Origin of the sequence: Bradyrhizobium sp. AUGA SZCCT0431, assembly GCF_018131065.1 — a bacterium.
Lineage (GTDB): Bacteria > Pseudomonadota > Alphaproteobacteria > Rhizobiales > Xanthobacteraceae > Bradyrhizobium.
In genome coordinates this window covers 171197-227995 of record NZ_JAFCLR010000005.1, presented here as the reverse complement: position 1 = coordinate 227995, position 56799 = coordinate 171197, and the positions used below count along the sequence as shown (strand labels likewise).

General features: G+C 62.9%; 50 protein-coding genes and 2 pseudogenes (2 of these 52 only partly in view). 26 read left to right on the top strand and 26 right to left on the bottom strand.

The window, feature by feature from the left end; translation table 11 throughout:
* The 3 genes in view from JQ567_RS06820 to JQ567_RS06810 are tightly spaced (at most 19 nt apart) and all read left to right on the top strand, a layout consistent with a single transcriptional unit that may run on beyond the window.
* A protein-coding gene (locus JQ567_RS06820; protein WP_212438094.1) for an ABC transporter permease crosses the window boundary here: on the top strand, positions 1-236 show its 3' end. Its footprint begins 721 nt before the window's first position; the window shows 236 of its 957 coding nt (coding positions 722-957); the start codon falls outside the window, past its left edge; it ends in the stop codon at positions 234-236.
* Positions 233-1117: an ABC transporter permease gene (locus tag JQ567_RS06815; RefSeq protein ID WP_212438093.1), complete on the top strand. Its 885-nt coding sequence runs from the start codon at positions 233-235 to the stop codon at positions 1115-1117. The genes JQ567_RS06820 and JQ567_RS06815 overlap by 4 nt, the downstream gene beginning before the upstream one ends.
* 19 nt (positions 1118-1136) lie before the next feature.
* The gene (locus tag JQ567_RS06810; protein ID WP_212438092.1) at positions 1137-4454 is read left to right on the top strand and encodes a carboxyl transferase domain-containing protein; all 3318 of its coding nucleotides are present in this window, start codon (positions 1137-1139) and stop codon (positions 4452-4454) included.
* Positions 4455-4627: 173 nt separating this feature from the next.
* Here the strand turns inward: JQ567_RS06810 and JQ567_RS06805 are convergent, their stop codons facing one another.
* Positions 4628-6238, bottom strand: coding sequence for an NAD(P)/FAD-dependent oxidoreductase (locus tag JQ567_RS06805; RefSeq protein ID WP_249165288.1), 1611 nt, complete (start codon positions 6236-6238; stop codon positions 4628-4630).
* A 196-nt stretch (positions 6239-6434) separates the two neighbouring features.
* On the opposite strand from JQ567_RS06805, the gene JQ567_RS06800 reads away from it, so the two are divergent.
* The 4 genes from JQ567_RS06800 to JQ567_RS06785 all read left to right on the top strand — a co-directional run bounded on the left by JQ567_RS06800 (position 6435) and on the right by JQ567_RS06785 (position 10934).
* Positions 6435-7658 carry a cytochrome P450 gene (locus JQ567_RS06800; protein ID WP_212438091.1) on the top strand — a complete coding sequence of 408 codons (1224 nt, stop codon included), beginning with the start codon at positions 6435-6437 and terminating at the stop codon, positions 7656-7658.
* Positions 7659-7770: 112 nt separating this feature from the next.
* Positions 7771-9369 carry a GMC family oxidoreductase gene (locus tag JQ567_RS06795; RefSeq protein ID WP_212438090.1) on the top strand — a complete coding sequence of 533 codons (1599 nt, stop codon included), beginning with the start codon at positions 7771-7773 and terminating at the stop codon, positions 9367-9369.
* Positions 9370-9376: 7 nt separating this feature from the next.
* Positions 9377-9826: a hypothetical protein gene (locus JQ567_RS06790; protein WP_212438089.1), complete on the top strand. Its 450-nt coding sequence runs from the start codon at positions 9377-9379 to the stop codon at positions 9824-9826.
* Positions 9827-9908: 82 nt separating this feature from the next.
* Complete coding sequence (locus JQ567_RS06785; RefSeq protein WP_212438088.1) at positions 9909-10934, top strand: S1C family serine protease; 1026 nt, start codon at positions 9909-9911, stop codon at positions 10932-10934.
* 221 nt (positions 10935-11155) lie between these two features.
* Here the strand turns inward: JQ567_RS06785 and JQ567_RS06780 are convergent, their stop codons facing one another.
* The 5 genes from JQ567_RS06780 to JQ567_RS06760 form a co-directional block, all read right to left on the bottom strand.
* Positions 11156-11938 carry an alpha/beta fold hydrolase gene (locus JQ567_RS06780; RefSeq protein ID WP_212438087.1) on the bottom strand — a complete coding sequence of 261 codons (783 nt, stop codon included), beginning with the start codon at positions 11936-11938 and terminating at the stop codon, positions 11156-11158.
* 3 nt (positions 11939-11941) lie between these two features.
* Positions 11942-13237, bottom strand: a complete 1296-nt coding sequence (locus tag JQ567_RS06775) for an O-acetylhomoserine aminocarboxypropyltransferase (RefSeq protein WP_212438086.1) — start codon at positions 13235-13237, stop codon at positions 11942-11944.
* Between the two features lie 45 nt (positions 13238-13282).
* Positions 13283-14587: a nicotinate phosphoribosyltransferase gene (gene pncB, locus JQ567_RS06770; RefSeq protein WP_212438085.1), complete on the bottom strand. Its 1305-nt coding sequence runs from the start codon at positions 14585-14587 to the stop codon at positions 13283-13285.
* Between the two features lie 61 nt (positions 14588-14648).
* Positions 14649-18197: a molybdopterin cofactor-binding domain-containing protein gene (locus tag JQ567_RS06765; RefSeq protein WP_212438084.1), complete on the bottom strand. Its 3549-nt coding sequence runs from the start codon at positions 18195-18197 to the stop codon at positions 14649-14651.
* Positions 18197-18679 (bottom strand): (2Fe-2S)-binding protein, encoded by a 483-nt coding sequence (locus tag JQ567_RS06760; RefSeq protein WP_212438083.1) that lies wholly within the window; start codon positions 18677-18679, stop codon positions 18197-18199. Before JQ567_RS06760 ends, JQ567_RS06765 begins: the two co-directional genes overlap by 1 nt.
* 298 nt (positions 18680-18977) lie before the next feature.
* On the opposite strand from JQ567_RS06760, the gene JQ567_RS06755 reads away from it, so the two are divergent.
* The 9 genes from JQ567_RS06755 (at position 18978) to JQ567_RS06715 (ending at position 28389) form a co-directional block, all read left to right on the top strand.
* Positions 18978-20426: a 6-hydroxynicotinate reductase gene (locus JQ567_RS06755; RefSeq protein ID WP_212438082.1), complete on the top strand. Its 1449-nt coding sequence runs from the start codon at positions 18978-18980 to the stop codon at positions 20424-20426.
* Positions 20423-21331, top strand: a complete 909-nt coding sequence (locus JQ567_RS06750) for a UPF0280 family protein (protein WP_212438081.1) — start codon at positions 20423-20425, stop codon at positions 21329-21331. The genes JQ567_RS06755 and JQ567_RS06750 overlap by 4 nt, the downstream gene beginning before the upstream one ends.
* Positions 21332-21346: 15 nt before the next feature.
* Positions 21347-21931, top strand: coding sequence for an amino acid synthesis family protein (locus JQ567_RS06745; protein WP_192734881.1), 585 nt, complete (start codon positions 21347-21349; stop codon positions 21929-21931).
* Between the two features lie 26 nt (positions 21932-21957).
* Positions 21958-23163, top strand: a complete 1206-nt coding sequence (locus JQ567_RS06740; RefSeq protein WP_212438080.1) for an ABC transporter substrate-binding protein — start codon at positions 21958-21960, stop codon at positions 23161-23163.
* 253 nt (positions 23164-23416) lie between these two features.
* The gene (locus JQ567_RS06735; RefSeq protein WP_212438079.1) at positions 23417-25315 is read left to right on the top strand and encodes an ABC transporter permease; all 1899 of its coding nucleotides are present in this window, start codon (positions 23417-23419) and stop codon (positions 25313-25315) included.
* A complete protein-coding gene (locus JQ567_RS06730) occupies positions 25312-26103 on the top strand; it encodes an ABC transporter ATP-binding protein (RefSeq protein ID WP_192734878.1) in 792 nt (263 codons plus the stop codon). Before JQ567_RS06735 ends, JQ567_RS06730 begins: the two co-directional genes overlap by 4 nt.
* Positions 26100-26804, top strand: coding sequence for an ABC transporter ATP-binding protein (locus JQ567_RS06725; protein ID WP_192734877.1), 705 nt, complete (start codon positions 26100-26102; stop codon positions 26802-26804). Before JQ567_RS06730 ends, JQ567_RS06725 begins: the two co-directional genes overlap by 4 nt.
* 32 nt (positions 26805-26836) lie before the next feature.
* Positions 26837-27292: a MarR family winged helix-turn-helix transcriptional regulator gene (locus tag JQ567_RS06720; RefSeq protein WP_192734876.1), complete on the top strand. Its 456-nt coding sequence runs from the start codon at positions 26837-26839 to the stop codon at positions 27290-27292.
* A gap of 101 nt (positions 27293-27393) precedes the next feature.
* Positions 27394-28389 carry an ABC transporter substrate-binding protein gene (locus tag JQ567_RS06715; protein ID WP_212438078.1) on the top strand — a complete coding sequence of 332 codons (996 nt, stop codon included), beginning with the start codon at positions 27394-27396 and terminating at the stop codon, positions 28387-28389.
* A 17-nt stretch (positions 28390-28406) separates the two neighbouring features.
* Here JQ567_RS06715 and JQ567_RS06710 read toward each other — a convergent pair whose 3' ends face one another.
* A complete protein-coding gene (locus tag JQ567_RS06710) occupies positions 28407-28994 on the bottom strand; it encodes a hypothetical protein (RefSeq protein WP_249165287.1) in 588 nt (195 codons plus the stop codon).
* An 83-nt stretch (positions 28995-29077) separates the two neighbouring features.
* Positions 29078-30478 (bottom strand): selenium-binding protein SBP56-related protein, encoded by a 1401-nt coding sequence (locus tag JQ567_RS06705; protein WP_212438076.1) that lies wholly within the window; start codon positions 30476-30478, stop codon positions 29078-29080.
* A gap of 347 nt (positions 30479-30825) precedes the next feature.
* On the opposite strand from JQ567_RS06705, the gene JQ567_RS06700 reads away from it, so the two are divergent.
* Positions 30826-31614, top strand: a complete 789-nt coding sequence (locus JQ567_RS06700; protein ID WP_212438075.1) for a DUF4239 domain-containing protein — start codon at positions 30826-30828, stop codon at positions 31612-31614.
* Positions 31615-32078: 464 nt separating this feature from the next.
* Here JQ567_RS06700 and JQ567_RS06695 read toward each other — a convergent pair whose 3' ends face one another.
* On the bottom strand, positions 32079-33050 hold the full coding sequence (locus tag JQ567_RS06695; protein WP_212438074.1) for an ABC transporter substrate-binding protein: 972 nt from the start codon (positions 33048-33050) through the stop codon (positions 32079-32081).
* A 497-nt stretch (positions 33051-33547) separates the two neighbouring features.
* Here JQ567_RS06695 and JQ567_RS06690 point away from each other — a divergent pair, with 497 nt between their 5' ends.
* Positions 33548-35137: an ATP-binding protein gene (locus JQ567_RS06690; RefSeq protein ID WP_212438073.1), complete on the top strand. Its 1590-nt coding sequence runs from the start codon at positions 33548-33550 to the stop codon at positions 35135-35137.
* A 391-nt stretch (positions 35138-35528) separates the two neighbouring features.
* Here the strand turns inward: JQ567_RS06690 and JQ567_RS06685 are convergent, their stop codons facing one another.
* From JQ567_RS06685 to JQ567_RS06675, 3 genes are all read right to left on the bottom strand, one after another.
* Positions 35529-36455, bottom strand: a complete 927-nt coding sequence (locus JQ567_RS06685) for a hypothetical protein (RefSeq protein ID WP_249165286.1) — start codon at positions 36453-36455, stop codon at positions 35529-35531.
* Positions 36456-36865: 410 nt separating this feature from the next.
* On the bottom strand, positions 36866-37192 hold the full coding sequence (locus tag JQ567_RS06680; protein ID WP_212438072.1) for a GcrA family cell cycle regulator: 327 nt from the start codon (positions 37190-37192) through the stop codon (positions 36866-36868).
* Positions 37193-37230: 38 nt separating this feature from the next.
* A complete protein-coding gene (locus tag JQ567_RS06675; protein WP_212438071.1) occupies positions 37231-37419 on the bottom strand; it encodes a hypothetical protein in 189 nt (62 codons plus the stop codon).
* Between the two features lie 1126 nt (positions 37420-38545).
* Between JQ567_RS06675 and JQ567_RS06670 the strand changes: the two genes are divergently transcribed.
* From JQ567_RS06670 to JQ567_RS06660, 3 genes are all read left to right on the top strand, one after another.
* The gene (locus JQ567_RS06670; RefSeq protein WP_212438070.1) at positions 38546-39526 is read left to right on the top strand and encodes an ABC transporter substrate-binding protein; all 981 of its coding nucleotides are present in this window, start codon (positions 38546-38548) and stop codon (positions 39524-39526) included.
* Positions 39527-40180: 654 nt separating this feature from the next.
* On the top strand, positions 40181-40465 hold the full coding sequence (locus JQ567_RS06665) for a hypothetical protein (RefSeq protein ID WP_212438069.1): 285 nt from the start codon (positions 40181-40183) through the stop codon (positions 40463-40465).
* Between the two features lie 208 nt (positions 40466-40673).
* The gene (locus JQ567_RS06660; protein ID WP_212438068.1) at positions 40674-40970 is read left to right on the top strand and encodes a hypothetical protein; all 297 of its coding nucleotides are present in this window, start codon (positions 40674-40676) and stop codon (positions 40968-40970) included.
* A gap of 67 nt (positions 40971-41037) precedes the next feature.
* Here the strand turns inward: JQ567_RS06660 and JQ567_RS39025 are convergent.
* From JQ567_RS39025 to JQ567_RS06650, 3 genes and pseudogenes are all read right to left on the bottom strand, one after another.
* Positions 41038-41163, bottom strand: a pseudogene (locus JQ567_RS39025) (Enamidase); the annotation flags it as partial.
* A 635-nt stretch (positions 41164-41798) separates the two neighbouring features.
* Positions 41799-41990, bottom strand: coding sequence for a hypothetical protein (locus JQ567_RS06655; RefSeq protein WP_212438067.1), 192 nt, complete (start codon positions 41988-41990; stop codon positions 41799-41801).
* Between the two features lie 186 nt (positions 41991-42176).
* Positions 42177-42434, bottom strand: coding sequence for a hypothetical protein (locus tag JQ567_RS06650; RefSeq protein WP_212265088.1), 258 nt, complete (start codon positions 42432-42434; stop codon positions 42177-42179).
* A 436-nt stretch (positions 42435-42870) separates the two neighbouring features.
* On the opposite strand from JQ567_RS06650, the gene JQ567_RS39020 reads away from it, so the two are divergent.
* A complete protein-coding gene (locus JQ567_RS39020) occupies positions 42871-43242 on the top strand; it encodes a helix-turn-helix domain-containing protein (protein ID WP_212438066.1) in 372 nt (123 codons plus the stop codon).
* Positions 43243-43301: 59 nt separating this feature from the next.
* Here JQ567_RS39020 and JQ567_RS06640 read toward each other — a convergent pair whose 3' ends face one another.
* Positions 43302-44498: an amidohydrolase family protein gene (locus JQ567_RS06640; RefSeq protein ID WP_212438065.1), complete on the bottom strand. Its 1197-nt coding sequence runs from the start codon at positions 44496-44498 to the stop codon at positions 43302-43304.
* A gap of 152 nt (positions 44499-44650) precedes the next feature.
* Between JQ567_RS06640 and JQ567_RS06635 the strand changes: the two genes are divergently transcribed.
* Positions 44651-45424: a ferredoxin--NADP reductase gene (locus JQ567_RS06635; protein ID WP_212438064.1), complete on the top strand. Its 774-nt coding sequence runs from the start codon at positions 44651-44653 to the stop codon at positions 45422-45424.
* Between the two features lie 64 nt (positions 45425-45488).
* Here JQ567_RS06635 and soxA read toward each other — a convergent pair whose 3' ends face one another.
* From soxA to JQ567_RS06590, 10 genes and pseudogenes are all read right to left on the bottom strand, one after another.
* Positions 45489-46262 (bottom strand): sulfur oxidation c-type cytochrome SoxA, encoded by a 774-nt coding sequence (gene soxA, locus JQ567_RS06630; protein ID WP_212438063.1) that lies wholly within the window; start codon positions 46260-46262, stop codon positions 45489-45491.
* Entirely contained in the window at positions 46259-46579 is a 321-nt protein-coding gene (gene soxZ, locus JQ567_RS06625; protein WP_212438062.1) for a thiosulfate oxidation carrier complex protein SoxZ, read from the bottom strand. Before soxZ ends, soxA begins: the two co-directional genes overlap by 4 nt.
* The gene (locus JQ567_RS06620; protein WP_192734858.1) at positions 46579-47055 is read right to left on the bottom strand and encodes a SoxY-related AACIE arm protein; all 477 of its coding nucleotides are present in this window, start codon (positions 47053-47055) and stop codon (positions 46579-46581) included. The genes soxZ and JQ567_RS06620 overlap by 1 nt, the downstream gene beginning before the upstream one ends.
* Before the next feature lie 9 nt (positions 47056-47064).
* Positions 47065-47502 (bottom strand): sulfur oxidation c-type cytochrome SoxX, encoded by a 438-nt coding sequence (gene soxX / locus JQ567_RS06615; RefSeq protein ID WP_212438061.1) that lies wholly within the window; start codon positions 47500-47502, stop codon positions 47065-47067.
* Between the two features lie 7 nt (positions 47503-47509).
* Positions 47510-48790 carry an NAD(P)/FAD-dependent oxidoreductase gene (locus tag JQ567_RS06610; protein ID WP_212438060.1) on the bottom strand — a complete coding sequence of 427 codons (1281 nt, stop codon included), beginning with the start codon at positions 48788-48790 and terminating at the stop codon, positions 47510-47512.
* A 13-nt stretch (positions 48791-48803) separates the two neighbouring features.
* The gene (locus JQ567_RS06605; RefSeq protein WP_212438059.1) at positions 48804-49100 is read right to left on the bottom strand and encodes a cytochrome C; all 297 of its coding nucleotides are present in this window, start codon (positions 49098-49100) and stop codon (positions 48804-48806) included.
* 4 nt (positions 49101-49104) lie between these two features.
* Positions 49105-49395, bottom strand: coding sequence for a hypothetical protein (locus JQ567_RS39015; RefSeq protein ID WP_409363580.1), 291 nt, complete (start codon positions 49393-49395; stop codon positions 49105-49107).
* Positions 49332-51350, bottom strand: a pseudogene (locus tag JQ567_RS06600) (molybdopterin cofactor-binding domain-containing protein); the annotation flags it as partial. The gene JQ567_RS39015 and the pseudogene JQ567_RS06600, both read right to left, overlap by 64 nt.
* A 10-nt stretch (positions 51351-51360) precedes the next feature.
* A complete protein-coding gene (locus tag JQ567_RS06595) occupies positions 51361-51813 on the bottom strand; it encodes a (2Fe-2S)-binding protein (RefSeq protein WP_212438057.1) in 453 nt (150 codons plus the stop codon).
* Positions 51814-52022: 209 nt separating this feature from the next.
* Entirely contained in the window at positions 52023-53417 is a 1395-nt protein-coding gene (locus tag JQ567_RS06590; protein ID WP_212438056.1) for an MFS transporter, read from the bottom strand.
* Between the two features lie 301 nt (positions 53418-53718).
* On the opposite strand from JQ567_RS06590, the gene JQ567_RS06585 reads away from it, so the two are divergent.
* The 3 genes in view from JQ567_RS06585 to JQ567_RS06575 are tightly spaced (at most 28 nt apart) and all read left to right on the top strand, a layout consistent with a single transcriptional unit that may run on beyond the window.
* Positions 53719-55422: an iron ABC transporter permease gene (locus tag JQ567_RS06585; protein ID WP_312017360.1), complete on the top strand. Its 1704-nt coding sequence runs from the start codon at positions 53719-53721 to the stop codon at positions 55420-55422.
* 22 nt (positions 55423-55444) lie between these two features.
* Entirely contained in the window at positions 55445-56476 is a 1032-nt protein-coding gene (locus JQ567_RS06580; protein ID WP_249165285.1) for an ABC transporter substrate-binding protein, read from the top strand.
* A gap of 28 nt (positions 56477-56504) precedes the next feature.
* Positions 56505-56799, top strand: the beginning of a protein-coding gene (locus tag JQ567_RS06575) for an ABC transporter ATP-binding protein (RefSeq protein WP_212438055.1). The gene runs 809 nt beyond the window's last position; 295 of the gene's 1104 nt are visible here — the first part of the coding sequence; its start codon is at positions 56505-56507; the stop codon falls past the right edge of the window.

The window sequence follows — 56799 nt, the reverse complement described above, 5'->3', positions numbered from 1 at the left end:
GCGTCAATCTGTTCACGATCATCAGCATCCTGGTCAACCGCATGCTGGCGGCGACTGTGGTCATTGAAGCCGTGTTTGCGATTCCCGGCCTCGGCAGCCTGATCGTGCGCGGCGCGATCCAGCGCGATTTTCCGATCGTGCAGGGCGTGGTGTTCACGATGGTGATTGTGGTCATTCTGGTGAACCTGATTGCGGACCTGCTGTGCGCGGCCGTTGATCCCCGGATCGAACAATGACGGATTTGGCGCTCGAACCCCCCAAACGACTGGTGCAGCCGAGCCGGCTGCGGCGGTTTTTCCGCTGGCTGGCGGGTGATCTGCGCGCCGCGCTCGCAATCCTGGTGCTGCTGGTGCTGGTGATCGTCGCAATCGGCGCGCCCTGGATCGCGCCCTATCTGCCGACCGCGCAGGACGCCAACAACATGCTGGCGGCCCCGGGGCCCGGGCATCTGCTCGGCACCGACGATCTCGGCCGCGACATCTTCAGCCGGCTGATCTACGGCGCGCCGGCAACGGTGTATGCCAGCCTGCTCGCGGTCAGCGTCGCGGTTGCGATCGGCCTGCCGGTCGGGCTGGCCGCCGGATTCTTCGGCGGCTGGACTGACGACATCATCAGCCGGATCATCGATACGTTCCTGTCATTCCCGGCGATCGTGCTGGCGATCGCTGTCACCGGCGCGCTCGGCATCGGCCTCACCAATGGCATGATTGCCGTGGGCATCGTGATGTTCCCGGCGCTGGCGCGAATCGTCCGCGCACGGACGCTGATCGTGCGGCAGGAGCTCTATGTCGACGCCTCCAGGTGTTTTGGGGCGCCGGCCTGGCATATCCTGTGGAAGCACGTGCTGCCGAACGCCCTGCAGCCGGTGATCGTGCAGGTCACGCTGCTGCTGGCGGCAGCGCTGCTGGCGGAGGCCAGCCTCAGCTTCCTCGGGCTCGGCATCCAGCCGCCAAACCCGAGCTGGGGCGCCATGCTGGCCCGCGCCTATCAGTATATGGAAATCGCGCCGGAGCAGATGTATGCCCCGGGGCTTGCCATTCTGGTGGTCTCATTGGCATTCAATGCGCTGGGAGAGTCCTTGCGTATCGTGCTCGATCCGACCATGAAGGATCGATAATCCTTTTGCGGAAGTTCTTATGCCTTTCAATAGACTCCTGATCGCCAATCGCGGCGAGATTGCCATTCGTATCGCGCGGGCCGCGGGCGAGACCGGCCTTGCCACCGTCGCGATCTACCCCGCCGACGACGCGCTGTCGTTGCATGTCCGCGCGGCCGACGCGGCGCATGAAATCCCGGGGCGGGGCGCGCGGGCCTATCTGGATATCGAAGCCGTCGTCGCCGCCGCCAAAGCCACCGGCTGCGATGCACTGCATCCCGGTTACGGCTTTCTCAGCGAAAACACCTTGCTCGCCCGGCGTTGTGCGGAAGAGGGCATCACTTTCGTCGGCCCGTCGCTGGAGGCGCTGGATCTGTTCGGCGACAAGGCCAAGGCCAAGGCGCTGGCAAAAGAGACTGGCGTGCCCATCATCGAGGGTACCAGCGGCCCGACGACGCTCGATCAGGCCAAGGACTTCTTCGCGTCGCTGGGCGCCGGTGGCGCCGTCATGATCAAGGCCATCGCCGGCGGCGGCGGGCGGGGCATGCGGATCGTCGATGACACCGCCAGGCTGGAAGAGGCCTATGCGCGCTGCCAGTCCGAGGCCAAAGCGGCCTTCGGCAGCGACGGCGTCTATGTCGAGCGCCTGATTCGCAACGCCCGCCATATCGAAGTGCAGATCATCGGCGACCACCATGGCGCGATCAGCCATCTGTGGGAACGTGAATGCACGATCCAGCGGCGTAACCAGAAGCTGATCGAGGTGGCGCCGAGCCCGTCCCTGAGCAACAGTCTGCGCACGCGGATCATTGACGCCGCCCGGGAACTCGCCGGCGCCGCAAACTACGACAATCTCGGCACCTTCGAATTCCTGGTCGACGGCGACGCCGAAGGCGATGCGCCGGCTTTCGCCTTCATCGAGGCCAATCCGCGGCTGCAGGTCGAGCACACCGTGACCGAGGAGGTGCTCGGCGTCGATCTGGTGCAGGCGCAGCTTGCGGTCGCCGGCGGCGCCACGCTGGGCTCGCTCGGCCTGGCGCAGGCCTATATTCCAAAACCGCGCGGCTATGCGATGCAGCTGCGCGTCAACATGGAAGTGATGGACGAGAACGGCGTCACCAAGCCGACCGGCGGCACGCTTTCGATGTTCGATCTGCCGGCCGGCCCCGGTGTGCGCGTCGATACGTTCGGCTGTTCCGGCTACAAAACCAGTGCCGCCTTCGACTCGCTGCTCGCCAAGGTCATCGTGCATGCGACCGGCCCGAACTGGACCGATGTGGTGCAGAAGGCCACGCGCACGTTGCGCGAATTCCGCATCGGCGGCGTCGCGACCAATATCCCGTTCCTCGGCGCGGTGCTGGCGCATCCGGATTTCGTTGCCAACCGGATCAATACCGGCTTCATCGATACCCATGTCGCCGCATTGGTCCACGCGGCGAACGATCTTTCCGCGCCCGAGTTGTTGGAAGCGGGCGCTGCCGTAACCATCCCCGAGGCCCGCGAAGCCTCGGCCGGGTCAGCCGGTCCGGCCGGCTCCGTCCCGGTACCGGCGCCGCTGCAGGGTACGATCGTTGCGATCGAGGTGCGGGAAGGAGATCTCGTCCGTCCGGGCCAGCAAATTGCTGTGCTCGAATCCATGAAGATGGAGCATCTGGTGACCGCGCCGCACGGCGGCAAGGTAACGAAGATTGCTGCCGACGCCGGCGTCACCCTGATGCAGGACGAGGCCATCCTGTTTCTCGAACCGGCCGAGATCGATGCGCATGACGTCGCGGAAGAAGAGGATGTCGATCTCGACCACATCCGCCCTGACCTCGCCGAATTGATCGCGCGCCACGCCATCACGCTGGACGAGAACCGGCCCGCCTCGGTCGAGCGCCGTCGCAAGACCAACCAGCGCACGGCGCGCGAAAACCTCGCGCAGCTCGTCGATGAAGGATCGTTCGTCGAATATGGCTCGCTCGCGATCGCGGCGCAGCGTCGGCGGCGCAAGGTCGACGACCTCATCCAGAACACGCCGGCTGACGGCCTGATCTCCGGCGTCGCCACCGTGAACGCGGAAAAATTCGGCGCGGAAGGCGCCCGCTGCATGGTGATCTCCTATGATTACACCGTGCTGGCGGGCACCCAGGGTCATATGAACCACAAGAAGATCGACCGCATGCTGGGGCTCGCCGAACAATGGCGGATGCCGCTGGTGTTTTACGCCGAGGGCGGCGGCGGCCGTCCCGGCGATACCGACCGGCTCGGCATGACCGGCCTCGACGGGCCGTCCTTTGTGCAATTCGCAAAACTGTCGGGACTGGTGCCTGTCATCGGCGTCGTCTCCGGCTATTGCTTTGCCGGCAATGCGGCGATGCTCGGCTGTTGCGACGTGATCATCGCCACCAAAAACGCCTCGATCGGCATGGGCGGGCCGGCGATGATCGAAGGCGGCGGGCTTGGCGTCTATCATCCGGCCGAAGTCGGCCCGGTGTCGTTCCAGTCGCCGAACGGCGTGATTGATATCTTGGTCGAGGACGAAGCGGAAGCAACCTCCGCCGCGCAAAAATATCTGTCGTATTTCCAGGGTACGGTGACGGACTGGAAGGCGCCGGACCAGCGGCTGCTGCGGCGCGCGATCCCGGAGAACCGTCTGCGGGTCTACGACATCAGGACCGTGATCGACCTCCTCGCCGACGAGGGCTCGGTACTGGAAATCCGCCGCGATTTCGGCGTCGGCATGATCACGGCGTTCATCCGCATCGAGGGAAAACCGTTCGGGCTGATCGCCAACAATCCAAAGCATCTTGGCGGCGCGATCGATGCTGCGGCCGGTGACAAGGCGGCGCGCTTCCTGCAGCTGTGCGACGCCTTCGACATTCCGATCGTGTCGCTGTGCGATACGCCGGGCTTCATGGTCGGGCCCGAGGCCGAAAAGACCGCGATCGTGCGCCACGTGGCGCGCATGTTCGTGACAGGCGCCAGCCTCACCGTGCCGTTGTTCGGCATCGTGCTGCGCAAGGGTTATGGACTCGGCGCGCAGGCCATGATCGGCGGCGGCTTCCATGCCTCGTTCTTCACGGTGGCGTGGCCGACCGGCGAATTCGGCGGCATGGGCCTGGAAGGTTATGTGCGGCTCGGCTTCCGCAAGGAAATGGAAGCCATCGCCGATCCCGAGGAGCGCGAGAAATACTACAAGGCCAAGGTCGCCGAACTCTATGCCAACGGCAAGGCAGTCTCGATAGCCTCCGTGCTCGAGATCGACGAGGTGATCGATCCCGCTGACACCAGGCATTGGATCATGTCGGGGCTGCGCTCGGTGCCGAAGCCGGAGTCGCGCAGCGGCCGCAAGCGGCCGTGTATCGATGCGTGGTGATTACGCAAATCTCTCCGCGTCGTCCCGGCCTTGAGCCGGGACCCATAACCCCGGTCATCTATTGTTGAAGCGACGCCGTTGAACAGCGTGCGAAAACAATTGGCGCTGCGGCGTATGGGTCCCCCGATGCGCAATTGCGCATCTGAGCTCAAGGCCGGGACGACATTAGAAAACTACCCCAGCTTCAATTCATCATATCCCTTCGCAGCGACCTCGTCGCACCGCGCGCGATAGGCCGGGGCGCTGCCGCTGTAGCGGGCGATGATGCGGGTTTGCTTGCCTTCGACGTTGGAGTTGATGCCGGTCATCCAGGAATCGATCTCGTTGGACAACAGCCCGACGCCGAGCGCCTTGACGTGATCGGTCCATGAATCCACACCGGCCGTGGTCGCTTCTATCAGCGTCAATTTATTGTCCATCGCAAAGCGTACCAGCCCGGTCACCCAATCGACGCTGTATTCGATGCTGCGCGGAATGTTGCCGAGCGCGGTGTGCGGCCCCATCAGCATCATCATGTTGGGGAATTCGTGGACCATGATGCCTAAGTAAGTCTGCGGCCCGTGCTTCCACTTCTCCTTCAGCCGCGCGTCATTGACGCCGCGGAAGTCGATCTTGTCGAAGCTGCCGGTGAGCGCGTCGAACCCGGTCGCATAGATGATGATGTCGAACTCGAATTCCTTCGCGCTGGTCTTGATGCCCGCAGGCGTGATCCGCTCGATCGGTGTCTCCTTGATGTCGACCAGCTCGACATTGTCCTGATTGTAGACCTCGAAGTAAAACGTCTCCAGCGGCAGCCGCCGTGTGCCGAACCCATGGTTCTTCGGGATCAGCTTCTCGGCGACCTCAGGTTTTTTTACCCGCTGGCGGATTTTCCGTGCAACGAAATCGCTGATCGTCGCATTCGCCTTGCGGTCGATCAGGATGTCCCTGAAATTCCCCTGCCAGATGCCGAAGCCGCGCTCGCCATAGAGCCGCTCATAGTTGGCTTCGCGCTCCTCGTCGGACACCTCGAACGCGCCGCGCGTATCAGGCGTGTGGACGAAGCAGGCAAAAGTCTCCTGGCAGCGGGCAAATATCTCGGGATAGCCGGCCTTGATTTTCTTCTGCGTCTCGGCGTCGATCTTGCCGTTGTGCAGCGGCGCTGCCCAATTCGCCGTCCGCTGGAACACCGTCAGATGTTCGACCTGGCTGGCGATGGTCTGGATGGTCTGGATGCCGGTTGCGCCGGTGCCGATGACAGCGACGCGCTTGCCGGTGAAATCCACCGGCTCCTTGGGCCAGCGCGCGGTGTGGAACGATGCGCCCTTGAAATCGCCAAGACCTTCGATTCGCGGCAGCGTAGGCGTCGAGAGCGGCCCGATCGCCGTAATCAGGAAGCGGGAGGTGAAGCGGCTGCAGTCTTCCAGCGTGATCGTCCAGCTCCGGGTTTCTTCCTCGTAATGGGCGGCCGTGACCCGGCTTTCGAACTGGATGTCCCGGCGCAGGCCGAATTTGTCGGCGACGTATTTGCAGTAGCGCAATGTTTCCGGCTGGCCTGCAAAATGCTCGGACCAGTCCCATTCCTGCAGCAACTCCTTGGAGAAGGAATAGCCATAGGAATAACTCTCGGAATCGAAGCGTGCTCCGGGATAACGGTTCCAGTACCAGGTACCGCCGACATCGGTGCCCGCCTCGAATACGCGCACGCGCAAGCCCTGTTCGCGCAGCCGGTAGAGTTGGTACATGCCGGAAAGGCCGGCGCCGATGATGATGACGTCAAGATCCGGAATCGGCGTTGCTCCCAAGTCTGTTCTCAATGTATGTCCTTGGCACCAAAACTATCTGTTCTTGCGCCGGTGGACAAACCCCGCCTGGACGCGTGGCAGGGTTGCAGGTTTGCCGCCGGGCGGCCTCTCGCGCCTTTACTCATGGCCATGTCTGCCCCTATCGTCGAAGGCAGGAGCGCCCGGCAAGCGGCGACGGAAACAGGGGAGGGACACGATGGCCCAGGCGCTGCGCAAGCTGGCCTCGATCGACGTCAGCGATCCCCATTTGTACCAGGACGACAATTGGCGGCCGCTATTCGCCCAGCTGCGCCGCGACGATCCCGTGCATTATTGTGAGGCCTCGCCGTTCGGGCCGTATTGGTCGGTAACGCGCTACGACGACATCTTTGCCGTCGAGCTCGACCACGAGAATTATTCGTCGAGCTCGGAACTCGGCGGTATCCAGATCACCGATCAGCCGCTCGGCCAGGAGTTTGCCAACTTTATCCGGATGGATCCGCCGGGCCATACCGCGCATCGCCGCACCGTTGCTCCCATCGTGGCGCCGTCAAACCTCGCCAACCTCGAGGCGCTGATCCGCAAGCGGACCTCGGACGTGCTGGACGCGCTGCCGCGCCACGAGACGTTTGACTGGGTGGCGCGGGTCTCGACCGATCTCACCAACATGATGCTGGCGACGCTGTTCGACTTTCCCTGGGAGGACCGCGAGAGGCTGACCTGGTGGTCCGATGTCGCGATCGCCAATATCGAGGCATCAGACGCCGTCGTGCATTCGGCGGTGGAACGCATCGCCGAACTCACCAAAATGGGCGAATATTTCCGCAAATTATGGGATGCCCGCGCGGACGCCGCACCAACCTTCGATTTGATCTCGATGCTGGCGCATTCGCCGGCGACCCGAAATCTGCAGGCACGCGAATTCATCGGGACGATTGCGCTTTTGATCGTCGGCGGCAACGACACCACGCGCAATTCCATGACCGGCGGGCTGATGGCGCTGGTCGAAAACCCCGAGCAGTTCGATCTGGTGCGCAGCCGGCGCGAATTGATACCCAATCTCGTTTCCGAATCCATCCGCTACCACACGCCCGTGCTGCACATGCGCCGCACCGCGCGCAACGATGTGGAGTTGGCCGACCGCCGAATCGCAAAAGGCGACAAGGTCGTGATGTGGTACATCTCCGGCAATCGCGACGAGGACAAGATCGATCGCGCCGACGAATTCATTGTCGATCGCGCCAAACCCCGGCAACATCTCGCCTTCGGCGCCGGCATCCATCGCTGCGTCGGCGACCGGCTCGCCGAACAGCAAATCCGGATTCTCTGGGAGGAAGTGTTGGCAAGGGACCTTCGTTTTGAGATGGTCGGTCCGCCGCAGCGGCTCTATTCGAATTTCATCCGCGGCATCCGTGCGCTGCCGGTAAGGATTGTGGATTAGGCCGTCATTGCGAGGAGCGTAGCGACGAAGCAATCCATGCTCCCACAAAAAGAAAGAATGGATTGCTTCGCTTCGCTCGCAATGACGGAAGAGAGACTTTCAAGGAACCCGAATGAACGATCCCGTTGACGTCCTGATAATTGGCGCCGGTGCTTCCGGCGCAGCCGTCGCCTGGAGCCTAGCCGATACCAAGATGCATATTCTCTGCCTCGACCAGGGCGGCTGGATGAATTCTTCCGAATATCCGAGCACCGGGCGTGACTGGGAAGCAAAATTCTACGGCGACTGGTCGACCAGCCCGAACATTCGCGGTCGGCCCGAGGACTACCCGATCAACGACGACAACTCGCCGATCAAGGTGGTGAATTTCAACGGCGTCGGCGGCTCGACGGTGATGTACACCGCGCATTGGCCGCGGCTGCATCCGTCCGATTTCAAGGTGAAGACGCTCGACGGCGTCGCCGACGACTGGCCGATCGATTACGACGCGCTGACCCCGTTCTTTGAAGAAAACGACCGGATGATGGGCGTCTCGGGCCTATCGGGCGACCCGCGTTCGCCGCTGACGCGCCCGCCGATGCCGCCGCAGCCGCTCGGGCTCTCCGGCCCGCTGATCGGCAAGGCCATGAACAAGCTTGGCTGGCACTGGTGGCCGTCGGACACCACGGTCGCGACGATGGACTACGAGGGCCGGGCGCGCTGCATCAATCTCGGCCATTGCACGCCGGCCTGCGCGCAAGGCGCAAAAGCGTCAACCGACATCACTTATTGGCCGCACGCGATCCGTGCCGGCGTCGAGCTGAAAACCCATTGCCGCGTCCGTGAGATCCTGACCAACGAGCACGGCATGGCCTCGGGCGTCGTCTACTACGACAAGGATGGTGTCGAGCAGTTCCAGCCCGCCGAGGTTGTGATCATCGCCTGCAACGGCGTCGGCACGCCGCGGCTGCTCTTGAATTCGGTCTCCGGCCGTTTTCCGAATGGCCTCGCCAATTCGTCCGGCCTGGTCGGCAAGAACCTGATGTTCCATCCCTATGCGCAAATCTACGGCTTCGTGAAGGAGCCGACCGACTCTAACCGCGCGCCGCCAACTTGCCTCTGGAGCAAGGAGTTTTACGACACCGATCTGTTGCGCGGCTTCGTGCGCGGCTACGGCATCCAGTTCGGCCGCGGGGCCGGGCCGGTGTTCGAAGCCGTCGCGAGCGAGCAGAAGGGCATCTTGCCGTGGGGTGCGGATCATCACCGCGTCTTCCGCAAGCTCAATGGCCATCGGCTCGGTGTCTCTGCGATTTGCGAGGATCTGCCCGAGGAACACAACCGCGTCACGCTCGATCCCGTGCTGAAGGACAGCCACGGCATTCCCGCACCGAAGATCGACTACACGATCAGCGAAAACAGCCGGAGGATGATGGCGCACGGACTGGCGCGGGGTAAGGAAATTCTCGAAGCCGCGGGTGCCACGGACCTCTGCATCAACGACCCGATCCCGTGGGGCGGCTGGCATCTGCTCGGCACCGCGCGCATGGGGACCGATCCGGCGCGCTCGGTGGTCAACGAATGGGGCCGGTCGCATGATGTGAAGAATCTCTTCATCGTCGACGGCAGTGTGTTCGTGACCTCAGGCGGCGTGAACCCGACCTCGACCATCCAGGCGATCGCGCTCTACGTCGCCGACCAGATGAAACAACGTCTTGCCAATCTCTTCGACTGAGGCCGCCATGTCCGCACCCAATGAACTGACCTCAGCCCAGCGCGACGATCTGCGCATCGTCGCGGCGATGATCATTCCCGCCAGCGACGAGTACAAGGTGCCCGGCGCCGACGATCCCGCGATCCAGGCCGACATGCTGGCGACGCTCGGGCGCGACACCGCACTGGTACGAGAGGCGCTCGACCACCTCGCGCGGCTTGCCGGCAAGCCGCTCGCGGACCTCGATCCGGCGCGGCGCGATGCGGTGGCGCAGGAATTCCGTGCATCGGGCGGAGCTGCGGCAGCAACCCTCGTTCGCGTCGTGCTGCAATGCTATTACCGCGACGATCGTGTGCTGCGGTCGCTCGGGCTGGAGCTCCGCGCGCCATTCCCGCAAGGTTACACGCTGGAACAGGGCGACTGGTCGCTGCTCGATCCAGTCAAGACGAAGCCGCCGAACTTGCGGCGGGCCACGTAAGCCTCAGGGCAGGTTTGCGCGGAGGTTGAGGCTCTTGCGGCAAGGTAATCCCGTAACCATCTGACGGGCGAAGGAATTCGCCATGTTGGATTTTACCCCAGATAACGCCGATGACGGATCGTCATCGCGCGCGACCGAACACGCCCCCGATAGTGACCAGGCCCTGCTGGACGCCTATTCCAACGCCGTGATCGGCGTGACCGAACGCGTCGGGCCGGCCGTCGTTCGCGTCGAAACCGGCCCTAAAGTGCGCACCGCGCGGGAGCGCGGCGGGCTCGGGTCGGGCATCGTCATCTCGCCCGATGGTTTCGTGCTGACCAACAGCCACGTCGTCGGATCGTCGAAAGAGATCAGGTTGCGGGATACCGAAAGTTTTGTCACCGACGCGCACGTGCTTGGCGTCGATCCTGATACTGACCTCGCTCTGCTGCGCGCCGACGGTGCACGGGACCTGCCCTATGCTTCGCTCGGCAACTCAAAAAGCCTGCGCCGCGGCCAGCTCGTGGTCGCGATCGGCAATCCGCTCGGCTTTGAATCGACGGTGACCGCGGGCGTGGTGTCGGCGCTCGGACGTTCGATCCGCTCGGTGAGCGGGCGGACCATCGAGGACGTGATCCAGACCGACGCCGCGCTCAATCCCGGCAATTCCGGCGGGCCACTGGTGTCGTCGGCGGCGGAGGTGATCGGGATCAACACTGCGATCATTCAGGGCGCGCAAGGCATCTGCTTTGCGGTCGCCAGCAACACCGCGCAGTTCGTGCTGTCGGAGATCATCCGCCACGGCTATGTGCGACGCGCCTATATCGGCGTGTCCGGCCAGACCGCGCCGATTCCGCGGCGGCATGCGGTGGTGGCCGGTGTCGACAACACAATGGGCGCGCTTTTGGCGCAGATCGAGGCTGATAGCCCGGCGGCGCAGGCCGGCCTGTTGCCGGGCGATGTCGTGATCAAACTGGACGGCGTCGAGATCAACGGCGTCGACGACCTGATCCGCGCACTCGACCGCGACCGCATCGATCGCAAGCTCGAAATGGACGTGCTGCGCATGGGAAGGTTGCGGGCGATGGATATTCACCCGGTCGAACGGAAGCCTGCGGCGAGGCAGTAGCTCTTTTTCCCTCTCCCCTTGTGGGAGAGGGTGGCTTCGCGAAGCGAAGACGGGTGAGGGGTTCTCTCCTCACGCTAAGATTTGGGATGAGGATAAAGACCCCTCATCCGGCGCCATAGCCGATGCGAAGCATCGGCGTTCTAAGAACGGCGGCCGAAGGCCGCCTATGCCACCTTCTCCCACAAGGGGAGAAGGAAAAGGCGACCTTTATTCGAGCGCGACTACTGCTGCAATGCCGCCAGCAATTCATCCGGCGCTTCGACCATCATCATGTGGCCGGCGCCGGGCAGCACCACGACGCGCGCATTCGGCGTTGCCGCCGCCAGCGCCTTGCCGGCTTTCGCAGGCGTCATCATGTCGCGCTCGCCGAGAATGAACGTCGCGGGCACCTTGACGGCCGCTGCTGCCGCGAGTGCACCCTCGTAGGAATTGCAGGCGTTGAGATCGTTGTACAGCACGCCCGGACGGGTCTGCTGCAGCACGCGCTGGGCGCCCTGATGCATCCATAACCCCGGCGCGAGGCTGCCGCCGAGTTCGGCCTTGAAGCCAAGACCCCAGATCGAGACCATGTCGATCGCATCGGGATTGTTGAACTCCGCGGCCTTGAGCAGGTCGGGGCCGACCGTCATCGTGGCGGCGGTGCCGATCAGGCTGAGTCCTGAAACCTTGTCCGGATGACGCGCCGAGGTTTCCAGCGCGATCAGCGATCCCATGGAGTGCCCGACCAGTTTTGCCTTTGGCGCGCCGGCCGCATCCAGCAGCGCTGCGGTCCAGTCGGCCATGTCCGATATCGTCGGCAGCGCGTTGCCGGACGAACGGCCATGGCCCGGCAGATCCGGCGCCAGCACGGCATAGCCGTGATGGGCGAACCACCGGCTGTGCAGCGCCCAGGTCGAATGATCGAAACCCGCGCCATGCAGCATTACGACCGCGGGCAGGGATGGATCGAACGGCCGGCCGCCGGTGGCAATGAACGTATCGATGCCCTTCACTGACAGTTGCATGGCTCACACCTTCTGCGATGCGCGGAGCGCCTGGCCGAGATCGTCGATGATATCAGCCGCGGCTTCAATGCCGACCGATAGCCGCACCAGTTCCTCGCCGACGCCGGCGGCCTTGAGCTGCGCGGCGTCCATCTGCTGATGCGTGGTGCTGGCCGGATGGATCACCAGCGTCTTGGCGTCGCCGACATTGGCGAGGTGGCTGACCATGCGCAGCGTCTCGATGAATTTCTTGCCCGCGGGCCGGCCGCCCTTGATGCCGAAGCTGACGATCGAACCGGCGCCCTTCGGCAGCAGCCGCAGCGCCAATTGATGGTCGGGGTGATTTTCCAGTGCGGGATGCAGCACCCATTCGACCGCCTTGTTGGACTTCAGGAATTCCAGCACCGCGAGCGTATTGCTCATGTGGCGTTCCATGCGCACGCCCAGCGTCTCGACGCCCTGCAGCAGCTGGAATGCATTGGTCGGCGACAGGCACGCGCCGAAATCGCGCAAGCCCTCGGTGCGGGCGCGCATGATGAAGGCGGCCTGGCCGAACTGCTCGTCGAAGACGATGCCGTGATAGCCGGCATAGGGCTCGGTCAGGACCGGGAACTTGCCGGAATCGTGCCAATCAAAATGGCCGCCATCGACGATGACGCCGCCGATCGCGATGCCGTGGCCGCCGATCCATTTGGTCGCCGAGTTCATCACGATGTCGGCGCCAAGCTCGATCGGCCGGCTGAGAAACGGCGTGGCAAAGGTGTTGTCGATCAACAGCGGAATTTTGGCGTCATGGGCGATTTCCGCGACCGCCGGAATATCCAGCACCTCGAGGCCGGGATTGCCGATGGTCTCGCCGATGACAAGCTTTGTGTTCGGCTTGATCGCGTCGCGGAACTCGTCGAGCGCGCGTGGTTTCACGAATGTCGTGGTGATGCCGAAGCGCGGCAGCGTGTGCGCGAGCAAATTGATGGTGCCGCCATAGAGCGAGGAGGAAGCGACGATATGGTCGCCGGCATTGAGCAGGGTGGCGATGGCCAGATGCAGCGCGGCCATGCCGCTTGCGGTGCAGATCGCGCCGACGCCGGCTTCCAGCGCCGCAAGCCGCTCTTCGAGCACCGCGGTCGTCGGATTCGAAATCCGCGTATAGATATGCCCGGCGCGTTCCAGGTTGAACAGCGCGGCGGCATGGTCGGAATCCTGGAACACGTAGGACGTGGTCTGGTAGATCGGCACCGCGCGGGCGCCGGTGACTGGATCCGGGCGTTGGCCGGCATGCAGGCTCAGGGTTTCAAAGGCAGGCGGCTTGGGTGCGGGCATGCGGGCCTCGTCAAATCGTTTGGGTGGCCAGGGAGTGTTGCCGGTTCAGACGTGCACGGCGGCGCGGACGCGGCCGGCATTTCCGAACACGCGTATGTATCGCTCGACCTCGGACGGCGAGCCTGTCGCCTTTTCGGGATTGTCCGACAGTTTGACGGCCGGCCGTCCATCGACCGACGTCACCTTGCAGACGATCGAGATCGGATCGAGATCGGCCGATCCATCCGGCGCGCAGCCGACGAAATCATTGGTGAGGTTGGTGCCCCAGCCGAAGCTGACGCGGACCCGCCCGGTAAAATGCCGATAGGTCTCTTCGATCGACCCGACGTCCATGCCGTCGGAGAACACCAGCAGCTTCTCCCGGGGATCGCGGCCCTTCTGCTTCCACCACTTGATAATGTCTTCACCGGCAGCGATCGGCGGCGCGCTGTCGGGGCGAAAGCCGGTCCAGTCGGCGACCCATTCCGGCGCATCGCGCAGGAACGGCTTGGTGCCGAAGGCGTCGGGCAGCGCAATCAGCAAATTGCCGCCATAGGTGTGACGCCATTGATCGAGGATGCGATAGGGCGCCCAGCGCAGCTCTGTATCGTCATTGGCGAGCGCTGCCGCGACCATCGGCAATTCATGCGCATTGGTGCCGATCGCTTCGAGATCATTGTCCATCGCGAGCAGCACGTTGGAGGTGCCGGTGAAGGAGGATCCGAGGCCTTCCTTGACCGCCTCGACGCACCAGCGCTGCCACAGAAAACCGTGACGGCGGCGGGTGCCGAAGTCGGACAACCGCAAGCCTTCCAGTTTGCGCAGCCGCTCGACCTTGGTCCAGAGCTTTGCCTTGGCGCGGGCATAGAGCACGTCGAGCGCGAACCGCCCCTGTCCCTTCAGCGCCTGGCGCGAGCGCAGTTCGTTCATGATCGCGAGCGCCGGGATTTCCCACATCGTGGTGTGGGTCCACGGCCCGTGGAAGTGCAGTTCATACTGACCGTCCACCTTGCGCAGCTCGTATTCGGGCAGGCGAAAATTGGCGAGCCAGTTGATGAAGTCCGGGGAGAACATCTGGGTCTTGCCGTAGAACGTATTACCGGCGAGCCAGATCAATTCCTTCTTGGTGAAGCGGATGGTGCGGGCGTGGTCGAGCTGGGCGCGCAACTCGCCCTCATCGATGGTTTCGGCCAGCCGCACATGCTTGCTGCGGTTGATCACCGAAAACGTCACCTGCTGATCCGGGTAGAACTCCCGAATCATCTGCAGCATCAGCAGCTTGTAAAAGTCGGTATCCAGCAGGCTGCGCACGATCGGATCGAGCCGCCAGCCGTGGTTGTAGGTCCGGGATGCAATATCTGTGACTGCCATGCTGGAACTCTATCGCGACCGCGGCGGCCCAACCAGTGGCATTTGGCGGCGGCATGGCAGCTCAGCGCGCCATTTCCAGCCGGATTCGCCCAACGGTTGCGTGGATATCGCCCCATCCCGGCCGATCCGGGGCAAATTGTCGCCGCAGGTAGGCGGCGAGTTCGGCAACCTGGCCGTCGGTCAGGCTGTCCTTGAAGGCGGGCATATAGCCGAGGTCGCTGGTCACGGGGGCTTTGATGCCGTGCAGGATCACCTGGATCAGATTGTCGGGCACGGCGCTGTGCAGATTGCTGTTCAGTGCCAGCGACGGCCGGCTGCCGAACAGGGGCGCGCCGCCGACCTCGTGGCAGACCGCGCAGGCGCCGTGGTAGATCCGCGCGCCAACGCTGGAAGCCGCAACGAGCCTGGTGCTGGTCGCGGCCTCGAGCTTGGCGGCGAGCGCGTCCTGCGCGGGCTTATCGGTAGCAGTCTCGTTGAACGAGCCGAGATAGACCGCCATGGCGCGGATGTCCTGATCGGGCAGTGCGGCGAGTTCCTTCACGACCGGTGCCATCGGTCCCGCGGCGACGCCGTGCAGCCGCGACTCGCCGGTCCGTAAATAGGCGTAGAGCTCATCCTCGCTCCAGGGGATCGGCGCCTGCGACAGCGACGTCAGGGCGGGTGCTTCCCAGCCTTCCGCGAAGCCGCCCGCGAGGTAAGCACTTTGCTTCTCCGCGCCCAGCGCGTTGCGCGGCGAATGGCAGGCGCTGCAATGGCCGAGGCCCTCGACCAGATAGGCGCCGCGATTCCACAGTTCCGATTTGCTCGCATCTGCCTGGAATGGCTTTGACTGGTGGAACAGCGCGTTCCATCCGGCCAGCAGCGGGCGGATGTTGAACGGGAATGTCAGCTTGTTTTCCGGATTTTCCGCGCGCACCGGCGATTGCGCCATCAGATAGGCATAGAGCGCCTGCAGGTCGGCATCGGTCGTCTTCGCGAAATGCGTATAGGGAAACGCGGGATAAAGATGCTTTCCATCGCGATGAACGCCTTCGCGCATCGACCGTTCGAAGGCGGGATAGGACCATGCGCCGATGCCGGTTTCGACGTCGGGCGTGATGTTGGTGCTGTAGATGGTGCCGAACGGCGTTTCCAGCGGCCGGCCGCCGGCGTTGAGCACGCCATTGATGCTGGTATGACAGACCGCGCAGTCGCCGAGTGCCGCGAGTTGCTGGCCACGTGCGATGGTCGCCGCCGAATAGACCGACGCATCCGGCCGCGCGATCGGCGCGATCGCGCGCCACGGCAGCACGGCGGCGCCGACACCGATCACCGCCGCGCATAATGCCGCCGCCGTCGCCAGCACACCGCGCCGTCCGGCAAACGGATATTGCCATTTGCTCAGATCGGGTGCGGGCTGCGGCGCCGGCAATGCCTCCGGCACCACCGGCGCGTCGCCGTGCAATCCCCTCAAAATGCGTTCGGGCGTGAACGGCAATTCGCGAAAGCGCACACCGGTCGCATCATAGATCGCGTTGGCAATGGCCGCGGCGCTCGGCACCGAGGCGGATTCGCCGACGCCGAGCGGTGGCTGGTCCTGCCGCGGCAGCATCAGCACGTCGATGTCAGGTACATCGGGGAATTTGATGATGGGGTAGGCGCCCCATTCGCGCGCCGTTACCGACGCACGGTCGAACGACACTTCTTCCATCAGCGCGCGGCTGGTCGACTGGATCACGTTGCCGTGGATCTGGTGACGCACTCCGTCCGGGTTGATCATCAGCCCGGAATCCTGGCCCGCGACCACGCGGGTGACGCTGACATCGCCGGTCGCCTTGTTGACCGCGACGTCGGCGATCCATGCCGACCACGCCGCGCCATAGCCCGGGAATTTGCTGTGCACATAGAGCGCATAGGCAAAGCCGCGCCCGCGGACGATGTCGCCTTCGGCTTCCGGTTCGTGCCGTACCGGCCGCGGTTTCCACCCCGCGCGCTCGGCGACCGCATTGACGAGATCGACGGCGCGCGCATCCTTCAGGTAGCGCAGGCGATATTCGATCGGATCGACGCCGGCCTCGGTGGCGAGCTCGTCGATATAGGATTCATGCGCGAAAGTGTTGGGCAGTGCCGAGACGCCGCGGAACCAGGAGGCGCGCACGATCGGCGGCATGTCATGCGCCACAACGCGCATGTGATCGTAATCGTAAGGCGGGATCGCGGTGCGATCGCCCATTTCGAGCACGGCGGGCTCCGGCGCGATCCGCCCGGTGAGCAACAGTGCCAGCGTCGGCGCGCCGTTCGAGGGATAGCGCGTCGCAAAATCGTAAGCCGCCACGCTGCCGTCGGCATTCAGTCCGCCATTGACGTCCATCAATTGCCCGGTGCCCTTCGGCTCCCAGGCGTGTTCCTGTTCGCGGGTCAACTGCACGCGGACGGGACGTCCGACCGCGCGCGACAGCAGCAGCGCATCGGCGGTGACGTCGTCGGCGCAGTTGCGGCCATAGCAGCCGGCGGCTTCCATCCTGACAACATCGATCTCGGCTTCCGGCCGTTCGATCAAAAGCGCGAGATCGATGCGCAGGATGTGCGGGTTCTGCGTGCCGGACCACACCCGGACCGCGCCGTCCTGATAGTCGGCGACCGCGCAGGAGGGGCCGATCGAGCCGTGCATCTGATACGGCCAGACGTAAGTCCGCGCCATCGGCTTGGCGGCGGACGCGATGGCGGCATCGACGTCGCCCTTGTCGATCAGTGTCCGCGGCGTCGATGGATTGGCGCGCAGCGCCGTTTGGAGATCGCCAAGGTCGGGCAGAACAGGCACCGGCTTCCAGCTCACCTTGAGCTGCGCCGCCGCCTTGATCGCGTTCTCCTCGCGCTCGGCAACCACACCGACGAAATCGCCGATCCTCACTACGGCCACCAGCCCTGGAATATCGCGCACCGAGGCTTCATCGACCGCGATCAGGCTGGTGCCGACGAACGCGCCGGCGTCGATGCCGGCATAGGGCGGTCGCACGACCCGGCCGTGCAACATGCCGGGTACGCGCATGTCGTGGACGTAAACCAGTTCGCCGGTGGCTTTCGCCGGCAGGTCCACGCGGGGCACCGATTGCCCGACGATGGAATAGGCGCTGACATCCTTCACCGTTACATCTTCGGTGAGTTCGAGCCGAATGATCTCGCCGCCTATCAGTTCGCCGTAACTGACAGTGCGGTTGTCCTTGCCGCGGATCAATCCATCCTCAATCGAGAGGTCCTCGACCGGCACCTCCAGCCGTTCCGCCGCACGCGCGACCAAAAATTGCCGCGCCTGCGCCGCGGCCTTGCGCAGCGGCACCGCCGTGATCTGGATGGTTTCGCTGGCAATCGTCGCGCCCTGGTTGGGTACAACAGAGGTATCGCCGAGCACGACCACGACGCGGGCAAAGGACACGTCGAGTTCCTCGGCGACGATCTGTCCGAGTGCGGTTCGGATGCCGGTGCCGAGGTCGACATGGCCGTTATAGGCGGTGACCGAACCATCAGCGGTGATCTTGATGAAGGTCTCGAACGCGCCCGGCTCTGTCGGACGAACAACCGACAGCGATCCCTGCTGTGGTTCCTGCGTCGAAGGATTGTCCGGCGTTGCCATCAGTCGTGGGCCTCGACGGCGTGGCCCGCGGCCCGCATCGCGGCGCGGATAATCTCGATATGCGCGCCGCAGCGGCACAGATTGTAGCGCAGCGCTTCCAGCACTTCGGCTTCGGAAGGATGCGCGTTGCGCATCAGCAGCGCCTTGGTGCTGATGATCATGCCGTTCAGGCAGTAGCCGCATTGCGCAGCCTGCTCGCGGATGAAGGCTTCTTGAACCAGATCGGGATGCTCGCGCGAGCCGAGGCCTTCGAGCGTCACAATGTCGCGCCCGGCGCAGCCTTCAATCGGGATCACGCAGGAACGCGCCGCTTCGCCGTCGATCAGCACCGCGCAGGTGCCGCACTCGCCGAGCCCGCAGCCATATTTCGGTCCGTTCAAGGCGAGGTCGTTGCGCAGCACATAGAGCAATGCGGTGTCGGGCGCGGCGTCGACATCGCAGCTTTTGCCGTTGACGGTCAGGCGCATCGTGCTCTGCGTCATGCTCTGCGCCTTGATCCTGGGCCCCGGTTGCGCTGCAAAATATCGTGCGGAACGTGTTTCGAAGATACCGTTTGTATACAAACGTGCAAGCGGTGCGTTCCGCGAGTCAACTGCCGCCCACTTTATAAACAACGGCACGAGGCAAATGAGTTTTTATGCGGCAACCGCGCTTTTTCGCTGTTCCGCCCGCTTGACAGCGTTTCCGTCCGCGCGCAACATCGTTCGTGTACGAACAAAATGATCGTCTCGCGGGAATGCGGGTATGATCGGCGCCTCCCAGCGAGCAGGCTTGTTCACGATGACGGATACAACGACTGCCGGTGGCGACAAGATCCGCTGCGATGCCTGTCCGGTGATGTGCTACATCAAGCCGGGCGCGGCGGGCGCGTGCGATCGCTACGCCAATCACGACGGCGAACTGGTGCGCGTCGATCCGCATATCGTGCTGGAGCGAACGGTGTCGCATGGCGGACGGCTGGTGCCGTTCCAGGCCGGCGGCGGCGATTGGGACGGCAAGCTCGTCCGTGAGCCCAATGTGTTCGTGACCGCGATCGGCGCCGGCACGACGTACCCCGATTACAAACCGGCGCCCTTCATCGTGTCGTCCGAGATCGACGGCATCGACATGGTCACCGTCGTGACCGAAGGTATTTTCAGCTATTGCGGCGTCAAGGTGAAGATCGACACCGATCGCCATCTCGGGCCCGAGACCGCGACCGTCCGCGCGCAGGGCGAGGCGATCGGCCATGTCACAACAGGCGAATATGGCTCGCAGATGCTCTCGCTCGGCGGCGTGCATCATCTGACGGGCGGTTCCAAGAAAGAGGGGCGCGTCACCTGCGATGCGCTGATGGACCTTTCCAATTGCAAGCCGGTCGAACTGACAATCGATGGCGGTGCCACCGTGGTGGTGCAGGCGGGATACCCGCCTGTTGTCAATGGTGTGGCGGAAGAGCGGATGCGGGTCGGCTGCGGCTCGGCCACGATCGGCATGTTCGCCAAGCAATGGCACGGCAAGGTCGATGAGGTCGTGGTGGTGGACGACCACATCACCGGCGTTCTCAGCGAGCATCAGGCCGGCAAGCTGCTCGATATTCCCGATACCGGGATCAAGATGAAGGGGCGGCGCTCGACGCCGGGCCGTTATTTCCAGGTCGCCGAACCCGGCACCGGCTGGGGCGGCACCAAGATTTCCGATCCCTTGTCGGTGTTGGGCCCGTTCAATCCAAAGGAGGCGCGGCCCGGCCTGACGATGCTGATGGTGTCGACCACCGGCGAGCATGCCGCCTATTACGTGCTCGACGAGGCGCTCAGGCCGGTTGAAACGCAAATGCCGCACGATCTGAAACTCTCGGTCGAGCGTATCCAGGAAAATTGCGAACCGGCGCTATGCACGGTGTTGTTCATGGGCGGCGCCGGCGGCTCGCTGCGCGCCGGGGTCACCGACAATCCGGTGCGGCTGACGCGGTCGGTCAAGGACGCGCTGACGCGGGTCACCAGCGGCGGCGCGCCGGTCTATGTCTGGCCAGGCGGCGGCATCACGTTCATGGTCGATGTCACCCAGATGCCGGCCGGCGCCTTCGGTTATGTGCCGACGCCTGCCTTGGTCGCGCCGATCGAGTTCACGCTGCGGCTTTCGGACTACGCGGCGCTGGGCGGCCACATGGATTACGTCCGTCCGCTGGCATCCCTCAAGGACAACACCGAAGTCCGCCCTATGCCCTACATGCCGGGACGGCACGCATGAAACGCCTCCCGCAAATAGCGCTTCTTCCTGACGGCAAGCGGCTGCATTTGCAGGACGGTCCAATCGATCTGATCATTGAGGCAAAGGGGCAGGCGGCGGAGGTCGGAGCCGCCTATGAGGCCGCGGCGCGGCGCTTCACCGGTTTGCTCGATGAACTCTGCGAGGAATTGAATGGGCTGCGTCAGCCGGCAAATCCCGTACAATGCGCGTTGCAAGGCGTGGTCGCGCGCCGCATGCATGCGGCGGTGGCGCCGTTTGCCGCCGATCATTTCATCACGCCGATGGCGGCGGTAGCGGGCTCGGTTGCGGAAGAAATTCTCGGCGCGATGCTGGGCGCGGCGCGTCTCGATCGCGCCTATGTCAATAATGGCGGCGACATCGCGCTGCATCTGACCGGCGGCGAACAATTCACCGTCGGCCTGATGGACCGGCCGGACCGCCATGGCCTGATGCGTACGATGATCGTCGATGCCGATGACCCGGCCCGGGGCGTCGCGACCAGCGGCCGCCATGGCCGCAGTTTCTCGCTCGGCATTGCCGACGCGGTCACCGTGCTGGCGCGAACGGCCTCAACGGCCGATGCCGCCGCCACCATCATCGCCAATGCCGTCGATTTGCCCGGTCATCCTGCGATTGTCCGCTGTCCGGCCAATGAATTGCAGCCCGACAGCGACCTCGGTCCGCGCCTCGTCACCCGCGATGTCGGGCTTTTGACGGAAGACGAAATCGACCGGGCGCTGCGGGCAGGGGCAAATCAGGCGCAGCAATTGCTTGTCGCGGGGTTGATCGAAGGCGCGGCGTTACGCCTGCTTGGCGAAACGCTCGTGGTCGGAATTACTGGTGGCCAGGCGCCAGCGTTGCATGCCCATCACGGAAGCGCGATAGAAAGTGCAGTTCATGCTTGAGCGGGAAAAAGGCCAATGAGCGCCATCATTCGCAAGATCGTCACGGTGGTCGAAGAAACCCATCTGGAGATGGGAAAGACGATCGCGCCGCCGACACGGCGTGCCGCGGCGATTGCCGTGATCGAAAATCCATTCGCCGGAAAATATGTCGAAGACCTCTCGCCCCTGATCGCGATCGGCGAGGAGCTCGGCGAACTGCTATCGAAGCGGGCGGTGGCAGCGCTCGGGATCGACGGCGCCAAGGCACAGAGCTATGGCAAGGCCGCAGCGGTCGGCGAAAACGGCGAACTCGAACACGCGGCCGCGATACTGCACCCGAAGATGGGCGCGCCGGTGCGCAAGGTGCTGAGCAAGGGCGCGGCGCTGATTCCGTCCTCGAAGAAGCGCAGCGGTCCGGGCACCACGCTGGATATTCCGCTCGGCCACAAGGACGCGGCCTTCGTGCGCAGCCATTTCGACGGCATGGAAGTGCAGATCAACGACGCGCCGCGCGCCAACGAGATCATGGTGGCGGTCGCGGTCACCGACAGCGGCCGGCCGCTGCCGCGGGTCGGTGGATTGACGGTTGCTGAAGTCAAAGGCGAAGACGGATTAAGATAATTTCTTCAACATTGGAGGGTGTGGGTATGCGACGGAGTTATTTGCTGGGAGCAGGATTGGCGATCGCGGTTGCCGGCATGGCGAGTTCAGCTATGGCGCAGAGCGGCGAAATCAAGATCGGCGAGATCAACAGCTATTCGCTGCTGCCCGCCTTCACCGAGCCCTACCGCAAGGGCTGGCAGCTCGCGCTTGAGGAAATCAACGCCGCGGGCGGCATCAACGGCAAGAAGCTTGTGGTCGTCTCCAAGGACGACGGCGGCAAGCCGGCCGACGCGCAGACCGCGGCCAATGAACTGGTGTCGAGCGAGAACGTCGCGATGCTGACCGGCACTTTCCTGTCCAACATCGGTCTTGCCGTCAGCGATTTTGCAAATCAGAAGAAGGTGTTTTTTCTCGCAGCAGAACCGTTGACCGACGCCATCACCTGGTCGAAGGGCAACCGCTACACCTTCCGCCTGCGTCCTTCCAACTACATGCAGGCGGCGATGCTGGTGGAAGAAGCCGCCAAGCTGCCGGCAAAGCGCTGGGCCACGATCGCGCCGAACTATGAATACGGCCAGTCGGCTGTCGCCGTGTTCAAGAAGCTGATGTCGGTGAAGCGTCCCGATATCGTCTGGGTTGACGAGCAGTGGCCGCCGCAGGGCAAGATCGACGCGGGCCCGGTAGTGCAGGCCGTGGCCGCCGCCAATCCCGAAGCGATCCTCAACGTCACCTTCGGCGCGGATCTCGTAAAGCTCGTCCGAGAGGGCAACACCCGCGGCCTGTTCAAAGGGCGCTCGGTGGTGTCCTTCCTCACCGGCGAGCCGGAATATCTCGATCCGCTGAAGGAAGAAACGCCTGAGGGCTGGATCGTCACCGGTTACCCCTGGTACGACATCAAGACGCCTGATCACGACAAGTTCCTGAAAGCCTATCAGGCCAAGTTCAACGACTATCCGCGCCTCGGCTCGATCGTCGGCTACCAGACCATCAAGGCGGCCGCAGCGATCCTCGCCAAGGCCAACTCGACCGATCCGGAGAAGCTGATCGCCGCGACCGAAGGGCTGTCGATGCCGTCACCGTTCGGCGAAATTACCTTCCGCAAGATCGATCACCAGTCGACGCTCGGTGCTTATGTCGGCAAGACCGCGCTGAAGGACGGCAAGGGCGTGATGGTGAACTCGGTCTATCGCAAGGGCACGGATTATCTCCCGAGCGATGCCGAAGTCGAAAAGCTTCGTCCGAAGGATTGAGGGCGGAGGCGCTGACACTTCTCCCTCGCCCCGCTCTTCGCGGGAGAGGTAGGAAACAGTGCGTAGGGTGGGTTAGCTGCAGGCGTAACCCACCACCTCGTGCGGCAGAATGGCGGGTTACGCGGAGTTTATCATCGGGCCGCGCCTTGCGCGGACCCGGTGGCTAACCCACCCTACGAATCCCAAACCTCTCCCGCAAGCGGGGAGAGGTTAGCAAGAACGACCTAACCAACGCGCGAGCAACAGACCGCCCATGGCCTTCTACTTCGTTCAGTTCCTGACCGGTCTCGCCAGCGCGGCATCGCTGTTTCTGGTCGCGTCGGGTCTGTCGATCATCTTCGGCGTGACGCGGATCGTGAACTTCGCCCATGGCGCGTTCTACATGCTCGGCGCCTACGTCGCGTTCACGTTGACCGAGCGCTTCTCCGGCGCGTTTGGTTTCTGGGGCGGCATTGTCGTGGCGGCGCTGATCGTGGCCGTGGTCGGCGTGATCGTCGAGATGGTGCTGCTGCGGCGGATCTATCATGCGCCCGAACTGTTTCAGTTGCTGGCCACTTTCGGCCTGACCCTGATGGTCGAGGACCTCGTGGTGCTGATCTGGGGGCCAGATGATCTCCTGGGCCGCCGCGCGCCGGGCTTCAAGGGCGCGGTCGATTTCTTCGGCCAGAACATTCCGACCTACGACCTGTTCCTGATCGGGCTCAGTCCGGTCGTGCTTGGCGTCCTATGGCTGCTGTTCCAGCGTACCCGCTGGGGTGTGCTGGTGCGCGCGGCGACGCAGGACCGCGACATGGTCGCGGCGCTGGGCGTCAATCAGAAATGGCTGTTCACCAGCGTGTTCGCGCTCGGGGTCTTTCTCGCGGCTCTAGGCGGCGCGCTGCAGATCCCGCGCGATGCGGTGCATCACGCGCTCGATCTGCGCATTATCGTCGACGTGTTCGTCGTGGTCGTCATCGGCGGGCTCGGCAGCATCATCGGCGCGTTCGTGGCCGCGGTGCTGGTGTCGGAGCTCAACGCCTTCGGCATTCTGATCTTCCCGAAGATTTCCATCATCCTCGTATTCCTTGTCATGGCGGTGGTGCTGATTGTCCGTCCGTGGGGCCTGTTCGGAAAACCGGAGGCCGCCGCGCGTCGCACGCCGGGGCTATCAGTCAATCCCTGGCGGCCGCTGACGACAAACGAACGCTGGCTGGCAATGGCCGGACTTGCGGTTGCGGCGATGCTGCCGCTGTTCGCCGGCAATTATGCGCTCACCGTCGGTTCGGAAATCGCGATCTTCGTGATCTTTGCCGCCAGCCTGCATTTCCTGATGTCGGTCGGCGGCCTCGCTTCATTCGGCCACGCCGCCTATTTTGGCCTCGGTGCTTATGGTGTTGCGTTCCTCGCCAAGATGGCGGGGCTACCGATGATCGTGTCCCTTCTCGTCGGCCCGCTGCTCGGTCTGCTCGGCGCAGCCATCTTCGGCTTCTTCGCCGTGCAATTGTCCGGCGTCTATTTCGCGATGCTGACACTGGCGTTCGCGCAGATCGTCTGGTCGATCGCGTTCCAGTGGGTCACGGTGACCGGCGGCGATAACGGCATTTTGGGCGTCTGGCCGGAAAAATGGGCGGCGGGCCCGGCGAGTTTCTACTGGCTGTCGCTCGGCGTCGCCGCGATCGCGGTGGCGATATTGCGGGTGATCGTGTTCTCGCCGTTCGGTTTCGCGCTGCGCGCGACCCGGGATTCGCTGCTGCGCAGTGAAGCCATCGGCATCAACGGCAAGCGTGTGCAATGGACCGCCTTCGTGATCGCGGGCACGGTCGCCGGATTTGCCGGCGCGTTGTTCGCGTACCTGAAAGGCAGCGTGTTCCCCGACAGCCTCGGCATCTCGCTGTCAGTCGATGCGCTGGTCATGGTGCTGCTCGGCGGCGTCGAGACCGTCTCCGGCGCCGTGGTCGGCGCCATCGTCTTCAAGGCGCTCAACATCTGGCTGGTGAGCCAGACCGATTTGTCCAAGCTTGTGCTCGGCGCCTTCGTCGTGCTGATCGTGGTGGCCTTCCCCAAAGGCATCGTCGGGGTGCTGGAGACGATCCGCAATCGCCGCAAGTCTTCAACGTCTGAATCATCGTCTAAGTCGTCCTTGGTCACTTCCCCGATCGAGACCGCCGAATGAGCATGGTCCCCACATTGCTGTCGGTCGAGAACCTGAGCAAATCCTATGGCGGGGTTCACGCCGTGCGCAGCGTTTCGTTTGCGCTGCGCGCCGGTGAAATCCTGGCGCTGATCGGACCCAATGGCGCGGGCAAGAGCACCTGCTTCGACATGCTCAATGGCCAGAACACCCCCGACAGCGGCCGGATCAATCTGCTCGGCGAAGACACCGTCGGCAAGAAGCCGCGCCAGGTCTGGCGGCTCGGTGTCGGCCGCACCTTCCAGATCACCGCGACATTCCCGACCATGACCGTGCGCGAGAACGTGCAGGTCGCGCTGGTGTCCTACGGGCGGCAGTTATTCAATCTCTGGGGCTCGACGGCGCGCTACGCCCGCGAGGAAGCCGGCCGGCTGCTCGACCTCGTCGGCATGGGCGCCTATGCCGGACGTCCCTGCGGCGAGCTCGCCTATGGCGATCTGAAGCGGCTGGAACTTGCGATTGCGCTCGCCAACCAGCCAAAGCTTCTGTTGATGGACGAGCCGACTGCGGGCATGGCGCCGCGCGAGCGCATCGAACTGATGCGGCTCACCGCGCAGATCGCCCGTGAAAAGTCGATCGGCGTGCTGTTCACCGAACACGATATGGACGTGGTGTTCGAACATGCCGACCGCATCCTCGTGCTCAACCGCGGCAGCCTGATCGCCGAGGGCACACCCGAACAGGTCCGCGGCAACCCGCAGGTGCGCGCCATCTATCTCGGCGAGGGCCTGGTCTATGATTCGCGGCATCGCGAGGGAGCCGGCGCATGAAGCTCTCGGTGCAGGACCTCAACAGCTATTACGGCCCGGCGCATATCCTGTTCGATATCGCGCTTGAGGTCGGCGAGGGCGAGGTCGTCGCGCTTCTTGGCCGCAACGGCGCCGGCAAGTCCACCACCTTCCGTTCCATCGTCGGTCTGGTCCAGCAGCGCTCCGGCCGCATCCTGTTCGAAGGCAGGGACGTCTCCACCGAGCCGACGCATGCGATCGTGCGCGGCGGGCTCGGCTACGTGCCGGAAGAGCGGCGCATCTTCACGGATCTGACGGTTGAGGAGAATCTCGAAGTCGGCCGCCAGCCGAAGCGTCCCAATGCGCCGCATTGGACCCGCGAAAAGCTGTTCACGCTGTTTCCGAACCTTGGCGAGATGCGCGGGCGTCCTGGCGGGCGCATGAGCGGCGGCGAGCAGCAGATGCTGACGATCGCGCGGACGCTGATGGGCAATCCATCCCTGGTGCTGCTCGATGAGCCTTCCGAGGGGCTGTCGCCGAAGATCGTGGAACAGATGGTCGACGCCATCCTGGCCATGAAGAAGGAAGGCGTCAGCATCCTCGTTTCCGAACAGAATTTGCATTTCGCCCGGCTGATCTGCGACCGCGCCTACATCATCGAGCGCGGCAAGATCTGCTATGGCGGCACGATGGCTGAACTCGACGCACGTCCGGATATCCGCGACGCGCATCTGTCGCTGTAACCGGCGGCGGCAAACAAGAAGAGAGAGCGCAGATGGGCAGGAGTGTTTCGGCGAAACGGAGCGTCAAGCCTGCGCGGCCGTCCTACATTCTGGACGAGCAGGTCGGCTTCATCCTGCGCCAGGTCTGGCAACGCCATTCGACGATTTTCGCCCGCGAGATCGGCATCAATTTGACCCCGACGCAATGGGCCGCAGTTGCGAAACTGACCGAGACCGGTCCGTGCTCGCAAAATCTCCTGGGCCGGCTGACCGCGATGGACGTTGCCACCATCAAGGGTGTGATCGACCGCCTCACGGCGCGCGGCCTGACCGAGACCAGCCCGGATCCGGAGGACGGCCGCCGCCTGCTGGTGAGCCTGACGCGGGCAGGGCAGCAGCTCGCCGAAAAAGCCGCGCCCAATGCACTCGCGATCACCCGGGAAACCCTGGCGCCGCTCGACGCCAAGGAGCGCGAGACGCTGATGGCGCTGCTGGACAAGCTCAGGTGATCCAAGGCCGTCCGGGCCAAGGCCACAACACAGATGGCTTGTGCCGGCTTGTATGATACTCTGGACAAGCGATGGATTGTCCCTAGGCTAGGGCGCGAGACATGAAGCGGCGCGAGTTCATCATGGCCATCGGCGGCGTGACGCTGTGGCCACTCGCGGCATGGGCGCAGCAATCCAGGAATGCACCGCGAATTGGCTTTCTGATAACAGGGTCGCTTGAACTCCCCGCGACGCGCGCATCCTTGAAGGCCTTCCACAAGGGACTATCGGAATACGGCTATATCGAAGGGCAGAACATCTTCATAGAGGTCCGGGCGGCGGACTCGAAGGTCGAGCGTTTTCCGGCTCTGGCGAGGGAGATGGTGGGACTTAAGGTCGATCTTATCGTCGCATCAAACTCGCTCGCCGCCCTGGCCGCTCAGCAAGCGACCGCGACAATTCCAATTGTCGTGCCGGTGATGGGCGATCCCGTCGGAGATGGACTCGTCGCGAGCCTCGCGCGGCCGGGGGGAAATATCACGGGGCTGACTTTTCTTGGCCCGCAGCTTGTACCCAAGCGCCTGGGCCTGCTCAAGGAAGCGCTGCCCTCGGTTTCGCATGTGGCCGTGCTCTGGCATCCCGCCGCATACGGCGAACACACGATGAAGAGCATGATGAATGAAGCAGAGGACGCCGCACGTGCCCTGGGAGTCCACCTGCGGTTTGTTGCTGCGCGCGGCCCCGACGAACTACAGCCGGCATTTTCCGCGATTGGGGCGGCGCGCGCGGATGCCCTTCTCGTCTTTCCAAGCCCGATGCTCTTCACCGAACGAAAGCGCATTGTTGACCTCGCCACCCAGCATCGGCTGCCCCTGATGGCGATGGGCAAGGAGTTCGTGCAACTCGGTGGATTTATGTCCTACGGAGCGGACATCACCGACTTCAACCGTCGCTGCGTTTTCTACGTGGACAAGATTCTCAAAGGCGCGAGGCCGGCCGATCTGCCGGTCGAGCAAGCTACGAAGTTCGAACTATTCATCAACCTCAAGACTGCGCAGTTGCTTGGCATCGAGATTCCACCATCGCTTCTCGCGAGGGCCGACGAAGTAATCGAATGATTCGCGCAGGACTCGCGTTATTCCGTCAGGCTGAACGTCAGTGCAATGGCTCCCACCAGAATGAGGCTGACGGCCCATGACGTATCCAGATTGAACCAGCTCCGCGATACGAATTTGAGGCCAAGATAACGGTACACCAGCCACGCCAGGCATCCGCCGGCGGCAATCATCGCGATGGCGTGGACGACGGCGACCAGCCCGGCCATACCGAGATTGGCGTTGATGAGGCTCAAAGCTGCCTCGTGGCCTTTGTCGAGGTCGGCCTCCCGGCAGAGTCCGAGATAGATCGGCACCAGCATCAGCCCCGCGCCGTGCGCGATTGCGACGGCAAAGGACCACAGCCCCAGTTGCGTCGGCCGTATCCGCGCCAAGGCTCTTGGATGGCGCCGATCGACAAGGCGGAAGATACCGAACCCGATGACAAGGAAGCTGGCGCCGATCTGGATCTGGCGCTGCCATTCGACGAGGGTGACCAGCAGCGCGAAGGGTAGGAGCACCAGCAGCATCGCCAGCAGATGGCCGGCCGTCAGCGGCACCAGCGCGGCGCCGAGGGCACGCGTCGTCCTTTCCATCAATCCGGCGGATACAGCGAGCGGCCATCCCATTCCCGGATTTACTCCGTGGTAGAGGCCGCTCGCGATGACAGCCAGCCAGAGCCAAGCCGGTGTCCAATCCGCCGTGCTCACATTCAAGCCGACGGATAGCAGAATGAATCGGTCGAACAGTCTCCACCATCGAGCCTGATCTGATGCGCCCGGTATCCGTCGGGGAAGCTCACGCAATAGTCTTTTGCCAGTTCGAGGCCGCCTTTCGGGTTTGCATTGGCCATCACCTCGACACCCGGAATGCCCTGCGGATAGAATTGGTCGTCCCAGGTCGAGTAGAGCGAGTTGGTCCAGTAGACGCGTTTGCCGTCGCGGCTGATCTCGACCATCTGGGGCCCGCCTGCATAGGCCTTGCCGTTCGGATGAGGCGTGCGGCGTGCGATGCCGCCGATGTGAACCGATCCGGCAAGCTCGGGCTTTCTGGGATCACTGACATTGTATTGACGCATCTCGCCGGTCCCCCAGCAGGCGACGTAGAGAAACTTGTCGTCCATCGACAGGTCGATGTCGGACACCAGCGGCGGCACGGCACCAAAGCCTTGCAGAAGCGGCGGCAACTGGTCCTTCGCCGCGGGCTCGGGCGGGATCGTCGCCGTCTTCTCGATGTGAAATTTTCCGCCATCGCGCCACCAGGTCCAGATCGAGCCTTCCAGGTTCGTGGTGTCGACCACGACGCCCAGGAAGCCGTACTCCTTGACGGGATCATGCGCGGGACGCACCTCCAGCGCCATTTGATGGTTGGCACCGAGGTCGATGGTCTGGACGTTTCGCCGGGCCCGCAGGTCCCAGAAATGGATCCGATGGCCGTATTTGTTCGAGAGCAGATCCTCCGGCACGATCCCGTTCTCGAACTGCGGCGGCAGCGCCCACTCGCTGCTCACCATGTAATCGCGCGGCAGGTTCCACCAGAAATCATAGTGCTTCTCTTGAGGACCACGATCGATCTCCCACCGTCCCAGCACTTCGAATGTCTCGCAGTCCATGATGAAGATGCCGGGCGGTCCATCGGTGCCGTCCTTGCCGCCGCCGCCGAGCGTAGAGACGTAAATCCCATCCGGCCCGCAATGGATCGTGTGCGGCCGCGAGTACCCGGTCTTTTTGAAGACCTCCTCAGGCTCGATGATCTTGTGAATCTTCGCCTGGGTGGGATCCGGTTTGGTATCGACGATGTAGATCCGGGAGGACCGCATACCGGGGATGATGAGGTAGCGGCGCTCGAGGAAGGCGTGCCCGGTGAGCGGTGACAAGGCCGATGAGCAGGCGTTCCATCCGAAATGGTGAAATTCGTCGCCCTTGTTGGGCATCGTCACGGTGTGGACGATCTGACCGAAACGCGAAGAGCCGGGCTTGACGTCGATCACGGCAAGCGCGTCGGGTTTTGAAAAGTCCGGGCTGAGCAGCAAGGTGTAGGCGAAGTTCTCTGGCGGAGCTTCCATCGCAAGCTTCGGCGACGCGTGAAACGTGGGGTCTGGTCTCATCGTCATCGTACTGCCTCCCTGGTTGCCTTGGTGGGTACATGGCTCAGCGGCATGCAGCAGAACTAACCCGGCTCGTTGAGTCCTCTTGACTGTGCCGCCGGCGGGGTTCGCTGATGGTGATCATACACCTCAATGCTATCAGGTGAAAGAAACGATCGGGGCGCCGATCCCGCGGCGGCCGGGAAGGCCGCACCGCACGCGCCCGCCGTCTCGAGACAAATGCCGGCGTCACTCAATGTGAGGGAGCGCAAAATGCTGATGGATTTGTTGAAACGAGATGCGGTGATTGCGGATAGCCCGGGAATTTCACATAATTGCGTCCGGTTGGATCCGGGCACGGGGCGGGGAGCGCAATGAGCGACTGGTTGCACAATCTGCCCGTACCAGTGATGGCGCTTTCGATCTTTGCCTTCACCTATCTGCTCGCCATCATGATCTTCGCTGCGGTTGCGGCACTCGCGACGGGAGAACGCGCAAAATCATTCCAGGCGATTTCGCCGGGCATGCTGCCGGTGCTGGGCATCATCTTCGGCCTGTTCGTCGCCTTCACCGCCGCCCAGGTCTGGAGCGACAATGATCGCGCCAGTGCGGCGGTAAGCCGTGAAGCCAGCGCGCTGCGGGCCACCGTGCTGCTTGCCGCCGGCCTGCCGCCCGAACAGGAGAGCCGGGTGCGCGATCTCGTTCGCGGCTATATCGAGCAAACCGCCAAGGTTGAATGGCCGATGATGGCAGGGCAGACAGCCTCGCTGAGGCCGGCTCCTCCCGCTCTCACCGAGGCGCTGCAACTCGTTGTCTCGATGACGCCGCAGGGGGCGGGCCAGCAGACCGCACAGCGCGAGATCATCAGCGCATTGGGAATCGCGCTGGATGCGCGCCGGCAGCGGATCATCGTCAGCCAGGCGGAAGTCAATCCGGTTAAATGGTGGAGCCTGTATTTGCAGGCGATTTGCGAACTCTTCGTGATCGCGCTCGTTCACTGCGGTAACCGGCTGGCATCGGGGATTGCGATGGCGCTGTTCGCGACCGGCGTCGCCGCCTCGGTGTTGTTGATCGCCGCCCACGACCGGCCATTCACTGGTCAAATTTCGGTCGGACCGGAGCCGCTTCTGCAGATCATGCCGGATGCATCGACGGGCCGGTGAGCGCTGTATTCTGCGAGCGCGAGATCAAACGAGGCCCGGAGTGCCTAGGAGTCCGGGCCTCGTGATCAAACAACCCCTTGGACATCGGTGTGATGACCGAAGTCCATCCCCCAGCTGTTCGCGGACGCTTTATAGGCAATGTCGCTTAAGGTGACTAACCCGGAGAACTACGGGGGCGTCGCTTCCATCGCCACAACTATGCGCACGCTTGCGCCGCCGCTAATCAGGAACACCGGCGCGGCGAAGCCCTTCGTAGTAAGGCTCGAACTTGTCGCGCATGGCGACCGGATAACGGCGAATGAGCCGGCCTCGGCATTGGACACGATCAGGCGCAGCATTCCCCGGTCAATCGCGTCAGTTTGGCCGTCGTCCGACGATGTCCCGTCTTCCCTTGAAAACGGACTCGTCAGGGCCGGTCGCCATGTCTCAAGGTGCCACTAACGGAAGTTGTCCAATTCATTCGATCAGCTTGTCAGTTCGGGGGCTATAATGTTGTCGGGAATGGTTAGGCCAAGCGCCGCGGCCGTTTTTACATTTAGAGCAAATTCAAAGACAACAGGCTGTTCTACGGGAAGTTCTGCTGGGTTGGCTCCTTTGAAGATCTTGTCGACGTAATGCGCCACCTTGCGATAAACCGGCTTTAGATCGGGGCCGTAGCTCGCTAGTCCGCCCAAATCAACAAAAGTGCTGAGTTGATAAAATGCCGGTAGTCTTGTTTTGGCGGCTAACGAAACAATCTTCGGCCGGGTTGGATCGGCAAGGACAAACAGAGCGTCGCAGTGTTCCTGCCGCATCCTGTCAAACGCCTGTTCGAGATCGTCAGGCGTGGGCGCCATCACTCGAACGACGGTAAGGTCAAACGATTTCGCAGCAGTTTCCACCAACTCGTATTGCTGCGGGTGGGTCGGATTCGTGGACATTAGCACCGCAATACGCTTGGCGGACGGCAGTACGCTGTGGAGGAGTTCAACCGATTTGCCGACGGCGTCGCCAAACATATTGGCCATACCGGTAATGTTTCCTCCGGGATGAACTAAGCTCTTGATGAAGCCTGAGCGAACCGGATCAGTGGCAGGGGCCATTACAATGGGAATGGTCGAGGTGGCGCGCTGGGCAGCAGCTATGGTTGGGGTTGCGACAGCAACAATAACATCCGGCCGGCGCGTAATTAGCTCGGTTACCAATGAAGGTAAGCGTTCAGCTTTCCCCTCTCCATTCCTACTATCGATGACAAGGTTCTTGTCCTCAATGTAGCCAAGCGCCCGCATCTCCGCGCGGAAAGCGTCAAATAGCGCACGGGCAGCGGGATGGTCCAAAGTTTCCGGATGAAGGTATGCGATACGCCACACCTTGCCAGCCGGTTGCTGCGCAAGTGCTATGCCCGGCCACAAAGCAGCCGCACGCGCCACTAAGGTGACGAACTCCCGGCGTCGCATGGCGCCTCCGAGGGACACGCACGATCCGATGCGCGGACCTTAACACGTTGCGAGCGGACGGACAGATACCCGGAACAACAATATTTGTGGAAGCCGACGTCCGTTGTGGCCCAAACTCGGAAGTCTGAGTGCGCAACCGGGAAGTCCGCTTTGCCCTTTGCAAGAGGCATCTTCAGCCAGGCCTTTCAGGTCCGAAAAAGCGCCAATACCCGACATCATCCGCCGGTCAGGACAGGGAAGGTGGGACCGCGGGGGCGGGTGCACCACGGATTATCTCCGACGCCGCGGAGCCCCTGCGTGCTATCGTTCTGGCTATCGAAAATATCGGCCTCAGCCCGGGACGGAGCTGCCATGAATCGGCGCGATTCCTCGGCGTTCTCCACGGCGCGGCCATCGCGTGGTCGCTCGGCTTCCCTGATGCGGGTGGGCAGGAATTGAGAAAGGTCTATCGAGTGGGCTTTCTAACATTGTCTCAACTCAAATAGGATATTCTGGACATGTCGACGCTCACCCCGCATGGCGCGTGCCTGCTGTGGAAGCCGGAATTGATCTGGCTGAATGCCGTTTCCGACGCCATGCTCGCAGGCGCCTTCTTTGCTACCGCCTTCGTCCTCGGGTTTTTCGTGTGGCGGCGCCGCGATGTTATGTTCCGCAGCGTATTCTGGACATTCGCCATCTTCGCCGCAGTCTGCGGGGTGACCCGTCTGCTGTCGATCCTCACTTTGTGGGTGCCGGCCTACGGCATCGAGGCCTTTACCAAAGGCGTCCTGGCGCTGATATCGGCCGTGATCACGGCGGCACTGCTGCTGTTGCTGCCGCGGATCCTGGTGCTGCCGACACGCAGGCAGCTTCAGCTGGCCAATGCGGCACTTGAGGAGGAAATCCGACAACGGCGCAAGGCCGAGGCCATGGTCAAACGTTTTCAGGAGATAGAGGCCAACGAGGCCCAGGTCCGCCAAGCGCAGAAGATGGAAGCCATCGGCCAACTCACCGGTGGAGTCGCGCACGACTTCAACAACATTCTGACCGTGATCACCGGAACCATCGAAATCCTCGGCGAGGCGGTCAAGGATCGTCCGCACCTCGGGCAGATCACCGATATGATTAGCGCCGCCGCAGCGAGGGGGGCCGACCTGACGCGGCATCTGCTGGCGTTCGCCCGTCGACAACCGCTGCAGCCGCGCAACACAGACGTCAACGTCCTGGTCATCGATGCAGTACGGTTGCTACGACCGACCCTCAGCGAGCAGATCGAAATCGAATCGATGCTGGTGCACGATTCGGCGCTGGCCCTGATTGATCCCAGCCAGCTCTCGACTGCGATCCTGAACCTTGCACTGAATGCGCGTGACGCCATGCCGAACGGCGGCAAGCTGACGCTCGAAACCAAGAATGTCGTGCTCGACGAGAACTACGCCAGCATGAACAGCGAGGTTAATCCGGGCAACTACGTCATGATCGCGGTGAGCGACACAGGGGAGGGAATCCCCGGCAGCCTGCTCGACAAGGTGTTTGAACCGTTCTTCACCACCAAGGAGGTCGGGAAGGGATCGGGGCTCGGTCTCAGCATGGTCTACGGCTTCGTCAAACAGTCGAACGGACACATCAAGATCTACAGCGAAGAGGGCCACGGCACCACCGTGAAGCTTTACCTTCCGCAGGCCGCGGGTGTCCCGGACGCGCTGGCCGCCGTGACCGGCATCTCGGGGGGCGAGCACGGCGACGAATCCATCCTGATTGTCGAGGACGACGCGCTGGTGCGCGAATACGTCGTGGCGCAGATCAGCCGTTTCGGGTACCACACGCTGGCCGCCGGCAATGCCGCCGAGGCGCTGGCAATCATTGATCGTCCCGAACGCATCGATCTATTGTTCACCGACGTGATAATCCCCGGTGGACTGAACGGCCGTCAGCTCGCGATCGAGGCGCTGAAACGCCGTCCCGGACTAAAGGTGCTTTATACGTCCGGTTATACCGAGAACGCCATCGTCCACCATGGCCGGCTCGATGCCGGCGTGCTGCTACTGCCGAAGCCTTACCTCAGTTCAGATCTTGCGCGGATGATTCGGACCGCGCTGGCATCGTGAATTCTTCCATGGGCAGGCGCTCCCTTGATCTAGGGAGTGGCGTCGCGCGGCCAGCACCGGACCGGCATTAGCCGATGAGGTTGGCCGGCCTTGGAGCAATCACATCGTTCTGACCGTCGACCGGTGAGGTCCGGTCTACCACCTATGAGCGGACGTTCTCAGGATGGGCGGGTATAGCCACAACGGGCTGTCCTGGCCCTGTGGCACGAGGCTTGCTGTCTATACAGTGCTGGGAATTTTAGTGTCCCAGTTCAGGAATAAGCGCCGCCGGGCGATCCATTTCGATCCCGGCGGCGTGTCTTTTTGATACCTGGCGCCGGCCAAGCCGCCAGCCACGGCCATCGACCGCGCGAGATGGATGATCATCTCTGCGTTCGTAGCTTGCTGCCGTTTAATGATGGGATATCTGAGGCTGCCGTTCCTTCGCTTCGTAGTATTCGGCCGAGAACTGAATTGACCATCGCGAGAAGAACGAACGCAACTTCTGAGTGGGCTTTTCTACGCCGAAGCGCTCGGCGACATGCGCCCCGCGCAGCCACCTGACCGCCGATGTGAGGCCGGCGGTGCGCTCGAGCCTCTCAACCGCCGCGACGCCGGCGGTCTCTGCCTGCCGATAGCGAAAACCGATCTTTTTGATCACATACAGGCACCTGATGGTTTCATAGCTCTTGAATACGCGCTGCACGAACGGATGTTTCCTGGCCTGTGGCCAGGCTGCCGGGTACACCGGCAACACCAACAGCTTGCTCTTGGCGATGACCGTTGCGAGCGGATGCAAGAGTTGCATCCAGGCTGGCCAGGACGTGACTTTGGCAAACAATACCGCGTGCATCGCCGTTGCAGCCCCGAAAGAGATCGGGAGCCAAAGTACCGCGCCCAGGATCACGAGCAATGCGGTGTTCGGCGTCAGATGCCGGCATTTTCGGAACACCCATGCCATGCCGCTTTCAAAGGCAATGTACACAGCATGTTCGAACGCCCGATAGCTGATCTTCCGCCGGAGCCACGACCAGTTCCGGCGGATCGATGTACTCCACCGTCGACGTTTCGTCTCGGAAAGGGGCAGGAAGCGCAACGCGCCGTTTATGGCAGTAACGATGACATTGCCAAGAACCCTGACAGCGAAGAGCGGAAGCCAGACAACCTGCATTGCCAATGGGAAGGCGTAGTCGAGCAGCCGCATCAAGATCGAAAGAATGAAACGCAGGATCTTGTTTGCGGCGAGCGCGACAAAAACAAGTGGTATGATTATCACATCGTCGAGGGCACCGGAGAAGCGGCTTTCCTCGTTCCATGCCGGGTTATGATCATGGGTCACGGTGCAACGGCTCCGGGCCGAAGACAGGGGATCGTGCCGGCCCAGATTAGCACACTGTAAGGGCCAGCGGGTGTCCTCAGATGCGGGTCGTTGGAGCGACGGCCCTTTGTCCGCTAAGGGGCGGTCAGTGGCACTTTGGCCGTCGGCCGACTACTTCCGGTCTTCCCCGGCACCCTGTAAACGGACATCGTCGGGGGCCGGTCGCCATGTCTCAAAGATGTCACAAGCGGAAGTGAAGCGGCACGCAATCACCTGTGCGAGGCTGAACGATATCGTTCAGTCACTGCTTGATGAAGTCTCGGATTACCGCATGGCGCGTTCAGGTGCATCGGGGATTCCCGGCAACAAGGAAACCGTTCGAGCTGAACGAGGTGCGGAGGCAGCCCCGCAACGATGTCGCGGTGGGCGGGCTAGCCCGTATTCCTGACCGCGTCAGCTAGCATGGCGTAAAGCTCGCGCTTGCTGAATTTCTTAGGCGGCCTCGCTATTGTCTTCCGCGATAGATTTTTCGCCATGGGGCGGGCACAGTCGGCCAACAACGCCGGCCTTCGCTTCGGGACCGCCCTTATGTTGGGCTTTGCTGTTGGCGGCTTGTGACCACGTTTCAGGCCCAAACGAGTTAGCCTGCCGCAGACCGCGTTACGGCTACACCCGAAACGGCGCGCGATCTGCGCGGCGCTCTGTCCTACGGCCCAGAGTTCTTTAAGCAGCGCTACGTCTTTCGCATCCCAACTCATGCGAGGCACTATACGCCAACTGCCAATTGCAGGCTATTCTAGTCTTCGTCGGGCTCGCGCACGACCGGCGGTTGGTCGCCGTTGCCTTCTTCGTCCTCTTCGTCTTCTTCGTCTTCCTCATCTTCATCGTCATCAGGAACTCGGGGCGGCACCTCGTTGCCCATGATCACGAAGGCACTCCAGTCGATCAACCTGGTGAAAAATTCCTCCGGGATGTGTCGCTTCATGTTGATGCTCCTCGGATGTGGACCCCGGGGGATGTTACCCCTTCTGTTCAGATTTCCGCATGAGGGTTAGCGCCGCACACCGTTTGCGGGAACGAACATTGATTTCGAGTTGCATTAGCGCCCCGCTCGGCCTGACGAAGCCGCACCGGGCGCGCCTATCGCCGGCGACCTCTTGTTGGCTTCGTCATGTCTGCGCAGCGCACATCCCAGAAGCTGGCCTTCAAGCCTCGCCCATCGCACGCCCCGAATCGATCCTTCTGCGTAGTAATCGGCCCGGCCCGCCGATCTGAACTTCAGAGTAAGCTCGCGGAACGATCTCAAATCAACCCTATGAGGATGAACGCAGCGATCTCGATCAGGGTTGCGGTCCCTAGGGTTGCGACGACAAGAATGGCGTCGGCTGGCGATAAATCATGCATTGCGTGCCTCGCAGTTTTGCGAAGCCCCGAGACCCATGAACTAAATACACGTAAGCAAAAAAGGTTGCGGTTCCGAAGGCGCTACCAAACATAGCTGGCGCCAAGGCCCGGAACGTCCGGACGCTATCTGCGTTTCATTGGAGAGAGGATGGAATTCCCGCACCGACGGGGACAGTCCCAACAGAGGCGATGTGGTGTAACGCCCGCATGGCCTCTGTCTGTTGCATTGCTCGCTGGAAAGGCAACCCTCGCGATCAGCGGGCGACAGGGCATCTTGCTCTTGGGGCAAATGGCGTCCGCGCGGAAACACCTCAAACACGAAACGAGTGCCTGATTTGTCGCAGCATTGAGGTTATAGGTCGCCTCGCGGGATGCAACGCGATCTATTGCCGTACGGTGGGGACCTTACGCGCCCGCGCGACCGGTCGCCCCTGCGGCGCGCAGCGGTTCATAGTTCGGTAGCTGACCAGATCGAACGGCGCTCAGCGAGCCCCAATGTCTGCTTTGAAGCGTCCCCCTCCCGAGAGCCTTACGTCGGACATCGCGCCATGTCCGAAAAGTGGCCGATTGCAGACCGCCCGCCCGGTGGTCAGGGTGATGGAAGGCCAAACCTGAGACGGCTGCATAGTGAATTATCGCCCATACCGCGAGGCCCTAGCGTGTTATGGTTCAAAGTTAAAATGATGGACCTCAGCCCGGGAGGTGGTATGAGGCGGCGCAATTTCATCACCCTTCTTGGCGGTGCGGCCGTTTGGCCACTCGCCGCGCGTGCGCAGCAGCCCGAAGTGCCGGTGGTTGGCTGGCTCAACGCTAGGTCCCCCGATGATACGGTGCATCTGGTGGCCGCGTTCCGCCGAGGCCTGGGCGAAGCCGGCTTCATCGAGGGCCAGAACGTGATGATCGAATACCGCTGGGCGCTCGGCCAATACGACCGGCTGCCGGCGATGGCGGCGGAGCTCGTTCGTCGCCCCGTGACCGTCCTAGCATCGGCCGGCGGCGAACCTGCCGCGCTGGCCGCAAAGGCCGCAACTTCGACCATTCCGATCGTCTTCGTCATTGGTGGCGATCCGGTCAAGCAGGGACTTGCGGCGAGCCTCAACCGGCCGGGCGGAAACTCCACCGGGATAAGTGTCTTGACCAGCACGCTGGAACCCAAGCGCCTCGGGCTGTTGCGCGAGCTGGTGCCGGGGGCGGAAACGATCGGCGTTCTCCTGAACCCGAACTATCCACAGTTTGAGAGCCAATTGCGCGATGTGCAGGAGGCGGCGCGCGCGATCGATCTGCAAATTCATGTCTTGCGAGCGAGCGCCGATCGCGAGATCGACGCGGCATTCGAAACCGTCGCTCAACGACGTATTCCCGCGCTCTCGGTCGCCGCCGATCCATTTTTTGACACGCGGCGCGACAAGATTGTGGTCTTGGCGGTGCGCCACGCAGTGCCCACGATGTACCACTTTCGCGAATTTGCCGCGGCCGGCGGCCTGGTGAGCTATGGTGTCAATATTTCCGATGCGTATCGCCTATTCGGCGTCTATACCGGACGGATTCTCAAAGGCGCGAAGCCCGCCGACCTGCCGGTCCGGCAGCCAACCAAGTTCGAGTTAGTGATCAATCTCACGACCGCCAGGGCGCTCGGCCTCGAAGTGCCGTCTAATCTGTCCGCGCGCGCGGACGAGGTGATCGAATAGCGCGATCTCCGCCGGATCGTCGGTACCGACGCCCTTCAATCGCCCTGCGCCACATGTTCTCTTATAGGTCGTTCGCGTCGGTTTGACCGGACCACGGCGACTTCCGGTCTACCCCGGTGAATGGATATTCTCAGAATAGGCGGTATTGCGGTGACAGTGCTGGACTGTCACCGTAGTTCGGGCGCGCTCATTCCCTGCGGTCATGCTGCGCGCTGCCGACGGCATGATCCGATGGGAATATGCTTTCGTAGATCGCACGGGCTTCCCGGATTAAGCGGGCTCGCTCGAGTTCGGATTTCGGAACAAAACGGATGACTTGGCCCACGGGGCTCTCCAGGGTTGGAACAACATTCCACCAACAGTTGGTTCGGATATTCATGGTTGTAAGGTCCACTCCCATCACAAGAACTTATTTCTCGATGGATACTGCGCTGTGAAAAACCTGTCTCTTTTCAGGGGCTACTGGGAGAAAATTGTGAGTGCAGGTTCCTTTCCGATGTAGCCGGCGCGAGGCCGAAGGCCCCCGGGGGGGCCGATGGGTTCCGATCACCGTGTTCTTACGGGCCGTAATTGGCAAACAGCTTGCGATGGGTGTGTCAGCTGTTCGGCATCCATGCACAAGATGTGCCGAACCAGGCCATTGGGAGCACACAAATGAACATACAAGCTCGTTTTGAGACAGCGCGCGAAAGTGCAGTACGAGAGGTCGTAGCAATCAGTAAGATGCTGGCTGATCTTGTTCGCACCGTTCAACTGATCGAATCTGAGATCGCAGCCCAAGAAGAGCGCGCCCGGGTTTTCGACCGATCCGACGTCAAATATCCGATACTGGCGAGGACGCTGATCGAGCGGCGCGACAATCTCAAGGTGACCATTGCCGCCCTTGAACAGCGTCACAGCGAGCGAGCGCTGAACGAGCAGATGGCACCCGCGGCTTAACGACACCGCCGCTGGGTTGGCTCAGCGGCGGCTTCTTTCATTACGAAACCGCAGCTGCGTCCCCATTGCGGTTTCGCCCCAAGAGTTACGGTGACGGCTCGCAGGATGGATTGATCTGTTTGACCCATCTCGGAAGCAGGCACCAGTCCAGCAGCGGCCCGATATGCTTTGATGCGTGGGGCTGGAACTGAAACGCATAGGTGGCCTCATGTACATAGTCATTCGAAAGTACACCCAGGTTCGCTCGGTTGCTGATGCTGCTCGCCGCGCCAAAAGCGGCGTCGGTCAGATGCTAAGGGAATCGCACGGATTCATATCCTATTATGTACTGGATGGGGGCGACGGCGTCGGTGTCGCTGTGATGATATTCGAGGATCGCGAAAGCGCCAATGCGGCGAACGAAAAAGTACTGGAGTTTGTTCAAGCAAGCCTGCATGACCTGAATCTTGGAGACCCCGAAATCATCGCCGGGGAAGTTTTGGTGAATATTGAATCTGATGCGTAGTTGTTCGTAATGGGCGGCCCATCTGCTGCGTCGCGAGCAAGGCGTCGAGAGGCGGCCGTGGCGTTCAGTCGCCGGCGACGGGATGGATGTGGCTGTCGATCAGGCCGGGGGCAACGGTGGTGCCGTTGGCCTTGACGACGGTCGCGGCGCCCTCGGTGGAGTCGCAGTCCAGTGCATTTAATCGACCGGGCGCTCACGCGCAGGTAAATGCACTGTCACCGTAATCGAAAATAGCGGCTCACAGATATTGTATGCAAATTGCATCTAAGTCATAAGATATTCGTTGCAACCTTCGGAGGTGTTGCAGTGAATTTTGTTCGGGCGTCGCTGGAGCATTCAACAGATGTGTTTTTTGCGGGCGACAGGCGACAATCGGATGCAATTTGAGCTAGTCAGAGGTAACAAGCGGTCGCCTCGCAGTGTGTCGTCATTCCACGTGACGCTGCGTCTCGTGGTCTAGATTCCGAAGAGACCTACGAAAATGGCAGCACGTATTCCAACCGGAAAGACCTATTTGGGCTTTGTGCTCACGTGGATCGGAGTGTTGTTTATCGTCTTCCTCGTATCCTTCAGTCTGTTCTGGTCAGGCTACTTGATCGCAGGTTGGCTTGTGCTCGCTGCCACGGTTTTCCTGTTTGTCCGGCACAGCCAAGCGATCGGCAGGCGTGCTCGGCTTGGCTTGAGGCGCCCTGCGCCACGCTCAGAATAGACACGTTCCCGTACAATTCAAATCTAATCCATCCACTCGCGCAGCCCGACGCGCCGGGCACGATGGCGATCCAGCAATCAAGGGCCGATTTTCCAGAGTGTCCGGATTGTCTTCCGCCCTCACTCCGTGCCGCCGAGCACGGGCGTTGCGAACGTATAGCTGGGGTTGAGCAGGATGGCGTCCGCATGTCCGGTCAGACTTGCATTCAAGCTGACATTCACGATTGCGGGAAATCTGCCGACCTGGATCTGCCGGGCGGCAGCGACGGCGCCTGAAGCCGCAACCGAGGTGTGGTAACACACCTCCGCCATCGCCCAGGCCGGCACGCCGGCCGCGGCCGCAAGACTGCCAAACTGCCCGGGCAGCCAGAACGAATAACCGTTTTCGTCCGCGCTGACCTGCGCGGGCGAAATGCGGCGATCCCGATCGCGAGGATCAGACCGGCCCGGATCCGGCGGGCGCGCATCTCTGCTTTCCGGAAGATCAATCCGCAGACCTCAGCGCCTGCCGACGCGATTCACCGGACCACCACGGTTCATAGGCGTGCCCGGACGCACTCCGACACCTCGGGCACCGACACCGGGTGTCACCACGGCCCGTGCGACCGGGCGCGCCACCAATCGGACGCCGGGCCTTACGACGCAGCCCGCCGGATAAGAGATGTACTGGCAGTACACGACGGCGCTGGCCTGTTCAGTGCTTGCGACCATGGACCCGGCGATCAGCAGCGCTGACAGCGAAATCGAGAGCTTCATTTTTGCCTCCTCGTTCGGAAACGCTGAATGCGTTTCGTTAAGCCGAATGCTGGTTAGGAAGCCGCAGCGCTCCAGAGCGCCGCGGTTCTTGTCTGTCGTTTAGAAGACCTTACCGGCAGATCGTGACGATCCGGCCGTAGGCATCGGCGACTTGCATGCATGCGTCGCTGTTCTGAGCGCTCGCAGCGGGAATGAAGGAAATGCTCATCACGAGAAATGCCCCGATGAAAACGCTGCGCCGGGATATCGCTTGTATCACTTTCTGATCGCGCTTTCTGCCGTTGAATACGTCAATATCAATGGCCTTCTTTTTTCTCGACAGTAGCCGGCACCTTACGTCTCTGTTGCAAAGACTCCAGACGCAGCCGAATGATCATCTGGGCGGGCAAAGCTTGTCGCAGATCGAGAGACCGGCATTTTTGACATTGTCCCGGACATGACACCATCTGCAGAGCCCATTGAGCCCTCGCACCGCCGTGCAAGTGTTGCGAGGGCCGTTCTTGATCTTCGGCATGAACGGCTCGACGATCCGCCAAGCATTACCGAACTTTGCATCGCAGTTGCCGCAAAAGAACGAACGCTTCATTTAAGCTGCGTGGAGGCTTTCGGCCGTCCGCCAGCAGCGCTGCTCGCCGAACTTCGTCTCCATGCAGCACGCCGCGCTTTATCGCGCCCCGGACAGCAGACAAGCGTCACGGCTGTGGCCGCGCTTTATGGCTTCACGCATTTCGGGCGGTTCGCGGAAATCTATCGGCGCCAATTCGCAGAACTGCCGTCCGCGACCTTATCCAGGGCGCGAGGCGCCTGACCGCGACGCTAACGTCGCTTTGGTCACTACACGGACTCCACGATGCCGCGGCGCGCCAACTAATGCCCTACAATCTCCGGCAGCCGTGTCGCCGGCGGCGTGTTGCGGCTGCGCTGGGTGCGGACGATGCCGTCGATGATGGTCATGCCGATGCCGGGCAGGTCGCCGAGCTGCACGCTGTGCAGAAGGTTCTTGCCGGGCGAGTGCTGCGCCATGTCCATGATGACGAAATCGGCGGAGCGGCCGACCTCGATGACGCCGCAGTCGAGTTCGCGCATGCGGGCGGTGTTGCCGGTGGCGAGGCAGAAGGCGATTTCGGCCGGCAATTCGCCGAGCGAGGACAGCAGCGAAACCATGCGCAGGATGCCGAGCGGCTGCACGCCGGAACCGGCCGGCGCGTCGGTGCCGAGGATGACGCGGTGCAGGTCGCCCATCTCGCGCGCGGTGCGCAGCGTGAACAGCGCCGAGCGTTCGTTGCCGTTGTGAACCAGCTCCAGGCCACGCTTGCAGCCCTCGCAGATGCAGCGGATCTGGTCATCGGGCAGGGCGGTGTGGCCGCCATTAATGTGGCCGACCACATCGGTGTCGGCTTCCAGCACCACGTCCTTGTCGATCAGGCCGGAACCGGGGATCGAAGGCCCGCCGGTGTGGATCGTGCTCTGGATGCCGTACTTGCGCGCCCATCCCACCATCTTGCGTGCGGTCGGGCCGTCCTTGACGCCGCCGAGGCCGACCTCGCCGAGCAGCTTGACGCCGGCCGCGGCGAGCTCCTTGAAGTCGTCCTCGACCATTTCGTTTTCGATCACGGGCGCGCCGGCATGGATCTTCACGCCGCCGGGCCGCAGCGTCCAGAACGCGCGCTGTGCGAAAATCGCCATCGCCTTGACGCCGACGACGTCGCGGGGGCGACCGGGCATATGCACTTCACCGGCTGAGATCATCGTGGTGACGCCGCCATGCAGATAGCTGTCGATCCAGCCCATCTGGTTCTGCCGCGGCGTCCAGTCGCCGGCGACGGGATGCACGTGGCTGTCGATCAGGCCGGGAGCGACGGTGGTGCCGTTGGCGTTGACGACAGTCGTGGCGCCCTCGGTGTCGACGTCCTTGAGGCGGCCGATGGCGGTGATTTTGCCGTTCTCGGCCACGATGGTGTCGGCATCCAGGATCGGCTTTTCCAGCATCCCCGACAGCAGCAGCCCGATATTGCGGATCACCAGCTTGCTCGGGCCGCTTGCCTGGGGTGCGTCGTGCGCCATCGGATTTTCCTTGTTGTTCAATGCCTTCGGGGCGTTGCCGGCCATCTTGCCCGCGGCTTGACGGCGGGATCAAGAAGGATTATTCATTCGCACACGAATGATCGTATACGAATGATTTTGCCGACGCAATCTGCCTCCAATCGGATCGAAAGATGAGCAATTTCAATCAGGAAAGCGTTCTCAGCGTCCACCACTGGACCGACACGCTGTTCTCCTTCACCACCACGCGCGATCCCTCGTTCCGTTTTCGCAACGGCGAGTTCACCATGATCGGGCTGAAGGTCGGCGAGAGGCCGCTGCTGCGCGCCTACAGCGTCGCCAGCGCCAATTATGAAGACCGGCTCGAATTCTTCTCGATCAAGGTGCCGGACGGGCCTTTGACCTCGCGCCTCCAGCATCTGAAGGAAGGCGACGAGATCATCGTCAGCCGCAAGGCCACCGGCACGCTGGTGATCGACAATCTGCAGGACGGCCGCAACCTCTATTTGATCGGCACCGGAACGGGCCTCGCCCCGTTCCTCAGTGTGATCAAGGATCCCGAAACCTATGAGCGGTTCGAGAAGGTGGTGCTGCTGCACGGCTGCCGCCGCGTCGCCGAACTCGCCTATGGCGAGATGATCACCAAGGAGCTGCCGAACGATGAGCTGATCGGCGAACTCGTGCGCAACCAGCTGATTTATTATCCGACCGTGACGCGCGATCCCTTCCACAACCGCGGCCGCATCACGGACCTGATCAATTCCGGCAAGCTGTTCGCCGATATCGGGCTTGCCTCGCTCGAACCAGCGCATGACCGCGTCATGATCTGCGGCAGCCCGGCGCTGGTCGCCGATACCCGCACGCTGCTGGGCGGCAAGGGCTTTGTCGAAGGCAATCACGGCGAGCCGGCGCAGTTCGTGGTCGAGAAGGCATTCGCGGAACGGTAATCAGTGCGGGCCCATTCTACTGTGCATGGGGTTGTTTTCGCGATTTTTGTGTCTGGGCCCAAGACTAGGGTCGAATGGCCGGGGCTTCCAGCGGCATGCCCTTGGCCCGCGACATCAGATAAAGCTCCAGCTCGACCAGTTCGGGCGCGCCGTAATCATAGGCCTGCGCGCGGATGCCCGTCATGCAGGCGCGCAGCCGGCGCTGCAGCGATCCCAGTGATTGCCACTCCAGCCGGTAGAGCGGGTACCCCGTCGGGTGTCCTTGCGTGATCGCCGATCCCGCCAGGCGTTTATCCCAATTCTCATCGTGGCAATTGGTGCAGCCGAGATTGAGCTGGCCCTGCCGCTGCATGAACAACTCACGGCCCTTGGCGACGAACGGCGCTAGCTGCGGATCGCTGCCGGGCTCGATTGCGGCGCCGCGCGATTGCTGCGCCACAAAGGCGGTCAGCGCCAGCAATTCGCGGCTCTCGTAAGGAAGCGGCGTCGCCTGCTGATGAGTGGCGCGGCACAGATTGATGCGCTGCTCGAGGTCGACGGGACGGCCGAGCGCCTTGTCGAAGGCGGGATAATGCGCCGCGACGCCCTTCATGCTCGCGCGCGCGTCCTGATGGCAATCGGCGCAGGCCTTGTTTGTAACGCCCGTCTTGCGCGCCCACAATTTCTCGCCGTCGAGCACCCACAGCATGGCGGGATTTGTCGTGTCGTCGTCCTGCATCGCCCTGGTGTCCGGCGCCATGAAGCTATAGCCGGAGCGGCGTTCTGCTTGCGGAATCTCAGCGCCGGCGGCATCCGCCGCGAGCAGAGCAGACAGAGCGACGAGGCCGGCCAATCTCATTCGACTGATATCGAGGCCGACGCGGTTTCGGAAAAGCCGTTATCCCCGATCCATTCGAACTCGAACTTGCCGCTCGCGGTCGCCGTGGTGAAGAAGGTGATGAACGGGTTGGCGGCGATCGCAGGAAACAGATCGGCGCGAAAGATCTCGGTGCCGTTATAGCGGCATGCAAAGCTCGTGATGATGTCGCGCGGCACCACCTCGCCGGTGGCGGTGTGCCGATAGCCGGTTTCCATGATGTGCGACATCAGCGTCTTGATCTCGATGATGTCGCCGCGTTTGGCTTTGGCGGGAACGTTGATCAGCGCGGAGGCCATCAGATCACCTCATCAGTGCAGGCCGCCAGCGTCACCACGACGTCGACGCTGGCCGACCAGAACGAGCCGTCGGACAACCGCGCGATGGCGACGATCTTCTGGCTGTCGGCGAGGCGAATCCGCGTGGACACCTGCGCGCGGCCGGAATGCGGGCCGAGATGGAAGTTGCCGATATTGGGCTGCGGGTTCTTCTCGTTGAAGATGTGGATGCTGCGGACGTGATCCTCCGGCGCCATCGGGCTCGCGACGTTGACGGTCAGCGGCACGGTGTTGCCGTTCTCGACCAGCGGCGGCACGTCGAGCTTGACCTTGCCGGTGCGCACTTGCGCGCCATTGGTGACGCTGCGGATCGCGGATGCGAGTTCGGCGGGCGTCGCTTCGCTCGGCCGCACCGTTACGATCGGGACGGCGCCGAGCACGGCCGCGCCGCCGGCGAGGCCGAGGAACTGGCGGCGTGTGGAATCCTTGTGTTGCATCGTCTCTTCCTATTCGCGCAGCGTTACCAGATAAGCCACGATATCTTCGATCTGTTCCGCCGACAGGATCGGCTTGCCGCGCCACGCCGGACCAACGCGATGCAGGCCGTCCACGCGATAATAGGACGGCATGATCGTCGCTTCATTGAGGCGGCTCGCGTCCACCAGCCGCAGCCGCAACTGTCCCTCGGACCAGCGGCTGCCGGAGCCGGCGAGGTTGGGGGCCAGATCGCCCTGGAATTTTTCTTCCGGAAACGGTCCGTTGTGGCAGAGGATGCAGGTGCTTTGGCGGTTGAGGAGGGTTGTTCGCCCGCGCGCGGGATCGCCGGGCGCGCCGGTCAGCGACATCGCAATGGCATCGCCTGTCACGGCGTAGCTACGCTGCTCCTGCGCGGCAGCCAAGCCGGGCAAAGCGAGCAGTGCGCCCGCAAGGATCGGACCCGACATGCACAGCCTAGCCAAAGACTTCCGCCGTGATGGTCGCGAACCAGGATTGCGCATAGTCGGCCTCGCGCGCGCGGAAATCGCGCGGCACATCCGCCGGACTGACGCCGCCGGCGCCTTCGACATCGGCGAACAGCCCGTTCTTCGGCTGGTAGACGCCGGCGACCGAGAAGCCGTAGCCGGGGGCCGCCAGGCTGTAGCAGGTATTGATCAGCTTCGGCGCCTCGGGCGTCCGGCCCGCGATCAGCGTGGCCACCGCGCTCGCGCAAGCCTTGGCCTGGGAATTCGCCGAGAACGCGGATTTCGGCATCGAGCCGGCAATACAGGCATCGCCGATGACGTGGATGTTCGGCGCCGATTTGGATTCGAAAGTGACGGGATCGATCGCGCACCAGCCGGTATTGTCGGTCGCGCCAGCGATGGTGGCGATGCGTCCGGCGCGCTGCGGCGGAATGACGTTCGCCACCTGCGCGGTGTGGTTGCCGAAATCGGTAATCAGCGTGTTGGTCGCCGGGTCGACAGAGTTCACCTTGCCGCCCTGTGACAGCGACACCCACTCGATCATTCCCGGATAGAGTTCCTTCCAGGCGTTTTGGAACAGCCGCTGCTTGGAGAAGGTGTCCTTGGCGTCGAGGATGATCAGCTTCGAACGGGGCTTCTTGGTTTTCAGATAATGCGCAATCAGACAGGCGCGTTCGTAAGGTCCCGGCGGGCAGCGGAACGGATTGGCGGGCGCGGCGATCACGACAAGGCCGCCATCGTCCATGGCTTCGAGTTGCTTGCGCAGCAGCAGCGTCTGCTCGCCGGCTTTCCAGGCATGCGGCATCTTTGCGGCGGCAGCTTCGTCGTAGCCGGGCAGTGCTTCGAAACGCAGATCGACGCCGGGAGACAGCACCAGCCGGTCGTAGGTGAGCGACGTGCCGTCGGCGAGCCCAACGGTTCGCGCCTTGGCATCGATCGCCGTTGCCGCCTGCGCCACCACGGTGACGCCGCCGGCGGCGATCTTGTCATAGCCGAACTGCTGTTCCTCGAGCGAACGCAGCCCGGCAATGACGGTGTTGCTGAACGGGCAGGCGGTGAAGGTCCGGTTCGGCTCGACCAGCGTGACCTGCAGTTTCGGGTCGATCTGTTTCAGCGCGCGGGCGCAACTTGCGCCGCCGAAGCCGCCGCCGATCACGACGACGCGCGCTGCGGCTTGCGCGAATGCGGGCAGCGGAAACGCCAGCGCCGTCACGGCGGCAGCACCGGCGCCAACGAATTCCCGCCGGCTCATGCGATGGTTGATGCCCATGGCTTGCGCCCCCTTACTTCTGTGCCGCGAGCCACGCCGCAATCGCGCGCAGCTCGTCGTCGGAGAAGCCTTTGGCGATGCGGTTCATCACCGTGCCGGGAAGCGAACCGTCGCGAAATCCGGTCATCGCGGTCATGATGTCGCCGGCGTCACGCCCGTACAGCCGCGATACCTGCAAGGCCGGCAAGGCGCCTGCGGCGTGACAGCCGGAACAGGCCGCAGCACCAGGCGGGGGGACGGAAGCCGCCAGCACCGGCGAACTCCACGCCACGACCGTTGCAATTCCAATGGCTCCGCAAAGCGCTTTCATCGGCTTATATCCCGAAGTTGGGTGGGCGGCGGCCGGTGAAGGCCGCCGCCCGCGTTGTCAGGCGAAGCTGATGTCTTGATCCTTCAACGGCACCGAGCGGATGCGCTTTCCCGTTGCCGCGAAATACGCATTGAGCACGGCGGGCGCCGCGACGCAGATCGTCGGTTCGCCAACGCCGCCCCAGAAGCCGCCGCTCGGCACGATGACCGACTCCACCTTCGGCATCTCCGCGATCCGCATCGAATTGTAGGTGTCGAAGTTGGATTGCTCGATGCGGCCGTCCTTGACGGTGCAACTGCCATAGAACAGCGCCGACAGGCCGTAGACGAACGAGCCTGCAATCTGGCGCTCGATCTGCGCCGGATTGACGACGTAGCCCGGATCGGTGGAAGCGATGATACGGTGCACCTTGATCTTGTTGCCATCCGTCACCGAGATTTCGGCGGCACCCGCGACGTAGCTGCCGTAGCCCATGTGCTGGCAGATGCCGCGGTACACGCCCTTTGGCGGCGGCTTGTCCCAGCCGACTTTTTCGGCCACCGCATTGAGCACCGCGAGATGCTTGGGATGCTTCGCCATCAACTTGCGCCGGAACGCGACCGGATCTTCCCCGACCGAATGCGCCAGTTCGTCGATGAAGCATTCGAGATAGATCGCGTTCTGATTGACGTTGACGCCGCGCCAGAAGCCCGGCGGGACGTGAGGGTTGCGCATCGAATGCTCGACCAGCAGGTTCGGAAAACTATACCCGATCGCCCAGTCGCCGGTGGGAGCGAGGCCCTGGAATGCCGCGGTGTCCATGCCGTTGACCAGTGCCGCCGGGCGCACGGTGAACAGGATGGATTGACCGGAGATCCGGACATGCAGCGCGGTCAGATTGTTGTCCTTGTCGAAGGCGCCGGTCAGCTTGCACTGCGTGACCGGATGATAGGTGCCGTGCTGCATGTCGTCTTCGCGTGACCACAACAGCTTGATCGGCGTGCCCGGCATCTGCTTGGCGATAGAGACGGCCTGCCGGACATAGTCGGTCATGCCGCGACGGCCAAAGCCGCCGCCGAGGATCAGCTTGTGAACCTCGCATTTGTCGGCGGGCAGGCCGGAGGTTTCCATCACCGCGGCGAATGCCGCTTCGCCGTTCTGCGTTCCGGTCCAGACCTCGCACTTGTCGGGTGTGTAAAGCGCGGTGGCGTTCAACGGCTCCATCGCGGCGTGGTTCTGGTAGGGATAGTTGTACACCGCCTCGATCTTTTTGGCGGCGCCGGCGATGGCCGCTTTGGCGTCGCCGTTCTGGTTGCCGATGAAGGCGGGCTGCGAATTGTCGAGGCCCTCGGCCAGCCACTTGGCGATCGATTCGCTGGACACCTTGGCGTTCTCGCCTTCGTCCCAGACGATCGGCAACGCGTCGAGCGCGGTCTTGGCGTGCCACCAGGTGTCGGCGACGACGGCGACGGTGGAGTCGTTGACCCGCACCACCTTCTTGACGCCCTTCATGCCCATGACCTTGGCTTCGTCATAGCTCTTCAGCTTGCCGCCGAACACCGGGCATTCCTTCAGCGCGGCGTTCAGCATTCCCGGCAGCTTGACGTCGATGCCATACATCATCTTGCCGGTGGTCTTGTCGGCGGTATCGAGCCGCAACACGCTCTTGCCGGCGATCTTCCAGTCCTTCGGATCCTTCAGCTTGACGTCGGCATCCGCCGGAGGCGACAGCCTGGCCGCGGCCTCCACGACCTTGCCGTAGGTCGTCCTCTTGCCGGACGGCGTGTGCGTGATGATGCTGTTGGCGGCGGTGCATTCCGAAACCGGCACCTTCCACTCATTGGCCGCGGCCTGGACCAGCATCATGCGCGCGGTGGCGCCGCCCTTGCGGACGTAGTCCTGCGAGGTGCGGATGCCGCGGCTGCCGCCGGTCGAGAAATCGCCCCAGGCCCGCTTGCGTGCGACACTTTGACCCGGTGTCGGATACTCGGTGGTGACCTTCGACCAGTCGCATTCGAGCTCTTCGGCGACGAGCTGGGCGAGGCCGGTGAGCGTTCCCTGTCCCATCTCCGAACGGGCAATGCGGATCACCACGGTGTCGTCTGGGCGGATCACCACCCAGACGTTGACCTCAGGCGATCCATCGGCGGCACGGACCACGGTGGGGCCACCGAAGGGGATGTCGAGACCGACCGCGAGGCCGGCGCCGGCAGCGGCGGTGCCGATGACGAAGGCGCGGCGGCTGAGTGCAGGCGTGATGTGCTTGTTCATGACATCCCCCTCAAGCGTTCGCGGCGGCGTGGATTGCCTCGCGCACCTGCTGGAAGGTGCCGCAGCGGCAAATATTGGTGATGGTTTCGTCGATGTCCTTGTCGGTCGGCTTCGGCTTGTCCTTGAGCAGCGCCGCCACCGCCATGATCATGCCGGTCTGGCAATAGCCGCACTGCGGCACGTCGTTCTTGATCCAGGCCTGCTGCACCTTGTGCAGTGCGCCATCGCTGGCGGCCAGACCTTCGATCGTGGTGATCTGCTTGCCGACGGCTTCGCTGACCGAGAGGCCGCAGGAGCGCATCGCGACGCCGTCAATATGGATCGTGCAGGCCCCGCATTGTGCAATGCCGCAGCCGTATTTGGTGCCGGTCAGTCCGACATTCTCCCGGATCGCCCAAAGCAGTGGGGTGTCGTCCTCGACGTCCACATTGATTGATTTGCCATTGATAGTGAGGTTTGCCATCGCGTTTCCCCTGTTAGCTCAATTCATCAATTGAACCCGGCGGGGACACTGGACCGCAATCTGGAATAGTTCAAATCAAGAAAATGCGTTTGCGATGCGGGAAGAATATTGACGGACCGGGGTTTCGTGGGCGCAGGGGACGCCACATGGCTGTCATGTTCGCCATGCGCGGCTAGGGTTTGCCTGCCTTGTAGGCACATTCCCTCCAATCAATCTTGCGGCGCGCTCACCACCAGGCGCAGGAAACTCATCACGCATCCGAGCGCGGCAAATCCGGCGCCGAGTGCCAAAGCAAGCGTCGCGCCATCGTGGCCGCCGAGCGCAAAGCACAGTGCGGCCAACGCCGCGCCGAGCGTTTGCCCGGTCAGCCGTGCGGTCGCGACGATGCTGCTGGCGCTGCCGCTACGATGCGACGGCGCGCTCGACATCAGCGCGCGCAAATTGGGAGTTTGAAAAAAGCCGAATCCGATCCCGCACACCACCATGCGCCAGACGATGTTGGCGACGCTGGGATCCGACGGCAGCGTCGCCAGCAACACCATTCCCGCGCATAACAAGGCCAGGCCGATGCCGCCCAGAATGCCGACGGGATAGCGGTCGGAAAGCCGGCCGCCGAGCGGCGCCATGATCGCGACCACCAGCGGCCACGGTGTCATGAAGAAACCGGTCTCGACCTGGGTGCGCATCAGCACGTCTTCGAAATAGAACGGCAGCGAGACGAAAGCGATGCCCTGAACCGCAAAGGTGCACACCGACGTCGCCGCCGATAGCGCAAACATCGGCCGCCGGAACAGATCGATTGGCAGCATCGGCGCCGGGTGATCCGCCTGCCGCCGCATCATGATCCAGCCGAGGATGATGGCGCCGACCAGTTCGGCCGTTACCAGCGCCGGTGGTGCGCTGTGTGCCGCACTTCCGATCCCGATGATGAACAGGCCGAGGCAGCCTGTGGTCAGCGCCGCGCTCGCAAAATCGAATGCGTGCGTCGCGCGTGGCGTCGGCGGCAGCGTCTTCAAGCCGATCCACACCGCGATCAGGCCGAACGGAATGTTGATCGCGAACAGCCACGGCCAGGGCCCTAGCGCCAGAATGCCGGACGCGATCGTCGGTCCAAGGGTGAAGGCGGTGCCGACCACCAGCGCGTTGTGACCAAAACCGCGGCCCAGCATATGGGTCGGGTAGACGTAGCGGACCAGCGCCGCATTCACGGCCATGATGCCGCTGGCGCCCAACCCCTGCAGCGCCCGCGCTGCCACCAGACTGGGCAGCGACCACGCTAACGCGCAGCCGATCGAGGCAATTGTGAACAGCAACAGGCCGCCGATATAGATGCGCTGATGGCCGACGATTTCGCCGAGCGCGCCGAGCGGCAGCAGCGTCGCCACCAGTGCGATCTGATAGACATTGACGACCCAGACCACATCGGCCGGGCTGACATGGAGGTCGGCGGCGATGGCGGGCAGCGCGATGTTGGCAATCGCCGTATCGAGCGAGGCCAGCGCCAGCGCGGTAAAGATCGCCGCGACCGCCCAGCGCCGGAGTTCCGGCGGCAAGCCGTCGATACCGGGCGTGGCAGGCGGCTTGGCGGTCGCAACTTCTGACATCGAGATCGGGCTCTCCACGGCCGGCGCGGGTAACGCCCTCAAGGGGCGTGTACTACGGACGCGAGTTGTTCCACAGGCACGCCGTTGCATGATGCGTATGCGAAGGCGAGCTTCCGCGGCATTTTGAGCCGCAGACTTTCTGCTACTTCCCGCCCGCCGTCCGATCGACTAGGCTCGCCGCGCATTGCGGGCGCAAGATCCGAAAACGGACGGTCGCAGGCCAAGGGGAAGCGCTTTGGACGGACAGGCGAACCGGCGCAGCGAGGTGATGCGTAGCGCCAGTGAGGGGATGCGTCGGCGCGTGTGGGCTAACCTGTGGGTTGTGCTCCTGCTGGTTATTCTCGGCTTTCTCGTCATCTATCCGATCCTGATGCTGCTGCTGGGGGCGCTCACCGACACCAACCCGGTGGTCGAGGGCATCAGTCTCCGGCATCTTTCGATCACGAATTTTCTCGTGGTGCTGGCGAATCCCAATGTCGGCGAGGCGCTGGTCAACACGTTGATCGCCTGCGGCGGCGGCACCGCAATTGCGGTCGTGATCGGGTTGCTGTTCTCCTGGATCGTGGTTCGCACCAACACGCCGTTCAAGGGCTTTATCGCCGCCGCCAGCATCCTGCCATTGTTTGCGCCGCCGCTGGTCGCGGGGGTGGCATGGGCGATCCTCGGCTCACCCAAGACCGGCCTGATCAACACCATGTTCAAATGGATCGGGCTCGACTGGCGCGTCGATTTCTATTCGCTGTGGGGCCTGGTGTTCGTGTTCGGCATCTATTACGCGCCCTACGTCTACATGTTCACTTCCTCGGCGCTGCGCAACATGGACCCGAGCCTGGAAGAGGCGGCCGAAATCTCCGGCGCCAGCGCGTTCGCGACATTGTTCTCGGTGACGTTCCCGCTGATCATGCCGGCGATCATCTCAGGCATGCTGCTGTCGTTCATCGTAATGCTCGGCATCTACGGCATTCCGGCGGTGCTGGGGTCGTCGACCAATCTGGCGCTATTGACGACTTATATCTTCAAGCTCACCAACTGGTCGCCGCCGCTCTACAACACGGCCGCCGCGGTTGCGATCATCCTGATGGTCGTGACCAGCGCGCTGGTGTTCCTGCAGAACAGGGTGTTGAGCGGCCGCAGCTACACGACGGTGGCCGGCAAGGCGTTCCGCCCGCGCAGCCTCGATTTGGGGCGCTGGCGCTGGTTCACGTTCGGGATCGGTATCGTCTATCTCCTGATCGTGGTGGTGCTGCCGCTGCTCGCGCTGATCGTGGCGGCGTTCCGCAAGTTCATGTTCATCCGCGACGTCGCCAGCCTGTTCGACATGCGCCAGTACTCGATGGTGCATTTCAACAGCATCTTCGACAATCCGCTGACGCTGCGGTCGATCTACAATGCGGTCGAAGTCGGCGTGGTCACGGCGGTTGTCGGCGGCGCGCTGGCGTTTGCGATCGGCTACACCATTCACCGCACGCAGGTGACGGGGCGGCGCTGGATCGACCTGATCTCGACCGTGCCGGTCGCGATTCCCGGCCTCGTGGTCGGCGTCGCCTACCTGTGGGCCTGGATCGGGATTCCCGGCGGGCTCTACGGCACGATCTGGATCCTGGCGCTGGCGTTCATCGCGCGCTTCATGCCCGACACCGTCAAGGCGTTGTCGACCTCGTTCATGCAGATCCATCGCGAACTGGAAGAAGCCGCCTGGGTCTGCGGCAAGGGCATGTTCGCCACGATCCGGACCATCGTGCTGCCGCTGGCGCGGCCGGGCGTGATCGCGTCGATGACGCTGTTGTTCGTGCTGGCGATCCGCGAACTCGGCTCGTCGCTGTTTCTCTACACCAGCAACACCATGGTGATGTCGGTGCTGCTGCTCGACTATTACGAAGGCGGAAATCTCGGCAAGACCGCCGCATTCAGCCTGGTGCAGACGGTTCTGCTCGGCGTTCTCATCGGCGGCGCCAACTGGCTGTCGCGCGAGGCGACGCAGAGCGGCGTCGCCCGCACTGGATAAAAAAACTCGAGGGAGGATTGCTATGAATAGACGGATCTTCACCAAAATGGCGCTGGCTGGCGCCGCCGGTCTCGGCATCCTGTGGGGCACACCATCGCAGGCGCAGGAGTTTGGGTCGCCCGAACTGATCGCGGCGGCCAAGAAGGAAGGCAGGCTGGTGTTCTACACGGCGAATTTCGCCGAGGTCGAGCAGCAGGTGATCAAGGAATTCCAGAAGCGCTTCCCCGAGATCAAGGTCGAGATGGTGCGCGCGCCGGGCGGCCAGCTCATCACCCGCGTCAAGACCGAGGCCGCAGCCGGCAAGCTGATCGCCGACGTGGTCGATCATTCCGATCGCGCGCTGATGCAGCCCCTGGCCGACCTGTTCCAGGACTACGCGCCGCCGAACGCCGGGGATTACAACCCCGATTCTTTGATTTCACCGAAACTATGGCCGCGCGTGACCCTGGTCTGGTCGATCGCCTACAACACTGAACTCGTCAAGAATCCGCCGAAGTCGTGGATGGATCTGACCAAGCCGGAATACACCAAGCAGACCGGGCAGGTGTTCGCCCGGTCCGGCGGCACCACCTGGACCCGCGTGATGTTCGAGCGCCAGGTGCTGGGTGAGGACTATTGGGCCAAGCAGGCGTCGACCCGTCCGATCCTCTATCCGTCGGGCGCGCCGATGTCGGACTCGCTGGTGCGCGGCGAAGTCGCGATGGGTCCGCTGCTCTACAACGCGATCTATCCGAAACAGAAGGATGGCGCGCCGATCAAGATTTTCTTCCCGCCCGAAGGTGCGCCGGCCAATCCCTACGCCACGGGCATTCCAAAGACCGCCGCCAATCCCAATGCCGCAAAGCTGTTCCTGAACTGGTGCCTGTCGAAGGAGGGGCAAACCTTCATGATCAAGGAGCTCGGCAATTTGACCTCGCTCAAGGTGGCGCCGGTCTATCCTGAGGGCTTCGATCCCAAGGTGGTCAAGGTCTGGTTCCCCAAGTTCGACGAATACGTCAAGCTGCACGAGCCATGGGTGGCGGAATGGGACAAGACCTACGGTCACCGGCAGTGAGCGATCTACGCATGACGCAGGCTTCCTCATGACGGCGACTCTCGAGGTAACCGACCTGCGCAAGCAGTTTGCGGTCGGCCGCCCGGCGATCGACGGCGTCAGCTTCGCCGTGCCGGCCGGCGAGATCGTGGTGCTGCTCGGGCCCTCCGGCTGCGGCAAGACCACGACGTTGCGATGCGTCGCGGGGCTGGAACATCCAACCGACGGCGAGATCAGTATCGCCGGCCGGATCGTGTCGGCGCCCGCTAGCGGCATCCTTGTGCCGCCGCGCCTGCGCGAACTCGGCATGGTGTTTCAGTCTTATGCGGTGTGGCCGCATATGA

What these genes read in the sequence shown, in the direction of transcription:
- JQ567_RS06795 (WP_212438090.1), top strand. Translation starts at nt 7,771, where the DNA reads ATGAACGATCCCGTTGACGTCCTGATAATTGGCGCCGGTGCTTCCGGC.
- JQ567_RS06800 (WP_212438091.1), top strand. Translation starts at nt 6,435, where the DNA reads ATGGCCCAGGCGCTGCGCAAGCTGGCCTCGATCGACGTCAGCGATCCC.
- JQ567_RS06745 (WP_192734881.1), top strand. Translation starts at nt 21,347, where the DNA reads ATGAGCGCCATCATTCGCAAGATCGTCACGGTGGTCGAAGAAACCCAT.
- JQ567_RS06720 (WP_192734876.1), top strand. Translation starts at nt 26,837, where the DNA reads ATGGGCAGGAGTGTTTCGGCGAAACGGAGCGTCAAGCCTGCGCGGCCG.
- JQ567_RS06715 (WP_212438078.1), top strand. Translation starts at nt 27,394, where the DNA reads ATGAAGCGGCGCGAGTTCATCATGGCCATCGGCGGCGTGACGCTGTGG.
- JQ567_RS06730 (WP_192734878.1), top strand. Translation starts at nt 25,312, where the DNA reads ATGAGCATGGTCCCCACATTGCTGTCGGTCGAGAACCTGAGCAAATCC.
- JQ567_RS06695 (WP_212438074.1), bottom strand. Translation starts at nt 33,050, where the DNA reads ATGCGACGCCGGGAGTTCGTCACCTTAGTGGCGCGTGCGGCTGCTTTG.
- soxZ (WP_212438062.1), bottom strand. Translation starts at nt 46,579, where the DNA reads ATGGCCTCCGCGCTGATCAACGTTCCCGCCAAAGCCAAACGCGGCGAC.
- JQ567_RS06675 (WP_212438071.1), bottom strand. Translation starts at nt 37,419, where the DNA reads ATGAAGCGACACATCCCGGAGGAATTTTTCACCAGGTTGATCGACTGG.
- JQ567_RS06640 (WP_212438065.1), bottom strand. Translation starts at nt 44,498, where the DNA reads ATGGCGCACGACGCACCCCAGGCAAGCGGCCCGAGCAAGCTGGTGATC.
- JQ567_RS06580 (WP_249165285.1), top strand. Translation starts at nt 55,445, where the DNA reads ATGAATAGACGGATCTTCACCAAAATGGCGCTGGCTGGCGCCGCCGGT.
- JQ567_RS06755 (WP_212438082.1), top strand. Translation starts at nt 18,978, where the DNA reads ATGACGGATACAACGACTGCCGGTGGCGACAAGATCCGCTGCGATGCC.
- JQ567_RS06780 (WP_212438087.1), bottom strand. Translation starts at nt 11,938, where the DNA reads ATGCAACTGTCAGTGAAGGGCATCGATACGTTCATTGCCACCGGCGGC.
- JQ567_RS06705 (WP_212438076.1), bottom strand. Translation starts at nt 30,478, where the DNA reads ATGACGATGAGACCAGACCCCACGTTTCACGCGTCGCCGAAGCTTGCG.
- JQ567_RS06670 (WP_212438070.1), top strand. Translation starts at nt 38,546, where the DNA reads ATGAGGCGGCGCAATTTCATCACCCTTCTTGGCGGTGCGGCCGTTTGG.
- JQ567_RS06605 (WP_212438059.1), bottom strand. Translation starts at nt 49,100, where the DNA reads ATGAAAGCGCTTTGCGGAGCCATTGGAATTGCAACGGTCGTGGCGTGG.
- JQ567_RS06760 (WP_212438083.1), bottom strand. Translation starts at nt 18,679, where the DNA reads ATGACGCAGAGCACGATGCGCCTGACCGTCAACGGCAAAAGCTGCGAT.
- JQ567_RS06590 (WP_212438056.1), bottom strand. Translation starts at nt 53,417, where the DNA reads ATGTCAGAAGTTGCGACCGCCAAGCCGCCTGCCACGCCCGGTATCGAC.
- JQ567_RS06750 (WP_212438081.1), top strand. Translation starts at nt 20,423, where the DNA reads ATGAAACGCCTCCCGCAAATAGCGCTTCTTCCTGACGGCAAGCGGCTG.
- JQ567_RS06690 (WP_212438073.1), top strand. Translation starts at nt 33,548, where the DNA reads ATGTCGACGCTCACCCCGCATGGCGCGTGCCTGCTGTGGAAGCCGGAA.
- JQ567_RS06740 (WP_212438080.1), top strand. Translation starts at nt 21,958, where the DNA reads ATGCGACGGAGTTATTTGCTGGGAGCAGGATTGGCGATCGCGGTTGCC.
- JQ567_RS39020 (WP_212438066.1), top strand. Translation starts at nt 42,871, where the DNA reads ATGACACCATCTGCAGAGCCCATTGAGCCCTCGCACCGCCGTGCAAGT.
- JQ567_RS06775 (WP_212438086.1), bottom strand. Translation starts at nt 13,237, where the DNA reads ATGCCCGCACCCAAGCCGCCTGCCTTTGAAACCCTGAGCCTGCATGCC.
- JQ567_RS06710 (WP_249165287.1), bottom strand. Translation starts at nt 28,994, where the DNA reads ATGGGATGGCCGCTCGCTGTATCCGCCGGATTGATGGAAAGGACGACG.
- JQ567_RS06680 (WP_212438072.1), bottom strand. Translation starts at nt 37,192, where the DNA reads ATGAGTTGGGATGCGAAAGACGTAGCGCTGCTTAAAGAACTCTGGGCC.
- JQ567_RS06665 (WP_212438069.1), top strand. Translation starts at nt 40,181, where the DNA reads ATGAACATACAAGCTCGTTTTGAGACAGCGCGCGAAAGTGCAGTACGA.
- JQ567_RS06610 (WP_212438060.1), bottom strand. Translation starts at nt 48,790, where the DNA reads ATGGGCATCAACCATCGCATGAGCCGGCGGGAATTCGTTGGCGCCGGT.
- JQ567_RS06660 (WP_212438068.1), top strand. Translation starts at nt 40,674, where the DNA reads ATGTACATAGTCATTCGAAAGTACACCCAGGTTCGCTCGGTTGCTGAT.
- JQ567_RS06650 (WP_212265088.1), bottom strand. Translation starts at nt 42,434, where the DNA reads ATGAAGCTCTCGATTTCGCTGTCAGCGCTGCTGATCGCCGGGTCCATG.
- soxX (WP_212438061.1), bottom strand. Translation starts at nt 47,502, where the DNA reads ATGTCGGGTCCGATCCTTGCGGGCGCACTGCTCGCTTTGCCCGGCTTG.
- JQ567_RS06810 (WP_212438092.1), top strand. Translation starts at nt 1,137, where the DNA reads ATGCCTTTCAATAGACTCCTGATCGCCAATCGCGGCGAGATTGCCATT.
- JQ567_RS06785 (WP_212438088.1), top strand. Translation starts at nt 9,909, where the DNA reads ATGTTGGATTTTACCCCAGATAACGCCGATGACGGATCGTCATCGCGC.
- JQ567_RS06735 (WP_212438079.1), top strand. Translation starts at nt 23,417, where the DNA reads ATGGCCTTCTACTTCGTTCAGTTCCTGACCGGTCTCGCCAGCGCGGCA.
- JQ567_RS06595 (WP_212438057.1), bottom strand. Translation starts at nt 51,813, where the DNA reads ATGGCAAACCTCACTATCAATGGCAAATCAATCAATGTGGACGTCGAG.
- soxA (WP_212438063.1), bottom strand. Translation starts at nt 46,262, where the DNA reads ATGAGATTGGCCGGCCTCGTCGCTCTGTCTGCTCTGCTCGCGGCGGAT.
- JQ567_RS06635 (WP_212438064.1), top strand. Translation starts at nt 44,651, where the DNA reads ATGAGCAATTTCAATCAGGAAAGCGTTCTCAGCGTCCACCACTGGACC.
- JQ567_RS06725 (WP_192734877.1), top strand. Translation starts at nt 26,100, where the DNA reads ATGAAGCTCTCGGTGCAGGACCTCAACAGCTATTACGGCCCGGCGCAT.
- JQ567_RS06620 (WP_192734858.1), bottom strand. Translation starts at nt 47,055, where the DNA reads ATGCAACACAAGGATTCCACACGCCGCCAGTTCCTCGGCCTCGCCGGC.
- JQ567_RS06790 (WP_212438089.1), top strand. Translation starts at nt 9,377, where the DNA reads ATGTCCGCACCCAATGAACTGACCTCAGCCCAGCGCGACGATCTGCGC.
- JQ567_RS06765 (WP_212438084.1), bottom strand. Translation starts at nt 18,197, where the DNA reads ATGGCAACGCCGGACAATCCTTCGACGCAGGAACCACAGCAGGGATCG.
- pncB (WP_212438085.1), bottom strand. Translation starts at nt 14,587, where the DNA reads ATGGCAGTCACAGATATTGCATCCCGGACCTACAACCACGGCTGGCGG.
- JQ567_RS06655 (WP_212438067.1), bottom strand. Translation starts at nt 41,990, where the DNA reads ATGGCGGAGGTGTGTTACCACACCTCGGTTGCGGCTTCAGGCGCCGTC.
- JQ567_RS06700 (WP_212438075.1), top strand. Translation starts at nt 30,826, where the DNA reads ATGAGCGACTGGTTGCACAATCTGCCCGTACCAGTGATGGCGCTTTCG.
- JQ567_RS06815 (WP_212438093.1), top strand. Translation starts at nt 233, where the DNA reads ATGACGGATTTGGCGCTCGAACCCCCCAAACGACTGGTGCAGCCGAGC.